The organism is Acinetobacter sp. BHS4, from assembly GCF_018454425.1.
GTDB classification, from domain to species: domain Bacteria; phylum Pseudomonadota; class Gammaproteobacteria; order Pseudomonadales; family Moraxellaceae; genus Acinetobacter; species Acinetobacter pittii.
The window spans coordinates 633792-691462 of sequence record NZ_CP075323.1 but is presented as its reverse complement, the minus strand read 5'-3'; the positions used below and the strand labels follow the sequence as shown (position 1 = coordinate 691462).

Annotated in this window: 58 protein-coding genes (2 of these 58 cut by a window edge); 33 read left to right on the top strand and 25 right to left on the bottom strand. The window is 39.4% G+C overall.

The window, feature by feature from the left end; all coding sequences use genetic code 11:
- The 3 genes in view from KIP84_RS03400 to pilG are tightly spaced (at most 56 nt apart) and all read right to left on the bottom strand, a layout consistent with a single transcriptional unit that may run on beyond the window.
- Positions 1–146, bottom strand: the 5' portion of a protein-coding gene (locus KIP84_RS03400) for a chemotaxis protein CheW (RefSeq protein WP_069124013.1). The gene continues 391 nt to the left of window position 1, outside the view; 146 of the gene's 537 nt are visible here — the first part of the coding sequence; it begins with the start codon at positions 144–146; the stop codon falls past the left edge of the window.
- A gap of 56 nt (positions 147–202) precedes the next feature.
- Positions 203–565, bottom strand: coding sequence for a response regulator (locus KIP84_RS03395; protein WP_046811934.1), 363 nt, complete (start codon positions 563–565; stop codon positions 203–205).
- Positions 566–588: 23 nt separating this feature from the next.
- A complete protein-coding gene (gene pilG, locus KIP84_RS03390) occupies positions 589–972 on the bottom strand; it encodes a twitching motility response regulator PilG (protein WP_000389061.1) in 384 nt (127 codons plus the stop codon).
- A gap of 283 nt (positions 973–1255) precedes the next feature.
- Between pilG and KIP84_RS03385 the strand changes: the two genes are divergently transcribed.
- The 4 genes from KIP84_RS03385 to KIP84_RS03370 all read left to right on the top strand — a co-directional run bounded on the left by KIP84_RS03385 (position 1256) and on the right by KIP84_RS03370 (position 7960).
- Complete coding sequence (locus tag KIP84_RS03385; RefSeq protein ID WP_213689334.1) at positions 1256–1894, top strand: hypothetical protein; 639 nt, start codon at positions 1256–1258, stop codon at positions 1892–1894.
- Between the two features lie 68 nt (positions 1895–1962).
- Positions 1963–3072, top strand: a complete 1110-nt coding sequence (locus KIP84_RS03380; protein ID WP_213689813.1) for an efflux RND transporter periplasmic adaptor subunit — start codon at positions 1963–1965, stop codon at positions 3070–3072.
- Between the two features lie 15 nt (positions 3073–3087).
- Positions 3088–6186 (top strand): efflux RND transporter permease subunit, encoded by a 3099-nt coding sequence (locus KIP84_RS03375; RefSeq protein WP_213689333.1) that lies wholly within the window; start codon positions 3088–3090, stop codon positions 6184–6186.
- Between the two features lie 58 nt (positions 6187–6244).
- Positions 6245–7960, top strand: a complete 1716-nt coding sequence (locus tag KIP84_RS03370; RefSeq protein WP_032036916.1) for a proline--tRNA ligase — start codon at positions 6245–6247, stop codon at positions 7958–7960.
- 53 nt (positions 7961–8013) lie between these two features.
- Here KIP84_RS03370 and KIP84_RS03365 read toward each other — a convergent pair whose 3' ends face one another.
- The 3 genes from KIP84_RS03365 to KIP84_RS03355 all read right to left on the bottom strand — a co-directional run bounded on the left by KIP84_RS03365 (position 8014) and on the right by KIP84_RS03355 (position 9358).
- Positions 8014–8355 carry a YegP family protein gene (locus KIP84_RS03365; protein WP_016143125.1) on the bottom strand — a complete coding sequence of 114 codons (342 nt, stop codon included), beginning with the start codon at positions 8353–8355 and terminating at the stop codon, positions 8014–8016.
- 211 nt (positions 8356–8566) lie between these two features.
- Positions 8567–8911, bottom strand: coding sequence for a zinc ribbon domain-containing protein YjdM (locus tag KIP84_RS03360; RefSeq protein WP_064786062.1), 345 nt, complete (start codon positions 8909–8911; stop codon positions 8567–8569).
- 90 nt (positions 8912–9001) lie between these two features.
- The gene (locus KIP84_RS03355; protein WP_170248295.1) at positions 9002–9358 is read right to left on the bottom strand and encodes a DUF488 domain-containing protein; all 357 of its coding nucleotides are present in this window, start codon (positions 9356–9358) and stop codon (positions 9002–9004) included.
- Positions 9359–9532: 174 nt separating this feature from the next.
- On the opposite strand from KIP84_RS03355, the gene rutD reads away from it, so the two are divergent.
- From rutD to KIP84_RS03315, 8 genes are all read left to right on the top strand, one after another.
- The gene (gene rutD / locus KIP84_RS03350) at positions 9533–10339 is read left to right on the top strand and encodes a pyrimidine utilization protein D (protein WP_213689332.1); all 807 of its coding nucleotides are present in this window, start codon (positions 9533–9535) and stop codon (positions 10337–10339) included.
- Positions 10336–10923 carry a malonic semialdehyde reductase gene (locus KIP84_RS03345; RefSeq protein ID WP_151823340.1) on the top strand — a complete coding sequence of 196 codons (588 nt, stop codon included), beginning with the start codon at positions 10336–10338 and terminating at the stop codon, positions 10921–10923. Before rutD ends, KIP84_RS03345 begins: the two co-directional genes overlap by 4 nt.
- A 359-nt stretch (positions 10924–11282) precedes the next feature.
- Positions 11283–12401: a pyrimidine utilization protein A gene (rutA, locus tag KIP84_RS03340; protein WP_130173355.1), complete on the top strand. Its 1119-nt coding sequence runs from the start codon at positions 11283–11285 to the stop codon at positions 12399–12401.
- The gene (rutB, locus tag KIP84_RS03335; RefSeq protein WP_068612103.1) at positions 12398–13150 is read left to right on the top strand and encodes a pyrimidine utilization protein B; all 753 of its coding nucleotides are present in this window, start codon (positions 12398–12400) and stop codon (positions 13148–13150) included. Before rutA ends, rutB begins: the two co-directional genes overlap by 4 nt.
- A 46-nt stretch (positions 13151–13196) precedes the next feature.
- Complete coding sequence (gene rutC, locus KIP84_RS03330; RefSeq protein WP_002116077.1) at positions 13197–13580, top strand: pyrimidine utilization protein C; 384 nt, start codon at positions 13197–13199, stop codon at positions 13578–13580.
- A 66-nt stretch (positions 13581–13646) separates the two neighbouring features.
- Positions 13647–14237 (top strand): NADH-dependent FMN reductase RutF, encoded by a 591-nt coding sequence (gene rutF / locus KIP84_RS03325; protein WP_213689331.1) that lies wholly within the window; start codon positions 13647–13649, stop codon positions 14235–14237.
- Between the two features lie 31 nt (positions 14238–14268).
- Complete coding sequence (gene rutG / locus KIP84_RS03320) at positions 14269–15621, top strand: pyrimidine utilization transport protein G (RefSeq protein WP_213689330.1); 1353 nt, start codon at positions 14269–14271, stop codon at positions 15619–15621.
- 15 nt (positions 15622–15636) lie between these two features.
- Positions 15637–16509, top strand: a complete 873-nt coding sequence (locus KIP84_RS03315) for an NAD(P)-dependent oxidoreductase (protein ID WP_101664589.1) — start codon at positions 15637–15639, stop codon at positions 16507–16509.
- Positions 16510–16554: 45 nt separating this feature from the next.
- On the opposite strand, the gene KIP84_RS03310 is transcribed toward KIP84_RS03315, so the two are convergent.
- Positions 16555–17007, bottom strand: coding sequence for an SRPBCC family protein (locus KIP84_RS03310; RefSeq protein ID WP_199992966.1), 453 nt, complete (start codon positions 17005–17007; stop codon positions 16555–16557).
- A 38-nt stretch (positions 17008–17045) separates the two neighbouring features.
- On the opposite strand from KIP84_RS03310, the gene KIP84_RS03305 reads away from it, so the two are divergent.
- The 4 genes from KIP84_RS03305 (at position 17046) to KIP84_RS03290 (ending at position 19810) form a co-directional block, all read left to right on the top strand.
- Positions 17046–17162, top strand: coding sequence for a hypothetical protein (locus tag KIP84_RS03305; RefSeq protein ID WP_199992967.1), 117 nt, complete (start codon positions 17046–17048; stop codon positions 17160–17162).
- A 59-nt stretch (positions 17163–17221) separates the two neighbouring features.
- Entirely contained in the window at positions 17222–17944 is a 723-nt protein-coding gene (locus KIP84_RS03300; RefSeq protein ID WP_213689329.1) for a folate-binding Fe/S cluster repair protein, read from the top strand.
- A gap of 146 nt (positions 17945–18090) precedes the next feature.
- Positions 18091–18801 carry a DsbC family protein gene (locus KIP84_RS03295; RefSeq protein ID WP_213689328.1) on the top strand — a complete coding sequence of 237 codons (711 nt, stop codon included), beginning with the start codon at positions 18091–18093 and terminating at the stop codon, positions 18799–18801.
- Between the two features lie 184 nt (positions 18802–18985).
- Positions 18986–19810, top strand: coding sequence for a tetratricopeptide repeat protein (locus KIP84_RS03290; protein ID WP_213689327.1), 825 nt, complete (start codon positions 18986–18988; stop codon positions 19808–19810).
- A 31-nt stretch (positions 19811–19841) separates the two neighbouring features.
- Here KIP84_RS03290 and KIP84_RS03285 read toward each other — a convergent pair whose 3' ends face one another.
- The 4 genes from KIP84_RS03285 to KIP84_RS03270 form a co-directional block, all read right to left on the bottom strand.
- Positions 19842–20765, bottom strand: coding sequence for an AEC family transporter (locus tag KIP84_RS03285; protein ID WP_199113887.1), 924 nt, complete (start codon positions 20763–20765; stop codon positions 19842–19844).
- Between the two features lie 56 nt (positions 20766–20821).
- Positions 20822–21931 (bottom strand): NADH:flavin oxidoreductase/NADH oxidase, encoded by a 1110-nt coding sequence (locus KIP84_RS03280; RefSeq protein ID WP_199113885.1) that lies wholly within the window; start codon positions 21929–21931, stop codon positions 20822–20824.
- Positions 21932–21940: 9 nt separating this feature from the next.
- Positions 21941–24127: a TonB-dependent receptor gene (locus KIP84_RS03275; protein WP_213689326.1), complete on the bottom strand. Its 2187-nt coding sequence runs from the start codon at positions 24125–24127 to the stop codon at positions 21941–21943.
- A gap of 134 nt (positions 24128–24261) precedes the next feature.
- Positions 24262–24828 (bottom strand): DNA-3-methyladenine glycosylase, encoded by a 567-nt coding sequence (locus KIP84_RS03270; protein ID WP_213689325.1) that lies wholly within the window; start codon positions 24826–24828, stop codon positions 24262–24264.
- A gap of 75 nt (positions 24829–24903) precedes the next feature.
- On the opposite strand from KIP84_RS03270, the gene mutM reads away from it, so the two are divergent.
- Together mutM and KIP84_RS03260 are read left to right on the top strand one after the other, a co-directional pair.
- Positions 24904–25728 (top strand): bifunctional DNA-formamidopyrimidine glycosylase/DNA-(apurinic or apyrimidinic site) lyase, encoded by an 825-nt coding sequence (mutM, locus tag KIP84_RS03265; protein WP_213689324.1) that lies wholly within the window; start codon positions 24904–24906, stop codon positions 25726–25728.
- 19 nt (positions 25729–25747) lie between these two features.
- Positions 25748–26038 (top strand): peptidylprolyl isomerase, encoded by a 291-nt coding sequence (locus KIP84_RS03260; RefSeq protein WP_002051379.1) that lies wholly within the window; start codon positions 25748–25750, stop codon positions 26036–26038.
- 14 nt (positions 26039–26052) lie between these two features.
- Here the strand turns inward: KIP84_RS03260 and KIP84_RS03255 are convergent, their stop codons facing one another.
- From KIP84_RS03255 to typA, 3 genes are all read right to left on the bottom strand, one after another.
- Positions 26053–26397, bottom strand: coding sequence for a gamma-glutamylcyclotransferase family protein (locus tag KIP84_RS03255; protein WP_213689323.1), 345 nt, complete (start codon positions 26395–26397; stop codon positions 26053–26055).
- A gap of 134 nt (positions 26398–26531) precedes the next feature.
- Positions 26532–26963, bottom strand: coding sequence for a large conductance mechanosensitive channel protein MscL (mscL, locus tag KIP84_RS03250; protein WP_213689322.1), 432 nt, complete (start codon positions 26961–26963; stop codon positions 26532–26534).
- A gap of 255 nt (positions 26964–27218) precedes the next feature.
- Positions 27219–29054, bottom strand: coding sequence for a translational GTPase TypA (gene typA, locus KIP84_RS03245; protein WP_002116501.1), 1836 nt, complete (start codon positions 29052–29054; stop codon positions 27219–27221).
- 177 nt (positions 29055–29231) lie between these two features.
- Between typA and KIP84_RS03240 the strand changes: the two genes are divergently transcribed.
- From KIP84_RS03240 to KIP84_RS03220, 5 genes are all read left to right on the top strand, one after another.
- Positions 29232–30590, top strand: a complete 1359-nt coding sequence (locus KIP84_RS03240; protein WP_213689321.1) for a uracil-xanthine permease family protein — start codon at positions 29232–29234, stop codon at positions 30588–30590.
- Positions 30591–30653: 63 nt separating this feature from the next.
- Positions 30654–31667 (top strand): methyltransferase, encoded by a 1014-nt coding sequence (locus KIP84_RS03235; protein WP_213689320.1) that lies wholly within the window; start codon positions 30654–30656, stop codon positions 31665–31667.
- Between the two features lie 21 nt (positions 31668–31688).
- The gene (locus KIP84_RS03230; protein ID WP_213689319.1) at positions 31689–33149 is read left to right on the top strand and encodes an amino acid permease; all 1461 of its coding nucleotides are present in this window, start codon (positions 31689–31691) and stop codon (positions 33147–33149) included.
- Positions 33150–33415: 266 nt separating this feature from the next.
- The gene (locus tag KIP84_RS03225) at positions 33416–34621 is read left to right on the top strand and encodes an RtcB family protein (RefSeq protein ID WP_213689318.1); all 1206 of its coding nucleotides are present in this window, start codon (positions 33416–33418) and stop codon (positions 34619–34621) included.
- Between the two features lie 3 nt (positions 34622–34624).
- Positions 34625–34783, top strand: a complete 159-nt coding sequence (locus KIP84_RS03220) for a hypothetical protein (protein ID WP_213689317.1) — start codon at positions 34625–34627, stop codon at positions 34781–34783.
- Between the two features lie 121 nt (positions 34784–34904).
- Here the strand turns inward: KIP84_RS03220 and omp38 are convergent, their stop codons facing one another.
- Entirely contained in the window at positions 34905–35969 is a 1065-nt protein-coding gene (omp38, locus tag KIP84_RS03215; RefSeq protein ID WP_060466028.1) for an outer membrane protein Omp38, read from the bottom strand.
- A 379-nt stretch (positions 35970–36348) separates the two neighbouring features.
- Between omp38 and KIP84_RS03210 the strand changes: the two genes are divergently transcribed.
- From KIP84_RS03210 to KIP84_RS03200, 3 genes are all read left to right on the top strand, one after another.
- The gene (locus KIP84_RS03210) at positions 36349–36864 is read left to right on the top strand and encodes a GspH/FimT family pseudopilin (protein ID WP_213689316.1); all 516 of its coding nucleotides are present in this window, start codon (positions 36349–36351) and stop codon (positions 36862–36864) included.
- A 108-nt stretch (positions 36865–36972) separates the two neighbouring features.
- Entirely contained in the window at positions 36973–38148 is a 1176-nt protein-coding gene (locus KIP84_RS03205) for a thiolase family protein (RefSeq protein WP_014207591.1), read from the top strand.
- Between the two features lie 129 nt (positions 38149–38277).
- Positions 38278–38721 carry a VOC family protein gene (locus tag KIP84_RS03200; RefSeq protein WP_005072758.1) on the top strand — a complete coding sequence of 148 codons (444 nt, stop codon included), beginning with the start codon at positions 38278–38280 and terminating at the stop codon, positions 38719–38721.
- A 51-nt stretch (positions 38722–38772) separates the two neighbouring features.
- Here the strand turns inward: KIP84_RS03200 and KIP84_RS03195 are convergent, their stop codons facing one another.
- From KIP84_RS03195 to KIP84_RS03170, 6 genes are all read right to left on the bottom strand, one after another.
- Positions 38773–39126 (bottom strand): SMR family transporter, encoded by a 354-nt coding sequence (locus tag KIP84_RS03195; protein WP_017385603.1) that lies wholly within the window; start codon positions 39124–39126, stop codon positions 38773–38775.
- A gap of 81 nt (positions 39127–39207) precedes the next feature.
- Positions 39208–39693, bottom strand: coding sequence for a DUF934 domain-containing protein (locus KIP84_RS03190; protein WP_213689315.1), 486 nt, complete (start codon positions 39691–39693; stop codon positions 39208–39210).
- Positions 39686–41329: a nitrite/sulfite reductase gene (locus KIP84_RS03185; protein ID WP_016143101.1), complete on the bottom strand. Its 1644-nt coding sequence runs from the start codon at positions 41327–41329 to the stop codon at positions 39686–39688. Before KIP84_RS03185 ends, KIP84_RS03190 begins: the two co-directional genes overlap by 8 nt.
- Positions 41330–41495: 166 nt before the next feature.
- Entirely contained in the window at positions 41496–43901 is a 2406-nt protein-coding gene (locus KIP84_RS03180; protein WP_017385605.1) for a glucose/quinate/shikimate family membrane-bound PQQ-dependent dehydrogenase, read from the bottom strand.
- A 174-nt stretch (positions 43902–44075) separates the two neighbouring features.
- Complete coding sequence (locus tag KIP84_RS03175; protein ID WP_213689812.1) at positions 44076–45308, bottom strand: carbohydrate porin; 1233 nt, start codon at positions 45306–45308, stop codon at positions 44076–44078.
- A gap of 155 nt (positions 45309–45463) precedes the next feature.
- Positions 45464–46582 carry a CoA transferase gene (locus tag KIP84_RS03170; protein WP_002116185.1) on the bottom strand — a complete coding sequence of 373 codons (1119 nt, stop codon included), beginning with the start codon at positions 46580–46582 and terminating at the stop codon, positions 45464–45466.
- A 210-nt stretch (positions 46583–46792) separates the two neighbouring features.
- On the opposite strand from KIP84_RS03170, the gene KIP84_RS03165 reads away from it, so the two are divergent.
- The 5 genes from KIP84_RS03165 (at position 46793) to KIP84_RS03145 (ending at position 52631) form a co-directional block, all read left to right on the top strand.
- Entirely contained in the window at positions 46793–47803 is a 1011-nt protein-coding gene (locus KIP84_RS03165; protein WP_002116561.1) for an AraC family transcriptional regulator, read from the top strand.
- Between the two features lie 169 nt (positions 47804–47972).
- The gene (locus tag KIP84_RS03160) at positions 47973–49178 is read left to right on the top strand and encodes an acetyl-CoA C-acetyltransferase (RefSeq protein WP_005064279.1); all 1206 of its coding nucleotides are present in this window, start codon (positions 47973–47975) and stop codon (positions 49176–49178) included.
- Between the two features lie 18 nt (positions 49179–49196).
- Complete coding sequence (locus KIP84_RS03155; RefSeq protein WP_213689314.1) at positions 49197–51332, top strand: 3-hydroxyacyl-CoA dehydrogenase NAD-binding domain-containing protein; 2136 nt, start codon at positions 49197–49199, stop codon at positions 51330–51332.
- Between the two features lie 165 nt (positions 51333–51497).
- Complete coding sequence (locus KIP84_RS03150) at positions 51498–51755, top strand: hypothetical protein (protein ID WP_001280981.1); 258 nt, start codon at positions 51498–51500, stop codon at positions 51753–51755.
- A 15-nt stretch (positions 51756–51770) separates the two neighbouring features.
- Positions 51771–52631 carry a patatin family protein gene (locus tag KIP84_RS03145; protein WP_213689313.1) on the top strand — a complete coding sequence of 287 codons (861 nt, stop codon included), beginning with the start codon at positions 51771–51773 and terminating at the stop codon, positions 52629–52631.
- A gap of 29 nt (positions 52632–52660) precedes the next feature.
- Here KIP84_RS03145 and KIP84_RS03140 read toward each other — a convergent pair whose 3' ends face one another.
- Positions 52661–53080, bottom strand: a complete 420-nt coding sequence (locus KIP84_RS03140; RefSeq protein WP_213689312.1) for a GNAT family N-acetyltransferase — start codon at positions 53078–53080, stop codon at positions 52661–52663.
- 12 nt (positions 53081–53092) lie between these two features.
- A complete protein-coding gene (locus KIP84_RS03135) occupies positions 53093–54304 on the bottom strand; it encodes an SAM-dependent methyltransferase (RefSeq protein ID WP_213689311.1) in 1212 nt (403 codons plus the stop codon).
- 128 nt (positions 54305–54432) lie between these two features.
- Between KIP84_RS03135 and KIP84_RS03130 the strand changes: the two genes are divergently transcribed.
- Positions 54433–55074: a hemolysin III family protein gene (locus KIP84_RS03130; protein ID WP_031944657.1), complete on the top strand. Its 642-nt coding sequence runs from the start codon at positions 54433–54435 to the stop codon at positions 55072–55074.
- Positions 55075–55206: 132 nt separating this feature from the next.
- Positions 55207–56517 (top strand): MFS transporter, encoded by a 1311-nt coding sequence (locus KIP84_RS03125; protein WP_002116183.1) that lies wholly within the window; start codon positions 55207–55209, stop codon positions 56515–56517.
- 66 nt (positions 56518–56583) lie between these two features.
- Here the strand turns inward: KIP84_RS03125 and KIP84_RS03120 are convergent, their stop codons facing one another.
- Together KIP84_RS03120 and secA are read right to left on the bottom strand one after the other, a co-directional pair.
- Positions 56584–57027, bottom strand: a complete 444-nt coding sequence (locus tag KIP84_RS03120) for a hypothetical protein (RefSeq protein WP_075383739.1) — start codon at positions 57025–57027, stop codon at positions 56584–56586.
- A gap of 131 nt (positions 57028–57158) precedes the next feature.
- Positions 57159–57671: the end of a preprotein translocase subunit SecA gene (gene secA / locus KIP84_RS03115; protein ID WP_213689310.1), read on the bottom strand. It continues 2208 nt past the right edge of the window; 513 of the gene's 2721 nt are visible here — the last part of the coding sequence; its start codon lies beyond the right edge, outside the window; it ends in the stop codon at positions 57159–57161.

The following is a 57671-nucleotide window of genomic DNA, read 5'->3' as shown; positions in this document are numbered from 1 at the left end:
ATTTCCCCAAGTGGTGCGACGAAGTATTGCCCTCTCATTTCAAAAGCAATTCCTGACCACCGTTCTGCTTCATTTTGGACTGAAGCGTAATTCCTGTTACCTCGTTTAGACAAACGAAGTAACTCGATAAATCCGTTCGCGGCCATACTCGATCCTATAAGACGGGCGTACCCCGCCATTTATGCTTTTATGGTTGGATGAGTTAATTTAGATATTGTTTAATTACATCGATCAATTGCTTTTCTTCGATTGGCTTAATCAAGTAGTCAAGTGCACCTTGACGCTTGCCCCATACTCGGTCGGTTGCTTGGTCTTTAGTACTCACAATAACGACCGGAATATGTTTAGTGTCTTCATCACGAGTAATCTGGCGTGTTGCCTGAAAACCATTTACACCTGGCATGACTACATCCATCAATACAAGATCTGGTTGCTCTGCTTTTGCCAAAGTTACACCATCTGCACCATTAGATGCTTCAAGTACGTCATAACCATGCTTGGTTAAAATTTCTTTAAAACGAAAAGTTTCTGTTGGTGAATCATCTACAATAAGAATACGTGCCATTTCTTTGCCCTTAAATTACTTAATTATGAACTTACATGATTACGGATCGCATTTAGCAATTCATCTTTGCTAAAAGGTTTCGTCAAGTATTCATCTGAACCTACCACACGCCCTTTTGCCTGATCAAACAGACCATCTTTACTAGAGAGCATAATAACGGGAATGTTCTGATAATTTTGAGAGTTCTTAATCAGCGCACAGGTTTGATAACCGTCTAAACGAGGCATCATGATATCGACAAAAACAATATCCGGATTTGCTTCTGCAATTTTGGACAAAGCTTCAAATCCATCCACAGCAGTAATGACTTCACAGCCTTCGCGCTGTAATAAGGTTTCTGCTGTACGGCGAATGGTTTTTGAGTCATCAATCACCATTACTTTCAGATTTTGGAATGCATCTTCCATTTAATCTTCCATCCCCATAAAAATAAAATATAAATGCAATTTAACTTAAATTTGTTTTTACACATTTATACGCATTTTTAACATATCTCACCTTCTATTTTCAATGAGGCATTTTTGTCTACTTTCTCATTTATAAACAATAACTTTTAACCTCATCACACTTTAATTAAAATTATCATTTTTTTATAATGACTATATTTTTATTCAGCTAAATAATAATTAATATAATGAAGATTAAATATTTAAAAATAAGCGACTTAGCTATCTTTTTTGGGGATTTTCAATGAATGACAGGATGAAATATGCCTTTTACAGGAACTGTTTGTCTGTATCTATAGGCATTATTTCCTTCGGATCACTCTTTTTCTTACCCTCTGTTGTCGCTCTTGCCGATACGCCTAAAGCGGTTTGGTATCGTTATTATGATCAACATGGTATTGCCAATATTAGTACATCGGTCACACCTGCTCATATTCGTTATGGTTATGAAGCTCTAGATCGTAATATGCAAGTAATAAAAAGAAACCACTCTTATAATGCTGAAGCTGATTTAAATCAATCAAGTCAACGGGCATTATTGGCGCGACATAAAGAACAAGATATCAAATTAAAAAAAGCTTATAGCAATAGCAAGACAGCTTCGATTAAAAGAGATCAGGCATTAGTGTCTATAAAAAAGCAAATTAATTATCAGCAAGAACAACTTAATCAGTTACAACAAGACAAAATTTTATTTAAGCGTCAGGAAATGGAGTATTTCAGAAAAGGAGAACCGATTCCTGAGCGTCATAAGGCGTTGATTGAAAACAATCTAAATAATATTAATCGGGTTAAACAAACACTTGAAACACTTTCCAAGACCTATAACCGAACCAACAATGAGTATGAAAATATTATCGATCGTTTAAAAAAGCTTGAATAACTGCAAAGGTTTATCAAGAATAGGGGCAAAATAAAATTTGAATTATAGGATGATGCTGTATGCACACAATGCATCTCACCCCTTCTACTTTTTTTAAACTGAGTATTATTAGTTTATGTTTAATTTTAGCTGCATGTAATCAGCAAGAAACAACCCAAACCTCAGCCTCAGCTCCTGTAAAAATTGAGCTTATTCCTCAAGACCTTATTGCAGTTAAAGAAGGAGCTCTTGATTCTCAAACTGCATTTACAGGAACTATTCGTGCGGTTCAGCAAAGTTCCATTCAGGCACAAGTAAGCGCAACAGCGACGAATGTCACTGCAAATGTGGGTCAACAGGTACAAAAAGGCCAAGTTCTAGTCAGATTAAATAATCAGGACAATGTTGCACGATTAGCACAAGCACGAGCTAACCTTGCATCAGCTCAGTCACAAGCTGAACTTGCTCGTAATTTGATGAACCGAAAACAAAGATTATTTAATCAAGGTTTTATTGCTCGTGTCGAGTTTGAACAAAGTCAGGTTGACTATAAAGGCCAGCTTGAAAGTGTAAAAGCACAACAAGCCAATGTTGATATTGCTAAAAAAGCGGATCAAGACGGAATTATTACTAGTCCAATTTCAGGTGTGATTACTAAACGCCAAGTTGAACCCGGCCAAACTGTTTCAGTTGGACAAACACTATTTGAAATCGTAAATCCAGATCAACTTGAAATACAGGCCAAGTTGCCAATTGAACAGCAAGCTGCACTTAAGGTCGGTAGTAACATTCAATATCAAATTCAGGGCAATTCAAAACAGTTAAATGCAACGCTAACTCGCATTTCACCTGTTGCAGATCAAGATAGTCGACAAATTGAGTTCTTTGCTGCTCCTAAAGAAAAAATTGACTCGTTAAGTATTGGAGCCTTCATTAATGGAAACATTCTGCGCAATGACACTCATCAAGGCCAAACGATTCCTTTAGACAGCATTCAAAATATGCAACATGACCCGTTTGTATGGGTGATACGCAATCACACTATTCAAAAAGTTAAAATTCGGGTGGTTGAACAGCGTTATAACGACAATATTGCTTTAGTCGAAGGTTTACAAAGCACAGATCTGGTCAGCCGTATTCAATTTGAAGATTCCGACATTAATAAAAAAGTGACGGTTACAACCGACAAAAATAAATAAGGTAGCAAATAGCGTATGTGGTTTACTCGAATCAGTGTGAAATACCCCGTTTTTACCATTATGATGATGCTCAGCTTAATGGTACTCGGGTTGGCTTCTTGGAAACGCATGACTGTCGAAGAGTTTCCAAATATAGATTTCCCATTCGTAGTGGTCACTACGCAATATGCGGGTGCGTCGCCTGAAGCGGTTGAGTCAGATATTACAAAAAAACTTGAAGATCAAATCAATACAATTTCAGGAATTAAACAGATTACCTCACGCTCAAGTGAAGGCCTTTCAATGGTGATTGCCGAGTTTAATCTTGATACTTCTTCGGCGATTGCGGCACAAGATGTTCGTGACAAAATTGCACCCGTCACAGCGCAGTTCCGTGATGAAATTGATACACCGATTGTGCAACGCTATGACCCCTCTTCTAGCCCAATCATGTCAGTCGTATTTGAATCAAACAGCATGAGTTTGGCGCAATTAAGTTCGTATATAGATAAAAAAATCGCACCTCAGCTTAAAACGGTTTCGGGTGTCGGTAATGTGAATTTATTGGGCGACGCTAAACGGCAAATACGAATAAAGGTTATTCCTGCACAATTGCAAAGCTACGGCATTGGTATTGATCAGGTCATTAACACGCTAAAAAATGAAAATATTGAAGTGCCTGCAGGGACCTTACAGCAAAAAAATTCTGAACTGGTTGTACAGATTCAATCAAAAGTTATTCATCCCCTTGCATTTGGTGATTTGGTCATTGCCAATAAAAATGGTTCACCCATTTTTTTAAAGCAAGTGGCAACTGTTGAGGACACACAAGCCGAACTACAATCGAGTGCCTTTTATAATGGAAGAACTGCGGTCTCAGTCGATATCTTAAAAAGTTCCGATGCCAATGTAATTAAAGTCGTCGATCAGACTTATCAAACGTTAGAGAAATTAAAAGATCAAATGCCTGCGGGTTTAGATTACAAAGTCGTAGCTGATAGCTCTAAAGGTATTCGCGCTTCAATCAAAGATGTTGTTCGAACCATTATTGAAGGTGCTGCTTTAGCAGTTCTCATTGTTTTACTCTTTTTAGGCTCTTTCCGCTCTACAGTTATTACTGGTTTAACCTTACCGATTACTTTGCTCGGAACCTTAACTTTTATTTGGGCTTTCGGTTTTAGCATTAATATGATGACGCTGTTAGCTTTATCACTCAGTATTGGTTTACTCATTGATGATGCAATTGTAGTTCGCGAAAATATCGTCCGACATACTGAACTGGGCAAAGACCATGTGACCGCTGCTCTTGAAGGGACAAAAGAAATTGGTTTAGCTGTACTCGCAACCACGCTTACTATTGTCGCAGTCTTTCTACCCGTAGCCTTTATGGGTGGTCTGATTGGACGCTTCTTTTATCAATTTGGTGTAACTGTCAGTACGGCTGTTTTAATTTCAATGTTTATTAGCTTTACGCTTGATCCAATGCTTTCAGCTCATTGGAAAGATCCTGTAAAGAAAAAAGATAATTGGCTACAACGTTTTTTTAACCATATTTCTAATTTGCTAGATCGGCTTACTCATGTTTATGAAAAGCTATTAAAGCTTGCTCTACGCTTTCGTTTTATTACCGTCATCGTTGCAATCGCTTCATTATTTGCTGCATTAGGACTATCTAAACTCATCGGTACCGAATTTGTACCTACACCAGATAAAGGTGAAGTCCGTATCCAGTTCGAGACTCCTGTAGATTCTTCTTTAGAATATACCCAAGCCAAATTACATCAGGTCGATCAAATTATTAGACAATTCCCCGATGTGGTTTCTACTTATGGCGTGGTTAACAGTGAAGTAGACTCTGGTAAAAATCATGCTGGTTTAGGGGTGACCTTAAAACCGAAACAAGAACGTAGCTCAGATCTGAATACTCTCAACAATGAGTTCCGTGATCGTTTGCAAACTGTAGCGGGTATTCGAGTGACCTCTGTTGCCGCAGCACAAGACTCTGTCTCTGGCGGACAAAAGCCAATCATGATTTCTATTAAAGGATCTGACCTAAATGAACTACAAAAAATTTCAGATCGCTTTATTGCTGAAATGGAAAAAATTAAAGGCGTAGTTGATTTAGAAAGTTCATTGAAAGAACCCAAACCTACTTTGGGTGTTCATATTAATCGCGTACTAGCAAGTGATTTGGGCTTATCTGTTTCCCAAATTGCGAATGCCATTCGACCATTAATTGCGGGCGATAATGTCACCACTTGGGAAGATCGTGACGGCGAAACTTATGATGTGAATTTACGTTTAAATGAAAATAAACGTATGCTTCCGCAAGATGTTCAAAATTTATATATCAACTCTAATAAAACCAATACAGCTGGACAAAATATATTAGTTCCATTGAGTGCAGTCGCAACAACCGAAGAAAAACTTGGGGCTTCGCAAATTAACAGACGAGATCTTGAACGTGAGGTTCTTATTGAGGCAAATACCTCAGGTCGCCCGAGTGGAGATATTGGTCAAGACATCGACAAAATGCAAAAGGCGTTTAAGCTACCTGCGGGCTATACATTTGATACGCAAGGAGCAAATGCAGACATGGCTGAATCTGCCGGATATGCTTTAACTGCCATTACCCTATCGATTGTATTTATTTATATCGTGTTAGGTTCTCAGTTCAATAGCTTTATTCATCCCGCAGCAATTATGGCGTCTTTACCTTTGTCATTGATTGGGGTTTTTCTTGCCCTATTCTTGTTCCAAAGCACGCTAAATCTGTTTTCGATTATTGGTATTATCATGCTGATGGGGCTTGTCACTAAAAATGCGATTTTGCTGATCGATTTTATTAAGAAAGCGATGGATCAGGGTGTGAGCCGTTATGACGCTATTTTACAAGCTGGTAAGACCCGTTTACGTCCAATTTTGATGACCACAAGTGCTATGGTGATGGGGATGGTTCCCTTAGCTTTAGGTCTCGGCGAAGGCGGTGAGCAAAGCGCACCAATGGCTCATGCGGTTATTGGTGGTGTGATAACCTCTACTCTGTTGACTCTTGTGGTTGTACCCGTCATTTTCACTTATCTGGATGACTTGAAAAACTTTATGCTGCGTCAAACTCGACGATTCATGTCATAATGCAGCGATTATCGTATAATCTGCGTTTTTATAACGCTTAACTTTTAGGACTTTTTCCATGCGCGCAAGCCGCTTTTTATTTGCAACGTTGAGAGAAACCCCAAATGATGCTGAAGTGATTTCACACCAGCTCATGTTACGTGCGGGGATGATTCGTAAATTGGCATCTGGTTTATATACATGGCTGCCGATGGGAACACGTGTGCTTAAAAAAGTAGATGCGATTGTTCGTGAAGAAATGAACCGTTCAGGCGCAATGGAAGTATTCATGCCCGTGACTCAACCCGCAAGTCTTTGGGAAGAATCAGGTCGATATGAACAATATGGCCCTGAGTTATTACGTTTTAAAGATCGTCATACGAATCCATTTGTACTTGGGCCAACGCATGAAGAAGTTATTACGGATATGGCGCGTAACGAATTAAAAAGTTATAAGCAGCTTCCTGTAAATTTCTATCAAATTCAAACTAAATTCCGTGATGAAATCCGTCCACGTTTTGGTGTAATGCGTTCACGTGAGTTCATCATGAAAGATGCTTATTCTTTCCATGCAACTCAAGAATCATTACAAGAAACTTATGATGTGATGTACGACACTTATAGTCGTATTTTCACTCGTTTAGGTTTAGATTTCCGCCCAGTACAAGCCGACACAGGTTCTATTGGGGGGTCAGCTTCACACGAATTCCACGTATTGGCTGCTAGTGGTGAAGATGACATCGCATTTTCAACTGAATCTGATTATGCAGCAAACGTTGAAATGGCTGAGGCTGTTTTGGTTGGTGAACGCGCAGCACCGACACAAGAATTTAAATTGGTTGAAACGCCAAACCAAAAAACGATTGATGATGTTTGCCAATTCTTAAATGCTGATCCAAAGCAATCTGTTAAAGCATTATTGGTTCAAGGCATTGCTGATGAAAAAGGTAATGTTCCTGTCGTTGCTCTATTTGTACGTGGTGACCACGAACTTAATGAGATTAAAGCTGAGAAGCATCCTTTAGTTGCTGCGCCTCTTACTTTTGCAACTGAAGAACAACTCCAAGCATTTGGTTTAACTGCTGGCTTTACAGGTCCACAAGGTTTAGTCGAAAAAGGCTTAACCGTAATTGTTGACCGTGCTGCATCGGTTCTTTCAGACTTTGTTGCTGGTGCAAACGAAGCAGACAAACATGCAGTTGGCGTAAACTGGGAACGTGATGCGCAAATTAGCGAAGTCTTTGACTTACGTAATGTGGTTGAAGGCGATCCATCTCCAGATGGCAAAGGCACACTACAAATTAAACGTGGTATTGAAGTAGGTCATATTTTCCAGCTTGGTACTAAATACTCTGAAGCTTTAGGCTGTAAAGTTCTAGGTGAAGATGGCAAACCATTTACAGTAACTATGGGATGCTACGGTATTGGTGTAACACGTGTTGTTGCAGCTGCAATTGAACAAAACTACGATGACAAAGGTATTATCTGGCCTCAAGCCATTGCACCTTTTGAAATTGCAATTGTTCCAATGAATGCGCACAAATCACCACGTACTCTTGAAGCAGCAGAGTCTCTTTATGCAGAACTTCAAGCTCAAGGTTTTGATGTGTTACTTGATGATCGTAACGAACGTCCAGGTGTTAAATTCTCTGACCTTGAGTTGATGGGTATTCCACACCGTATTGTAATTGGTGAAAAAGGTTTGGATGCTGGTACTTTTGAATACAAAGGCCGCCGCGATGCTGAAGCGAGTAATTTAACTAAAGAAGAGCTTTTAGCTAAATTAGTGCGTTAATAAATACATAAATAAAAAAGCAGCTTTTAGAAGCTGCTTTTTTATTTCAATTTTTATGCTTGAACAGTTAAATCCTTGATAGTCGTAGATGAACCATTGTTTTTAACCGACTCAATTCCTTTATCACGTGAAGCTTCGCTCGCATAGAACTGGCTCGTGCCAATAATCTGATGATTTGCAGCTTTTAAATTGAAATAAGGTTTCCCATTCTTTGCAGTTAAACGCTCATATCGGGCATCATCACCACTGTTTTTCTGAATAGACTCAATACCATTTACAGCAGAGGCTTTTGCCTTATATAGCTCACTATTTAAAATAGGTTCACCATTTCCTGCCTTCAAGATAAAGCGATATTGACCATCACTCGCTTGTGAAATTTCGTACCATCCTGCCATAAAAACCTCATTTTTTTGTTGGTGTGGGTATGACTTTCGTTATTATTCTGGACGAAAGTTATTTGTTATTAATGACAATATAAAGGCGTAAATATTCCTTGAACAGTCCATTTTTTATACTTTTTCGTAATAAAATTATAATGATGTTAGGAATTTAAAAAGCAGAGATATAGACATATATCTCTGCTGAAATGTAATAATAATTAACAGTTTAAGCTTTTTTTACAAATTCAGATTTTAACTTCATCTGACCAATACCATCAATTTTACAATCGATATTGTGGCCATCACTTGCATCTGGAACTAAACGAATCGTTTTTACCTTTGTACCGACTTTAACGACTGAAGAAGAGCCTTTAATTTTTAAGTCTTTAATTACAGTGACGCTATCACCATCTGCCAAGATATTTCCATTTGCATCTTTAATAATTTCTTGTTCTTCAGTTGCTGATGCTTCTCCTTCTTTCCACTCATGTGAACATTCAGGACAAATCAATAAGTCGCCATCTTGGTAAGTATATTCTGATTGGCATTTTGGGCAGTTTGGCAAAGACATGAAAAAAATCTCAAAAAGTATATTATGCGAGAAATGACTCATTTTTTAAAGTTTTAAATAAGAGACTTTTACCAAAAAAAAATTTATATATTATTTTAAGTTTTTACTTAATAAATATTCCTTCAAAATAATTGCGTGATTGTTTTCAACATCTTTTGCTGAATATAAAAGTGTGACTGTATTCCTTGATGCGATTTGTTGTAGCTCTTCAACGGCGGAGTTGGTTTCCAGTTCCTCTAAATAACGCTGTTTAAATTCTTCCCAATGATCTGGTGTTGCAGCATGGAACCACTTTCTAAGTTCAGTTGAAGGAGCCACTTCTTTTAGCCACAAATCTAAATGAGCGTTCTCTTTACTAATTCCCCTGCTCCATAGGCGGTCAACCAAAATTCGCTTTCCATCACTAGGCTCAGCATTTTCATAAATTCTTTTAATATGTATATCCATTTCTGACACCTACTCAGCTCAATCTAAATATCATTGGCTTAATCATCACATTGATTTGCCTTCCTCTACAATCTAAATCTTTTGCGCTAAATATTGTCTCAATTTGCCATTACTGATTAATTCAGGCATATAAATTGCTTTTGAATTTTTCATTATTTTATCAAATGGTAAAAAATGAAATATTATATTTATCCATGTTCAGCTCAAAAAGATGCCCCTTATTTGATTTTCTCATCTGGGTTAGGTGGTCATGCTAGTTTTTGGAGCCCACAACTTGAATCGTTGAGTACGCATTTCAACATCGTGACTTATGACCAAGAAGGCTGTCACCAAGACAGTGCTTTATTACCGGCACACTACCATATGTGTGACATGGCAAATCAAGTACTACATTTATTAGAACATCTTCAAATTCATGAATTCCATATGATCGGGCATGCTTTAGGCGGCATCATCGGAATGGAGCTAGCAAAACAACTACAATCCAGCTCAATTACCATGCTCAGCCTGACACTGATTAATGCGTGGGATGAGCTAGATGCCCATACACAAAAATGTTTTGATGCCCGTATCGCATTATTAGCGTCAGCAGGTGCTGAAGCCTATGTGCGTGCACAGGCATTATTTTTGTATCCCCCAGCATGGATTTCTCAGAATCATAGCCACATTAAAAATACCGAAGATATTCAACTCCAAAACTTTCCACCTAAGACAAATGTATTTGCACGACTCAAAGCATTGATGCGCTTTCAATTACAAGCAGAGCACTTACAAGCATTGCAAGACACCGCAATTCATATCGTTGCCAATCAAGATGATTTTTTAGTTCCAGTACATAAATCACAGGATCTTTTTATCAAACTCGCTCATGGTCAACTCTGCATTTTACCCTCTGGTGCCCATGCTTCCACAGTGACCGAATCTCAACGACTAAATCAAACTTTCATTCAATTTTTCCATAACATTAAGGCCTTATCATGAATGCAAAAACATTAAATATTTTAGATCAACTCTTTTTAGAAGCTAGAACCCACAGCACGTGGTTAGATAAAGCGGTCAGCACTGAGCAAATTCAACAAATTTATGATCTGGTCAAAATGGCGCCGACTTCTGCCAACTGTAGTCCTGCTCGTTTTGTCTTTTTAACAACACCTGAAGCTAAACAAAAACTCAAGCCAGCATTGTCGTCTGGCAATGTAGAAAAGACGATGACAGCTCCTGTCACTGTTTTGGTTGCAACCGATGCAAGATTTTATGACAAACTGCCAGAACTATTTCCTTATGCCGATGCAAAATCATGGTTTACATCAAGTGAAGCCGTAGCACATGAAACTGCTTTTCGTAATAGTTCATTACAAGCTGCATATTTAATTATGGCATGTCGTAGTTTAGGTTTAGATACGGGTCCAATGTCTGGTTTTGATGCAAAACAAGTTGATGAGCTATTTTTTGCAGGCACAAATCATCATATTAATATCATCATTAACATCGGCTATGGCGACCCTCAAAAAGTTTATACTCGCCTTCCCCGTTTAAATTTTGAAGAGGCTTGTCGGGTAGAATGAGTTAAGTACATACCCCCCTCTTCAATCTCAAAAGAGAAATACCTTAGTTCTACACGGCGACTTCAATGTCGCCTTTTTTTATTCTGCTGTTTTAAAACATTGGATGTCATACACACTCCAAAAGCAAAATTGATCAAATGATGCACAATGAAGCAAGTTAGTTGCTTCTTGGTGCATAATCGCATTATTTTTTACCATTTGATAAAAATTATACCAAATAATAAACTCAATACATTGATAAATATTTAAATATTAAAGTTGGCACGAGCCATGCATTATTAAAAATACAACCAAACACTGAAAATTATATCGTTTATAGCTTTCAGTTCGACTTCCTAAACTCACGATGGGGAATCAAGATGAAGATCGGCGTTTTTTGTCCAATTGGAAATAATGGCTGGCTGCTTTCAGAAAATGCACCGCAATATAAACCTACCTTTGAATTAAACAAACAAATTGTACAGCGTGCTGAACACTACGGTTTTGACTTTGCCCTTTCCATGATTAAGTTGCGTGGTTTTGGCGGAAAAACTGAGTTTTGGGACTATAACCTTGAAACATTTACCCTCATGGCAGGTCTCGCTGCTGTCACCAGTAAAATCCAAATTTATGCAACCGCTGCAACATTAGTCATGCCTCCTGCAATTGTGGCACGTATGGCATCGACCATAGATTCGATTTCTAACGGTCGGTTTGGACTAAACGTCGTGACCGGATGGCAAATGCCTGAATATTCCCAAATGGGTATGTGGCCCGGCGATGAATATTTTGCTAAACGCTATGATTACTTATCTGAATATGTCGAAGTTTTACGTGAACTTTGGGCAACTGGGAAGTCAGACCTAAAAGGCGAGTTCTTCCAGATGAATGATTGTCAGGTCAAACCACAGCCTCAAGCTGATATGAAAATTATCTGTGCAGGACAGTCTGATGCTGGTTTAGCTTTTTCCGCAAAATATGCTGACTACAACTTTGTTTTCGGAAAAGGTTTAAACACACCGACAGCCTATGCCGAAATTAATGATCGCTTAAAGGTTCAAACCGACAAAACTGGACGCAATGTACAAACCTATGTGTTGTTTATGGTAATTGCTGCCGAAACAGATGAAGCCGCAATGCAGAAGTGGCAACACTATAACGATGGTGCAGACATGGAAGCTATTCGTTGGCTACAAGACCAAGGTGCAAAAGATAAAGTGTCTGGGACTGACACCAATATTCGCCACATGGCCTCTAGCGTTTCTCCCGTCAATATCAATATGGGCACCATTGTTGGCTCTTTTAAAAATGTCGCAAAAATGCTTGATCAAATTTCCGAGATTAAAGGGACAGAGGGAATTTTGTTGACCTTTGATGACTTTGTACAAGGCGTAGAAGATTTTGGTCAACGCATTCAACCGCTCATGAAATGTCGTGAAAGTGTCGTTACCGAACTGACAAAGCAAGCCGAACCAACTGTTTTGGAGAAAAGCGCATGAATGAAATGTCTAATATTGTATGTGCAGAATTCACCGCACAGATTGGTACAGGCAAAGTATTAAAGGCCGAACCTGAACATATTCAACTAGCAGCAGAACAAACTGCGCTTGTTGTCATTGATATGCAAAATGCTTACACCTCTTTAGGTGGGTATTTAGATTTAGCAGGTTTTGATGTCTCAAAGACTAAGCCTGTAGTCGAAAATATTAAAAAGGCGATCGATGCTGCACATAGTGCAGGGATTCAGGTCATCTATTTTCAAAATGGTTGGGATAAAAACTACGTCGAAGCTGGTGGTTTAGGTTCACCAAATTTTCATAAATCCAATGCTTTAAAAACCATGCGTAAACAGCCTGAGTTACAAGGCCAACTTTTATCTAAAGGTGGTTGGGACTTTGCTTTAATTGATGAGTTACAACCACTTCCACAAGACATCATTATTGAAAAGCCACGTTATAGCGGTTTCTTTAACACCGCGCTCGACAGCATTTTACGTGCTCGTGGCATTCGTAATTTGGTCTTTGTAGGTATTGCCACCAATGTCTGTGTCGAGTCGACCTTACGTGATGGTTTCTTTTTGGAATATTTCGGTGTTGCACTTAAAGATGCTTGCTATCAAGCCGGACCTCAAGAGGCTCACGACGCAGCGCTATATAACATTAAAACTTTTTTTGGCTGGGTATCTGACACCAATAGTTTCATTGAAACCTTTAGTTCGGCATCAACATTGCTACAGCAATCTGCCTAATTCATACATTTAATTTTATCTAAAATTTTTTGATTTGGAGCATTTTATGTCTAAACAAGTTGTTATCCCTGAAGGAACATCGGCACCACTTGCACCCTATGTTCCTGCAACCAAAGCGGACAATATTGTGTATGTCTCAGGCACATTGGCTTTTGATGAAAATAATAATGTGGTTTGTATTGGTGATGCAGCAGGACAGACTCGCCATATTTTAGAAACAATCAAAAAAGTGATTGAAACAGCAGGTGGCACCATGGATGACGTAACGTTCAATTCCATTTTCATTAAAGATTGGGCGGACTATACCGCAGTGAATACGGTATATGCCGAATATTTTCCGGGTGACAAGCCTGCTCGTTTTTGTATCCAGTGCGGCTTGGTGAAACCCGATGCCTTAATTGAAATAGCATCGATTGCCCATGTGGGATAAACGATGTCACTGACAAAAACCTTCTGCATCATAACTGATGTGATGTTTTAGCCTCGATTCATTGTAATGATCATGCATTGGGGTTGGAGAGCAATCATGCAAAAAAGAGAAGAGAAACAAGTTTTAACTCCATCTGCTATTCAGCAGACTCAAACATGCTCAACACACTTAGAAGTAGATCAGCATACTTTTAGGCAAGGCATGGCAAATCTTGGAGCAGCAGTGAATGTCATCACGACAGATGGACCTGCGGGACAGGCTGGTTTTACAGCATCCGCAGTATGTAGCGTAACCGATACACCACCGACACTATTGGTTTGTCTCAACCGCTCAGCATCAGTTTTTAATACTTTTAAACAAAACGAGGTGCTTTGTGTCAATACTTTAGCTGCCCATCAAAGTACCCTATCTACAATATTCGGCGGAAAAACACCAATGCCAGAACGCTTTGCTCATGGGGAATGGAGCAAGCTAATCACTGGTTCTCCGATTTTGAATGAGGCCTTGGTGTCATTTGATTGTGAAATTGTACAAAGCATGAGTATCGGTAGTCATGATGTCTTGTTTTGTTCGGTCAAAGCAATGAAACACCAAAGTGGGCTTAATGCACTTATGTACTTCAACCGCAATTATTGCGAATTACAAACAGCATGCTAATGCAGATAAAAAATGAAAAAGAGGATCTGTTATGCGAACACAAGAATCTTGGTTTCCTAAATTTAAGCCGCACACCAGTAATTTAGAAACTCCCGTACAAATTGATGAATATCTTCCTCCCGGTAAAAGTATTGTTTTGGGGTTACAACATGCTTTTGCGATGTTCGGAGCAACTGTTTTAGCCCCGTTACTCATGGGCTTTGATCCGAACCTTACCATTTTTATTACTGGTATTGGCACTATCTTGTTCTTTTTAATTACAGGTGGGCGTATGCCTAGCTATCTCGGATCAAGCTTCGCCTTTATTGGTGCAGTCGCAGCAGCGACAGGCTATGCAGGGGTTGGATCAAATCCAAATTTAGCTGTGGCGCTGGGCGGTACAATCATTTGCGGTTTGATTTATGCATGCATCGGTTTAATTGTCATGAAAACTGGAACTGCATGGATTGAAAAACTCATGCCACCCGTGGTCACTGGTGCAATTGTCATGATTATTGGTTTAAACCTTGCACCTGTAACAATCAAAAGCGTTTCGACAAATAGCTTTGACACGTGGATGGCAGTCATTACCATTTTATGCATTAGTGCCGTTGCTGTTTTTACAAGAGGTATGATTCGTCGCCTTCTATTACTCATCGGGCTCATCAGTGCTTATTTTATTTATTTTCTACTCACTAATATCTTAGGGTTAGGCAAACCCATCGATTTTAATGCAATCAGTCAAGCTGCATGGTTTGGCCTACCCACTTTTCACTCACCTGTTTTTAATGCCAAAGCTATTTTATTGATTGCACCTGTTGCGCTTATTTTAGTCGCTGAAAACTTGGGACATTTTAAAGCGGTTTCTGCCATGACAGAACGTAATTTATCGCCATATATGGGTCGTGCTTTTTTTGCAGATGGCATCTGTACAAGTTTATCAGCTTCTGTTGGTGGTACAGGCATGACGACTTATGCTGAAAATATTGGGGTAATGGCTGTAACTAAAGTCTATTCAACGACTATTTTTGTGGTTGCGGGACTATTTGCAATCCTACTCGGTCTATCCCCTAAATTTGGAGCAATTATTAGTACCATTCCTGTTGCTTTATTAGGCGGTGCGTCCATTGTTGTCTTTGGCTTAATTACTGTTGCTGGAGCAAAAATTTGGATCGATAACAAAGTTGATTTCACTAAAAATAGTACTTTAATTATTGCAGCAGTCAGTCTCATTATGGGTGCTGGCAATTTAAGTCTACATATTGGGCCATTTGACTTAGGAGGTATTGGAACTGCGACACTTGCAGCAATTGTTCTTAACCTATTACTCAACAGAACGGAAAAATCCGAAAATCAATCTATTGAAAAATCAGTAGAACCCCTTAATTCTGTCCCGCATCTCTAGTTCTGGAGAAACTCCTTGATTCAAAGTGTTTCATTTATCGGTTTAGGTGCAATGGGATGGCACATGGCTTCCCATTTAACCCAAGTATGCAGCCAAGTCTATGTTTGGAATCGTACTTTTGCTAAAGCAAAGCAACATGAACAAACCTTTGGTACGCAGGCTGTAGACCTGACACAAGCTCTACAAGCAGATATTATCTTTTCATGCCTACCGACTAGCCAAGATGTAGAAAATTTAATTGCGGACTCTCAACTAAAACAAGGCTGTATTTGGGTAGATTGCACTAGCGGTGTGCCAGAGACAGCAAGAAAACTCAGCCAACAGCTCAAATTAAATGGAGTTGATTATTTGGATGCACCAGTTTCAGGACAAACGATTGGAGCTGAACGAGGAACTCTCACAGTAATGGTCGGAGGTGACGAGTCTGCTTTTAAAAGAGCAAAACCAATCATTCAAGCATTTGCTAATTTAGTTGAATATGTCGGCGAAAGTGGCGCTGCCTTTGCAGTAAAAGCCATCAATAACACATTAATGGCAACACATCTTTGGGCGTTGGCAGAGGGATTAAGTATCCTTAAATCTCAAGGTGTAAATTTACACTCCGCAATGAACTGTATTAACCACTCTAGTGGCAAAAGTAATATTTCAGAACACATCATGATGCAACGTGTTTTAAGCCGTAAATTTGAAAAAACTTTTGCATTAGATTTATTACAAAAGGATATTGGAATTGCACTAAATCTCGTTACTCAAAATAATTTGGAACTCCCAGCTTTTAGTCTTATTCAGCAACAGTTTAATCAGGTTTCCAAACCCGATGCACAACAAGTCGATTTTTCAGCCATAGTTAAGCTATTGGAACAACAAAACCAATTAGAGCTATGTTAAGAGTAGGTCATACGACCTACTCTTTTATAAGAAAGTAGAGTGACTTTATTGATCTGGAATTTCAGCTTCAATCAATAAAGTAAGTAAAGATAGGGATTCTTGCCAACCCAAATAGCAGGCTTCTACAGGAATAACTTCCGGTATGCCTTCTTGCGTAATATGCACTTCTGTACCTACCAATATGCTTTTTAATGTAATAGTAACCTGCATAGTCCCAGGTAAATTGGGGTCATCGAATTGATCGTTATATCGAATTAGTTCATTTGGAACTAATTCCACATATGTTCCGCCAAAAGCATGTGTTGAACCTGTTGAAAAATTGGTAAAACTCATTTTGTATGAACCACCAACATTTGCATCAAAACTATGAACCTTAGCAGTAAAGCCGTGGGGTGGTAACCACTTTACTAAAGCATCTGGATCTAAAAATGCACGGTAAACTCGCTCGGCTGGAGCCTTAAACACGCGATGAAATTTCACTGTTCCTGTTGCCATCATATGCTCCTTATTTTAATTTCCTTAAAATTATTGAAATTATGGCTATTAGCTTAAACCTTCCGATTTATCCAAACGTATATTTTTGGTGTTTTTTTAAACAAAAAAGCCAACTTCAGAACAAACTCAAATTACGAAAACTATGGCTGATTTTTTAGTAAAAATGGAGCAAAATAGTCAGCAATCATAAAGAAACATATTGAATTTGAGATTAATCATGAGTCTGCTCGCTTTCTCCTCATATGCTTTAAACGGTGTAGATGCACAAAAGTTTTTACAAGGCCAAGTTACTGTAGATACTGAACGTTTAGCTGAAAATACAACTCGCTATACAGCCATTTGTGATCTTAAAGGTCGTATTCACTTTGGCTTATGGCTAAAGAAGATTAATCCTGAAAGTTTTGAAATTATAGTTACCCAAGATCAAGCCGAAGAGTTTGCCAAGCATATTAAAAAGTATGGTGCCTTTTCAAAAATGACTTTAAGTGAACAAGACACTGTGTTCCCAAAAGTTGTGGATCACCAAACTGAATTCACTACTGCTGAAACTGATATTTCCGAATGGCAAAAACAAGCCATTATGACTGGTCAAGCTTGGATTACACAGGCTACTGAACATGAATTCCAACCACAGGAATTACGTTTACATCAACGTGAAGGCGTCAATTACGATAAAGGTTGTTACCTAGGTCAGGAAATTGTGGCGCGTCTTTGGTTTAAAGCAAAACCAAAACACTGGTTACATCTCGTACAAGGTACAGGTGAAGCGCCTGCTTCAGCAACTCAATTAAATAACGATATTGAAGTCGTTAATAGTATTGCAAATGATCAAGGCTATCTTGCTTTAGTTGTTGCGAAACCTGCTGCTCTACAAGAGTTGGGGCTTCAAGTTCTTGAGTTGCCAGAAGCTTTAAGTGGCGACGTTGCAAGACCACAATAATAATTTTTATTAGCTCGAACTGCCCACTGCTAAGTTAGTGGGCTTTTTTATAGATACAAAACACTAATGATTTCATTAGATTAGAACGTCAATTTTTTAAGCTTTATATGCCATCATTAGCCCTGTTGAAATTAAAGAGAAAAAAGATGAAAACTAAACTTGCTACACTCATGTTGAGTCTGGCTATTTTCGGTTCTGCTCATGCTGATGTTAAAACACTTGAACAAAATCTTAAGACGAATTATCCCGATTTGCCTGTAAAAGGTGTTTATCAATCGCCTGTGCAAGGTATTTATGAAGTGTATACAAGCGGCCGCATTGTTTATACTAATCAAGATGCGAAGTACTTTTTTGTTGGTAATTTAGTCGACATTAAACAACAAAAAAATATGACTGAAGAACGTATTGCCGAATTGGGTAAGATTGACGTTAAAAGTTTGCCATTAAATCAGGCGATTAAATATGTGAAAGGTAAAGGTGAACGTACAATCTATGTCTTTAGTGACCCAGATTGCCCATATTGCCAGCGCTTAGAACAAAATATGGTTGGGGTTGATAACGTAACCGTATATGTGTTCCTTTATCCTCTTACTAGTTTGCATCCAAATGCTGAAAAAGTTTCAAATCAAATCTGGTGTGCAAAGAATCCGGCAGAAGCTTGGACAAACTATATGCTTAATCGTAAATTACCGACTAATAGCAAAAGTTGCTCAAGCCCAATTCAGAAAAATATTGCTTTAGGTCAAAAATTAAATATCGATGGAACACCTACCCTGTTCTTGCAAGATGGCCAAAGACTCTCTGGTGTACCAAGTGATGCCAAGCAAATTGAAGCATTACTTCAGTCAGCAAAATAACAATATTACCCACTCTGTTTTATAAATATGAGTGGGTATTTTTTCTCCACAATTTGCCCAAAATGCAGTGCTTTATATACAAATCGGCTGTTTACTTTCAGCAATCAATATTTATGATGAGAAATTGAAACTCTTTCATGCATCAATGGAATGATGTAGCTACGAAGTAAAAGGTTAAAAAGAAATGAAGAAATTACTAATCGCAAGCCTAATCACTCTTTCAAGTACATCAATTTTTGCAGCTGATAACACAGCGACTGCTGCTAAAACCGATGTTTTTAAACAAGCTGAACAACTCTACGCAGCAAAAAATTACTCTGCCGCATTTCAAGAAATGCAACGCCTTGCCCAATCAGGTAACGCCCAAGCTATTTATAACTTAGGCTATATGACTCAAATGGGCCAAGGTACAGCAAAAGACTCTTCTAAAGCCCTAAAATATTATGAGGATGCTTCAAATAAAGGTTACGCCCAAGCGAGTTACACCCTTGCACAAATTTATGAGACTGGTGAATTGGGCGTTGCCAAAGATAGCAACAAATTCAGTCAATATATTCAAAAGGCATCGGCTCAAGGTTCTGATGATGCAACTGTGAAAATTGCGACCATTTTATTTGCTCAGAAAAAACCGCAGTCACATCAAATTGCCCTTCAAAAATTGGCGCCTTTAATTCGAAAAGGAAACTACCCTGCTATTCAGGTCAAAGCACTCTATGACATTAGCCAAGGCGTTGAAAATAAAAATCCTTTAATGAAACGCCAAGGTATCGAAGCTTTACAATCAATTGCTCAAAAAGGCTATGCGCCTGCGTCTATGGCTTTAGCCACCATGATGGCGAATGGCAATATCATTCCGCAAAATCTACCGCAAGCTAAAAAGATCTTTACTGAACTCGCCAATCAAAATGTGCCTAACGCTAAAGAGTCTTTAGCCTCGGTTGATAAGATTATTGCAGAAAAGAGCAAACAGGCTGCAAATGCTCCCGCACAGCCAGCACCGAAAAAATAATCAATGATTAGCCCCTTATGGGGCTTTTCTTTTACCACCACAAAGCAATCAGCCAGCTCACCCCTATAAAACCAACAATTGTACTAATCATAAGTGGGGTTAAGGCTTTTTCATTTAAGCCATAGGCTTGTCCAAAAATTCCGAAAGCAATCGGCATTGGTAAAGCAGCGATTAATGTTCCTGCGTAAAGCATTTCACGGCTTACATTTGGAGTTATTAAAAAAAGTGCAAAAATAACAGATGGCATTAGCACAACTTTAAAGGTCGCCAACAAAACACTTTCTATGTTTACCGTTGTTATTCCAATACCTACTAAACTTCCGCCAATTGCAAACAAGGCCAAAGGCGAAGCTGTACGCCCAAGTAACTCTAAAGACTGGTCAAGCGTCGCAGGAAGGTTAACATCTAAAAGAATGCATCCCATCCCAACCAAAATAGCGATAATGACAGGATTCTTGAGTAAGTTTAAAAAAGTCTGTTTTAAAAGTGGCAAAAGACTTTGTTGTTGATGTAAACCAGCTTCGGCCAAAATCAGCATGAGCGCCACAATCAATAAATTTTCAATAATAAGTGTTAAAGAAATATAGATCGCAGCGTGATTACCTATCAACATGGTTAGAATAGCTGTTCCCATAAATCCAGTATTGGACATAGATGCCCCCATCGATATGACGGCGCTATGGGTTAAGCTATTTTTAAAATATTTTCGATAGAGAATGAAAGCCAAGAAAAATAAAATTAAGGACCCACCGCCATAAGCAAGAAAATAAGCTGGGTGCCAAATGTCTTGTAAATTTTTATTTGCCAATGAGTGAATTAAAAAAGCTGGTAAGGAAATTTTAATTACGAATGCGCTAAGAGCCCTGATCTGTTCAGGTGTTACCAATTTGATGAGGACACAAACATAGCCCATCAATAGCAATATCAAGATAGGTAAAATAACCTGAAAAACCACTGACCGTCCTCACTTAGCGAAAGAAAAATGGGCAAAGATGACTTTGCCCAATACAATTAAAAAGAGTTAAAAAGTTGTTTTAATCCATGTGGTTGGCAACGTAAATACTGAGGTGCAATTTTCACTTCTGCCCCTAAAGCCGCTGCTGCATGCCAAGGCCATCTTGGGTCATATAACATTGCACGGGCAAGACCTATGGCATCGGCTTGTTGGTTTTCCAAAATTTGTTCGGCATGTTCTGGCTCAGTAATTAATCCTACAGCAATGACTGGAATAGACACATGCTTTTTAACTTGTTCAGCAAATGGAACTTGGTAACCAGCCCCAATCGTAATAGATTGATGCTCGTGCAAACCTCCACTAGACACATGCACATAGGCTGCGCCCAATTGCTCTAAAGCTTTTGATAAACCCACTGTAGACTCAATATCCCAATGCTCAATGCTCTCCAACCAATCGGTCGCAGATAACCTAACACCTACAGGATAACCTTCTGGTACAGCGAGTTTAATTGCCTGAAGAACCTCAAGAGTCATACGCATACGGTTTTCTAAAGAACCGCCATATTCATCAGTACGCTGATTGGCAATTGGCGATAAGAATTGATGTAGTAAATAACCATGTGCAGCATGAACTTCAATCAACTCAAACCCAGCTTCTACAGCACGTTTTGCAGCTGCTGCAAAGTCTTGTTGAACCTGTTTAATCTCTGCAATGGTCAAAGCATGGGGCGCTGCATCATGAACAGAAAAAGTACTTTTACTTGGTGCAACCGTTTGCCAACCATGAGGCTGATCTTTTGCAATCTGACCTTTACCTAACCACGGTTTTTCAGTAGATGCTTTACGCCCTGCATGAGCTAACTGAATTCCAAATGGCATCGGTGAAAGTGTATGAACCTTAGCTAACAACGTTTTCATTTTGTCACGTTGTTGATCATTCCAAAGCCCAAGGTCAGCATAGCTAATCCGACCTTCAGGTTGTACAGCAGTCGCTTCTACAATACAAAGGCCCGCACCAGACAATGCATAATTTGCCCATTGCTGTTCATGCCAATAGGTAATTTCACCGTCATCTGTTGCCGAATACTGGCACATCGGAGCAATTACAATTCTATTGACCAGTTGTAGTGAACCAAAGTTAACCGTTTCAAATAATTTTGCCATTTTTAATTCCTAGAATTGCTTAATTACACGTAAACCTGCACTCCAGTTACGTCCATCTGCTGGTTCAAAGTAACGTCCAACTGGTTTAGTTGAATCATTTACGATCACTGAACCTGCATAGTTTTTATCAAATAGGTTATCTACACGGGCAAAGCTATTCACTTTCCAGTCACCCATTACCCATGCATAACCCACATTAGCTGAGGTTACACTGTAGCTTGGCGCTGCGTCACTGTTGGTATCATTCACGTATACTTTATCCATATACTGTACATCTACACCGCCATATAAACCGTGCGATGGCTGCCAAGCCAAAGAGGCATAAGCTTGGTTTTTGGCTATTCCTGGAATGTTATTGCCTGATGGAATTTGAGCAATATCTCTATAAGCTGGAATATCAGCAGCAAAAGTTGCATCTAAATATGTATAGCTAGCAGTCGCGGTTAAATCTCGCCACAATTTTTTATTCCATGCAAACTCTACGCCTTCACGTAAAGTTTTATCTGCATTACGAAACGTTGATCGGCCATTTGAATTTCCTGCTGAAACGATGTCATCTTTGGTTTTAGTTTGAAAAACTGCCAAAGTAAAATCACCTAACTGGTTTTGTGACTTTAAACCTGTTTCATAGGTATCACTTGTTGATGCCGTTAAATTAAAATTAAAACCACTTTCTTCATCTAGTCGATATGCCATTTCAGTAAAAGTTGGTGTTTCAAAGCCTTTGGCATAACTCACATAGGCCATCAGTTCAGGTAAAATTTGCCAGCTTAAAGCAGCCGAAGGCAAAACTTTATCGTAATTTGTTTTGCCACTATCATCACCGTTCACAGTTCCATACTGATCAGGTCCTGAAGTAAAATGATCTTTTGATTTGTAATGGACATTGCTATAGCGTACCCCCGTGTCTAAACGCCACGTTGGTAAGAACTGCCATGACGCTTGTAAATATGGGTCGATATTCCATAAAGTATTATCTTCATCACGGCGTAAATTACCTATAACACCATAAACATTGTTTACATTAAAATTTTCAAAGCCTTTACGTTCTTCATCCATTATATCAAGTGCAACACCAACGCTTAGAGTAGTATTTGGAAGTAACTCTTTACCCGTCCAACGGAAGTCAGCGCCATAATAATTACGCTCAAAATCAATGACTCCACCAGCATGCTTTGGGCTAGCTTGACCTGAATAAATAGGCTTACCCTCTTCTAGCTTCACTTCACCTTTAGGTATAGATTGATATTGAGTGACTTGGCGATTACCTAAATATGCCATGGCATAGAGTTCATTTTTATCATTAATAGGCTTAGACCATGTCACCCCTGTTTGGGTCTGTTCAATATCTTTACGGACATTAAATTGCTTTAAAAATGGAACTTGTTGCTTTGGATTAGCATTCCACTGGTCATGCGTTAAACCCTGCGGGTCGTCTGCATGAATTTTGACATAGTTGGTTATCCAGTTGATTTTGCTACCATCATCAAGATTCCAACTGAGCTTTGCATTATTTAGTACTTTTTCTGCACCGCTATGTTCTCGGTAACCATCAGTATCGAAGTATGATGAACTAATAACATAGCTTGGTTCATTCGCACCCTTTGCTCCACCTTGTAGCACGAGCCCTGCTCGGCTTTTATCGTGACTGCCTCCCGAATAACTCAGCTCTATTGAATCTTTCCCTTGCCCTTCTTTAGTAGACGTTAAAATTGTCCCGCCAGATGAGTTTCCATACAGTGAAGAAAAAGGTCCTGTTAGAACTTCAACATGGTCCAGACTACTTAAATCGATATTAGACGTTTGGCCTTGTCCATCCGGCATTGTTGCAGGAATACCGTCGACATATAAACGAATACCACGGACACCAAAAGTAGAACGTGCACCAAAACCACGCATAGAAAGCTGTAAATCTTGGGCATAATTTTCACGATTACGAATCTGTAAACTCGGTACACCTTTCACAACTTCGGTTAAATTTACTTGTGAAGAAGTATCAACTTGAGGTGCATCTATTCGAAAAACCGAGGCCGGTGTCTGCAAATAGGTTGTATCGGTACGGGTTGCTTCCACATGTAATGTTGGCAATACAGTTACGTCTTGTGTTAAATCTTCTGCCCAAACAAGTGGGCTAGAAATACAGCCCATACTCATCAAAATACAGTAATGAAGTCGGTCTAAGCGTAATAAGGACATGCTTATTTCCTTTATTTATATTGTAGTTATGATAACAAAAAGCAGTGTCTTGTCTGGATATTGAATTCGATCTGCATTGTTGTAAATCTGGAACACTCTTCCTCGATATCTAAAAACTGATTTCCAGATTAAAATTATCGACTCAAAGATGGATGATCTTTCCAGCAATATCGTTCAGGCCAATGTTTTGCTTCTTCGGCATAATCAATTCCAATCCGTGGTGTTAAAACAACTTCCGGTTGCGTTGATGCTGCTTCAACCCACAGTCCAGACTCCTCTCCCAAGATTTGCCCCTTTAAAGATCGATCAATCCCTAAATAGCGTGTCAATTTGCCGGGCCCAGCTAAAAGCTTATATTCTTTTTTGGTTGAAGCACCATTTAAAAATGCAGAACGAATCATTACCCCTTCAGGCACACCTTCTGTCTGAGTAATAAGATTGAGCATTTCATACATGCCATAAATTAAATAGACGTAAATTGTGCCACCAGGGCAATACATTACCTCTGTTCGAGCGGTGCGTTTGTCATTGTAACTATGGCAAGCTTTATCACGAACGCCCAAATAAGCTTCAGTTTCACTAATTGTACAGCGGATCACTTGGCCATCAGGTTGTCGCTTACACAATACGCAGCCGATTAAATCATAAGCTACTTCTGAGGTTTCACGTTGAAACCAGCTTAATGGTAAAATATCTGACATAGTAATCTCTGAAATATTACATACCACACGTTATACTTGATTAATCCAGTATATCTGTTAATTCTGCGAGTTGGCATGCCTGAGTTACCCGAAGTCGAAACCACTAAAACTAGTTTATTTCCATTATTGAATCAAAAAGTTCTAAGTGTTGAAGTACGCAATCCTAGCTTACGCTGGCCTATACCAGATGATGTCCAGAAACTTGTTGGACAACGTCTCATTGGGTTAAATCGACGTTCAAAATATATTTTGGCAGAGTTTGAACAAGATCAAATGCTTTGGCATTTAGGCATGTCAGGAAGCTTTCGTCTGACCGAACCAAATGACGAACTCAGAAAGCATGACCATCTAATTATTCAATTTGAAGATCAGCAATTACGTTACCATGACCCTCGCCGTTTCGGTTGTATTGTTTGGCTTAACCACGAGACTCAAGGCAAACTCATAGATACTTTAGGGCCTGAACCTTTAAGTGACGACTTTCATGCGGAATATTTAGCTTCAAAACTCAAAAATAAATCTGTCGGCATAAAAATTGCACTCATGGATAATCATGTAGTCGTCGGTGTAGGCAATATTTATGCAACTGAAAGTTTGTTTAATGTTGGTATTCACCCAGCACAGCCTGCTTGTGACTTAAGGATGCAACAAATTGAGAAACTTGTTGTCGAAATTAAGCGCATTTTAAAGTCGGCAATTGATTTAGGTGGCTCGACATTACGAGACTACAGCAATGCCATGGGAGAAAATGGTTATTTCCAACAAACATTACTCGCTTATGGCCGTGCTGGCGAAATGTGTGTTAACTGTGAAACCACATTAGAAAACTTAAAACTTGGTCAGCGTGCCAGCGTATTTTGCCCACAGTGCCAACCGCTTAAAAAGCTGAGAAAGCCTTAATTTTTTGGAGGAAGACAACATGCAAACAGCAATTGTCCGACATATTTTAGTCAAAGATAAAGACTTAGCTGAGCAGCTAAAAAAGAAGCTACAAAGTGGTGCTGACTTTGCCAAACTTGCCAAGCAATACTCTACCTGTAATTCGGCAAAACGTGGTGGTGAACTTGGCGAAGTCAAAAAAGGGCAACTGGTGCCCGTCATCGACAAAGTTGTTTTTACAGCTGCTGAACGTGTGTTACAAGGTCCGATCAAAAGTCAGTTTGGCTATCATCTTTTAGAAGTTAAATTTAGAATGGGTAGCTTACGCTGATTCCATAATTTTAACTATGGTTTTTCAGAAGCCTGTGCATTCAGCTGATATGTCCAGGCTTTAACATAATCGCCTGACTCTAATTTTATATTTGCGATAACACGCTGGTATTGAAAACCTTCAAAGTCATCAAGCACCTGCCAGTTTTCAGCAAGTTTTTCTGTGCTAAACAAATAGCCCTCTACCCAATCTGCTTCCGAATCTAACTCTAACGCTTTTAACCCTTTGTCTGGCCCCCAATCTAAAATATGAATCACACCTCTTACACTGGCTTTGGTCCAACTACCGCCAATTTGTTCGAGAATATGAGCATTTGCTTTATTTGGACATAATGTTCCATACACAAAAAGCTGATTCATTCATCTATCCCTTTTTCAATATTCATAATTGGTCTAATCTGCGATCTTGCAATTTTATCAATATCTTGAGTCCAATATAAAATATTAAGTAATAAAAAACGGCACTCAAGGTACCGTTTTTATTTCAAATCTTATTAGGCTTGCTTTTTCAACTCATCACGAATTTCACGTAATAATTGAATATCTTCAGGAGTTGCAGCTGGAGCTTCTGGCTCTTCTTTATTACGGCGAAGTTTATTTAATAATTTCACCATTAAGAACACAACCCAAGCCAGAATAATAAAGTTAATTAAAATAGTGAGGAAATTACCATAAGTTAAAACATTAATACCTGCTTTTTGCAAAGTATCTAAAGATTGCAAGTTATTAGGGTTTGCACCTAATACAATGAATTTTTGAGAGAAATCAACACCACCACCAGTAATTACTGTGATAAGTGGCATGATGATATCTTTAACTAAAGAGTCCACGATTTTGCCAAAAGCACCACCAATAATCACACCAATAGCTAAATCCATCATATTGCCTTTAATGGCAAATTCTTTAAATTCTTGAATAATACTCATCTAAACATCTCCAGATGTCGGGGGCAGAAACACGTCATATTTTTCTTTTTCATTGGCATCTTATCGAATTAGATAGTACTCGCCATGATATTGATAATTTAATATTTTTATCAAAAAAAGAAAGTTATTTCACACTTTAACAACATATTCTCTTACAAGAAAAATATGAAATTAAGCTTAGCTTAACTTTAAATATTACGATTAAAAAAACCGCTAAATTAATTTAGCGGTTTTTTCTTTTTCATTTAAGAAAAATTATTTATCACGATTACGTTTACGTTCGTTTTCAGTCAAGTAACGCTTACGGATACGGATTGATTTAGGTGTTACTTCTACTAACTCGTCATCTTCAATGAATTCAAGCGCTTGTTCAAGCGTATATTCAATTGCAGGTACTAAAGTTAAAGCATCATCTGTACCAGACGCACGAACGTTAGTTAATTGTTTCGCTTTAGTAGGGTTTACAACCATATCGTCTGAACGAGAGTTAATACCCACGATCATACCTTCGTAAACTTCTAACTGTGGTTTAGCGAACAAACGACCACGGTCTTGTAAACTGAACAATGCATAGCCCAAGCAAGTACCTTGAACCATAGAGATCAATACACCGTTTTGACGTTTCGCAACAGTACCTTGTTTAACAGGACCATAATGCGAGAAGCTTGAAGTCATGATCCCTGTACCAGAAGTCATGGTCAAGAATTCAGAACGGAAACCAATCAAACCACGTGAAGGTACAGTTGCTTCAATACGGATACGGCCTTTACCGTCAACTTCCATATTGGTCATCTCGCCTTTACGGTGACCCATTTGTTCCATTACAGCACCTTGATGCTGTTCTTCAACGTCAAAAGTTACGTTTTCGTAAGGCTCTTGTCTTTCACCATCAATTTCTTTGATGATTACTTGTGGACGAGATACGCCCATTTCGAAGCCTTCACGACGCATGTTTTCAATTAAAACTGAAAGATGAAGTTCACCACGGCCAGATACTTTGAAACGGTCTGGACTGTCAGTGTCTTCAACACGTAAAGCTACGTTATGAATTAATTCGCGATCAAGACGTTCACGGATATTACGTGAAGTTACGAACTTACCTTCTTTACCAGCAAACGGAGAGTTGTTTACTTGGAAAGTCATAGATACTGTAGGTTCATCTACAGATAAAGCTGGTAATGCTTCAACATTTTTCGGATCACAAATGGTGTCAGAAATGTTAAGTGCGTCGATACCAGTAATACATACGATATCACCAGCAGATGCTGATTCAACATCGATACGCTCTAAACCATGGTAACCCATGATTTTTAAGATACGGCCGTTACGTGTATTACCTTCTTTGTCAATTACAGTAACAGGAGTATTTAATTTTACTGAACCACGTTGAATACGACCAACACCGATAACACCTACGAAGCTGTTATAGTCAAGTGATGAAATCTGCATTTGGAATGGACCATCAACATCAACTGCTGGTGGTTCAACGATGTCTACAATCGTTTCGAACAACGGAGTCATGTCTTCTGCAAGTTCTTCTGGAGCAGGACCCGCTACACCACGTAAACCTGATGCATAAACGATTGGGAAATCTAATTGCTCATCAGTTGCACCAAGGTTATCAAATAAATCAAACACTTGATCAATAACCCAATCTGGACGCGCACTTGGTTTGTCAACTTTGTTGATAATAACAATTGGTTTTAAACCACGAGCAAAGGCTTTTTGTGTCACAAAGCGAGTTTGTGGCATTGGGCCTTCTTGAGAGTCAACTAAAAGTAATACGCAGTCAACCATCGACATAACACGTTCTACTTCACCACCGAAGTCGGCGTGTCCCGGGGTATCCACGATGTTGATACGGTAAGTTGTATCAGTACGTTTATCTAACCAAGTAATAGAAGTGTTCTTTGCAAGAATGGTAATACCACGTTCACTTTCAAGCGCATTTGAGTCCATGACACGCTCAATCTCGCCTGCTCGTTCACCGAGAGCACCAGATTGCTGAAGTAGTTTATCGACAAGTGTGGTTTTCCCGTGGTCGACGTGCGCAATAATTGCGATATTACGGAGATTTTTGATATCTGACATGAAAATTCGAAACGCCTGAAATTTGAGGGCAAATTATACAGAAAAACACTACTCTTGAGTAGTGACAGTTTATTGACATTGACAAAAAATTTTCCAATAGCCTGTATTTCGTTTTGTAAAGATAGGTATCTCGATTAGAATAGCGCCAATTTGCAAAATTGCGGCGGACCTACACCCATGTCCAATCAACACTCTCAAGACCATCTTGACCTTGTTTATGGCTTAGATGATCGACCAAAACCTCTGATCGCTTTTTTAGCAGCTTTCCAGCATTTGCTTGCGATTATTGTACCAATTGTTACACCTGGGCTTTTAATTTGTTTAGCTTTAGGCGTATCACGCACCGAAACCAACATGATTTTATCGATGTCTTTGGTGATTTCGGGTATTGCTACATTTCTTCAATGTAAAAAAGTCGGCTCGTTTGGTGCAGGTCTTCTGATTGTACAAGGCACAAGCTTTAACTTTATTGGTCCAATTATTGGTATTGGTAGTGCAATGGTTGCTGCAGGAACGCCTGTAAACCAAGTTATGGCTGCAATTTTTGGTGTAGTCATTGCTGGTTCCTTTATTGAAATGGGTGTTTCGCAAATTCTTCCATGGGTAAAAAGATTAATTACTCCCTTGGTGACTGGTATTGTTGTTTTATTAATTGGCTTAACACTTATTAAGGAAGGCTTGATTAGTATGGGTGGTGGCTACCAAGCCATGCAAGACCATACTTTTGCAAGTGCAGACAACCTGATTATGTCATGTACCGTACTTGCGATTATTATTGTGCTAAACCGCATTCGGGTGGTTTGGATTAAAAGTTCAGCCATTTTAATCGCTTTAGTGATTGGTTACATTCTTGCAGGATTTATGGGTTACCTAGATTTCTCAGGTATTAAAGATGCGCCTCTTGTACAGATTCCAACACCGATGCACTTTGGTTTAAGCTTTTCTTGGGGCTTATTCATTCCAATGGCATTCATTTATTTGGTGACCTCTTTAGAAGCGATTGGTGACGTGACTGCAACCAGTAAACTTTCAAACCAACCCGTTAATGGTCCAGAATGGATGAAACGCATTAAAGGCGGTGTTTTAGTAAATGGTGCAAACTCTTTACTCGCAGGCTTATTTAATACTTTCCCTAGCTCTGTATTTGCTCAAAATAATGGTGTAATCCAACTTACTGGGGTTGCAAGTCGTTATGTAGGTATCTGGATTGCTGCTTTACTTATTTTATTGGGCTTATTTCCAGCAGTAGCTGGTGTAATACAAGCCGTACCACAGGCGGTATTAGGTGGTGCTGTGATGGTAATGTTCGGTGCCGTAGCTGCATCAGGTATTAACATTCTCTCATCTATTCACCTTGATCGCCGAGCACTTTTAATTATCGCAATTTCACTTGCATTAGGTTTGGGGGTTGCTCAAGTTCCTCAAATTTTGGAACACCTACCAGAATTATTTAAAAATATTTTTAGCTCTGGCGTAGCGACAGGTGGTATAGCAGCATTAATTTTAAATGTTGTACTTCCTGAAACACACAAATAACTATTTTTTAATTTTGATTATTGCCCAGTTTCCACTGGGCATTCTTCTTCATGAGAGATGTACATGGATCCTAGAAGTGAAGTGGTATTGAGACAACAAGACTATTTAAAAGGTAGAGTCTTGTTCATTAATGCACCGAATGATGCCTTAGTTAGTCAATTACCAGCGGATATTGATGCTTCAGTCTGGACATGGAACCATGCTGACTATCAGAGCTTTATAAATAGTGGAACAAATGCACATTTCTCAGTTGAGTTTCCATTACAAGAATTCGACCAAGCCGTCATTTTTGTTCCCAAATCTAAAGAACTGTTAAATTACATACTGCATGTCGTAATGAGCAATCTTAAAACTGCTCAGTCTGTTTTTTTAGTAGGTGAAAAAAAAGGTGGTGTTGAACGCGCTGCCAAACAACTACAAAGCTTCGGCAAAGTACTTAAACTCGATAGTGCACGCCACTGTCAGCTATGGCACTTAAAGATTGAAAAAACAGAACAAATTAAACCTCTCGAAAGTTGGCTTAAAACTTACACTGTTCATGTTAATGAACAAGAACTTACGATTTGTGCCCTTCCCGGTGTGTTTAGCCAAAATCATCTAGATGTCGGAACTGCTGTTTTACTCCCTTATCTTAATCAGGTGAAATCAGGTAGAATTGCCGACTTCGGGTGTGGTGCTGGAATTATCAGTTGCTATTTGGCAAAAATAAATTCAAGTAATATTATTCATGCCCTAGATATTGATGCTTTCGCTTTACGGTCAACGGAAATGACTTTTAGTCGAAATGGAATAGGTTCAGACCAGTTGAGATTGCAGCCTGTTACAGGAATTGCAGACGCTCCAACAGAACTCGATGCCATTGTCAGTAATCCCCCTTTCCATCAAGGTATTCATACCAACTATGATGCAAGTGAAGGACTCTGCCAGAACGCTAAAAAACATTTAAAGGCATCAGGTGAGCTATGGATTGTAGCAAACCGTTTTTTAAACTATCCGATCTTAATTGAGAAGCACTTTGGTCAGTGCCAGATTAAAACTGATCTTCAAGGCTTTAAGGTGTTATATGCCTGTGCATAACAAACTATGTAAGGAATCTCCATGAGCGAAACACATGCTCCTGAAAAACTCCAGCGTAAGCTTGGGGCTCGTCATCTGAATATGATCGCCATTGGTGGTTCCATTGGTACAGGCCTCTTCCTTGCTTCTGGATCAACAATTGCAAATGCTGGTCCCGGTGGAGCGCTACTCGCCTACTCACTCATTGGCATTATGATTTACTTCTTAATGACCAGCTTAGGCGAGCTTGCAACTCATACACCAACATCTGGCGCCTTTTTTACTTATGGCAGTCGTTATGTCGAAGAAGGCTTTGGTTTCGCTCTAGGCTGGAACTATTGGTATAACTGGGCAATTACAGTTGCATTCGAACTTGTTGCAGTCCAGTTTATTATGAAGTTCTGGTTCCCTGATATTCCGGGGTTCTATTGGAGTGCCCTATTCCTTGCCGTTATTTTCATGATTAACGCAATGACAGTAAAGGGATTTGGCGAAAGCGAATTCTGGTTCTCAATGGTAAAAGTGATTGCGATTGTTGCATTCATTATTATTGGCTTAGCTATGATCATCAAGATTATGCTAACTCCTGGTGTTGCAACATTCGGGAACTGGACTTACAAAGAGGCACCTTTTGTAGGCGGTTTACAAGCCATGATTGGTGTAGCAATGATTGCCGGATTCTCTTTCCAAGGAACTGAAATGGTTGGGGTTGCTGCTGGCGAATCAAAAGATCCAAAGAAGACAATTCCGCTTGCAATCAAACAGATTTTCTGGCGAATCTTATTATTTTATATCCTATGTATTTTCATTATCGGCACTCTGATTGCCTATGATGACCCGAATTTATTGCAAGCAGCAGCCACTGAAGATATCGCGCTTTCTCCGTTTACATTGCTTTATGAAAGAGTAGGTTTTGCTTTCGCTGCGAGTTTAATGAATGCTGTCATTCTTACTGCTATTTTATCAGCAGGTAATTCAGGTATGTATTCCTCAACTCGTATGTTGTTTAAAATGGCTCAAGAAGGCCGTGCTCCAAAGTGGTTTGCAAAACTCGATGGTCGTGGCGTTCCAATGAACGCGCTATACGCAACGACATTTATTGCTGCATTCTGTTTTTTAACGACATTTATTGGTGAAAAACAAGTATTTAACTGGCTACTCAATATGTCGGGTATGTGCGGTTTTATTGTTTGGTTAGGAATTGCGATTTCACATTATCGTTTCCGTAAAGGATATATTGCTCAAGGCTATAAATTAGAAGATTTAGCATATCGTGCCAAATTTTTCCCATTTGCCCCTTGGTTTGCTTTTATTCTCTGTTCAATCATCATTTTAGGGCAGAACTATCAAGCCATTTTAGGTGGAAAAATTGATTGGTTAGGCTTACTTTCAACTTATATTAGCTTGCCTTTGTTCTTGATCATTTGGTTAGGCTATAAGTGGAAAAATAAAACCAAATTGATCTCTTACGATCAAATGAATGTGAAGCCTGAGCAAGACTAAGAATCGGTAATTAAAAGTTAATCAAAGATCAAAAACTTGATCTTTGATTAAAAAAGCGTAAAATGCCGTTCAGATTTTTAACGGCACTTTTAAATAAGGAGGACATCATGCCATTAGTACAAGGTAAAACAGATTAAATAATTTGGCACGATGTCAGCTCACGGACAAGTGTACAAATTCACACCACTTGTCCGAATGCTTAAATTTAAAACCTAGCATTCGCTAGGTTTTTTTATGCCTGCTCGGACAAAAATAAGAGAAAAATTATGGGCATACAAAAAATATTAAACAAGGAGGCACTCTATGGTGTCCCTGTTAAAATTTTCACTCAAGACATAGATAGTGAAAGTATCGAACAACTCAAGAAAATGGCACAGCTGCAATTCATCTATTCTCATATTGCAGTTATGCCTGATGTGCATGTGGGCAAAGGTGCTACTGTAGGTAGTGTTATTCCTACTAAACACGCCATTATTCCTGCTGCTGTAGGAGTTGACATTGGATGTGGAATGAATGCAATTCGCTTGAGTTTAAAGGCTTCACAATTACCTGATAACTTAAGTCGTTTGCGTGATGCGATCGAACGTAAAGTTCCTGTTGGCTTTGCTTTGCATAAACAAGTCAAAGCGAAAGCTTCTAGCATTATTCCACTTGAAAAACGATTAGAACCAATTATCAAGAAGCATCCTGGTCTTGTCCGAATGCTTCGGCAATTTGATGCAACATGGCAAAAACAACTTGGTACTTTAGGTGGTGGCAATCACTTTATAGAGTTATGTATTGATGAGAATCAAGATATATGGGTAATGCTACATTCAGGTAGCAGAGGGCTTGGTAATGTTATTGGTACTTACTTTATTGAGTTAGCCAAAAAAGAAGCTCAGCATCGCTTTGGCCATGTACCAGATAAAGACTTAAGTTATTTTGCTGAAGGCTCAAAAAGTTTTGATGATTATGTAGAAGCTGTAGAGTGGGCACAAGAATATGCTTTTGAAAATCGCAAAGAGATGATGCGATTAATTTTAGAAGCGATCCGCCCTCTTCTACCTTCTTTTCAAATGACAAAAGAAGCGATTAATTGTCATCATAATTATGTAAGCCGTGAAACACATTTTGGCGAAAATCTATTGATTACCCGAAAAGGTGCAATTAGAGCAGGCTTAGATGAGCTAGGTATTATTCCAGGTTCAATGGGCGCACGATCTTATATTGTTAAAGGCAAAGCAAATCCTGAATCATTTTGTTCTTGTTCTCATGGCGCTGGTCGCAAGATGAGCAGAAGTAAAGCAAAAGTTCTTTTTAATCAGCAAGATCTTATTGAACAAACCCAAGGTATTGAATGTCGCAAAGATAGTGGCGTTGTCGATGAAATTCCAAGCGCCTATAAAGACATTGATGAAGTCATGGCAAATCAGTCAGACCTCATTGAAGTCGTTCATACTCTAAAACAAGTTTTATGTATTAAAGGTTAAAGCATGAAAATTAAAGAAATGCCAAAGATCAAACTCCGTAATCAAGTAGCTCTATCCCCTTTACTCCACAAAGGTGGTATGTACGAAACGGAAAAACCTCGCGCTCAACATCGTAGAGATAGACAAGATGCTAAACAGCAATTGAGAAAAGGTGATTGGTAAATAATTTAGACCGAGATCGAAAGTCATTATTAAGGAGACACAGAAATGACTAAATATTTTAAAAATCGCCATAAAAAAAGCGACTCTAACGAGTCGCTTTTTTACTGTTCAAGAACTCAAATTATTGAGCTGCTGCAGGAGCTGCCGCTTCTTGACCAGGTTGAACAACTACAGTACGGCTACCAGTGATTGTCGCGAATACACGACGGTTCATAGCACGACCTTCTTTAGTTTTGTTGTCAGCAATCGGTTGATCCCAAGCGAAACCTTGAGTAGACAAACGAGATGCATCAACGTTGTATTCGTTTACAAGAGCTGATTTAACAGAGTTAGCACGAGCTAAAGATAAACGTTCGTTCAACTTACGTGGACCAGTGTTATCTGTGTGACCTTCGATACGTGCAGTAGCGTTAGGGTATTCAGTTAACTTCTCAGCAACTTTAGCGATTTCTGGCTTGTATTGGTCTTTGATGTTTGATTTGTTAGTATCAAAGAACACACGAAGTTCCATGTTAAGGTCTTCAGTTAACTCTTGTGGTTGTGGAGCAACTGGAGTTGGTTCAACTGGAGCAACTTCTACTACAGGAGCAGCAGGCTTCAAGTGACCACCAAGAACTACGTTCAAACCAGCAAGAGCTGTATAGTTCCAGAACTTTTCGTCAAAGTTATAAGTACCACGAGCTTCTGTACGAAGAGATAAAGCATCGTTTAAGCGCCAGAAAGCACCAACACCAGCATTACCTAAAGTACCTTCTTCATCATTGTGATAAGAAAGGTCAGGAATCTCGTATTTGTAGTGACCAGCACCTAACAATACGTATGGCTTGATTTTGCTGTCATAGTTTTTAGTGATTAAATCAGAAGTAACATAGAAGTTACCGTTGATTTGTTTTTGTTTGTATTCAGCGCTTGGAGCACCAGCAATACCTTCTACATCACCCTTAACTTGGTTATATTCAGCTTCGAAACCTAACCATGGTGTTAACTCGATACCAAGAGCTGCACCAACGAATAAATCGTCTTGTAATTCAGGTCCGTTAGTTAACTCGCCATCTTTACCGCCATTGTTGTGTTGAGTGTCTTGGAAAGTGTAACCAAGCAATAATGGAGTAACAGTTACGCCAGCATTAGCAGCAGCTAATGGAGCAGCGACAAGCATAGCAAGTGCAATACGACTCAATTTCATGGATATCCTCCAGAGATAACAATTGTTGTTCAAGCTCAGCCTAAATTTATTGGCCCCTGAGATATTTTCACCCCAGTATTATTTTTAAGCTATTCACATTTGAATCATACAAACACTTGATAGACTTTCCAAGTGCTTGATAATTTTAATCAAGTAAATTATTGACAAAATTACTTACAATTTCCGTTGTAATTCGGTAATTTTTCACTCAACTAGCAAATATGAACAACTTCTTTCTTTCGCTTACGGTGATTTTACCAGTATTCTAGCATCCTGATAACCTTTATTTAATTTTGTGTTTCCTCACTATAAAAATCATTATAAATCATTGATAGAAAGCATAAAATCAAAATATTTCTTTATATATTAAGGAATTTTAATGTTTAAAACTCCCGGTTTCACGTTGTTGGAACTCACTATAACGCTCGCAATTCTTATGATCATGGTCACTATAGCGCTTCCTTTATATCATCAATTTATGGCTTCTGTAGAATTAAAAAATTCGTCTCGACTACTCACAATTCATATACAAAAAGCCAAATACGACGCAATTCTACGACATAAGAGTGTCGTACTTTGCCCAACTGTTGATTTGTCTACATGTAATAGTAACTGGGATACAAGTCTTATAAGCTTTGTAGACACGAATCAGAATCTACAAAGAGAAAACAATGAAGAAGTATTAACCAATGTTGAACTTGCTCATCGCTACGGTTCTTTAAAATTTCATAAGTTTGGAAAAAAACTAAATAGTATTGTATTTCAGGGCGACACAGGACTGCCACGCGAATCTAACGGCACTTTTATTTACTGTTCTTATAACCAGCTTAAAAACTTTAAATTAGTTCTCAGCAAAATGGGACACACCCGTTTAGAAGACCTTAAAAATTGTTAGAACTCTACAGTCTAATGCAGAAGATATCTCTCTTTGATTTTTGCAATATACTGCCTAGGTTTTAAACATTTCTTATTTTGAGATTAAGAACAATCGGAGATTACAACAATGACTGACATCGTAATTGTAAATGGTGCTCGTACTGCCATGGGTGGTTTTCAAGGATCACTATCAGGACTTACAGCGCCTGAATTGGGTGCGGTAACGATTAAAGAAGCAATCGCACGAGCAGGTTTACAGCCTACTGATGTCGAAGAAGTCATTATGGGTTGTGTACTGCCTGCTGGCCTAAAGCAAGGTCCAGCACGTCAAGCGATGCGTAAAGCTGGCTTACCAGACTCTACAGGTGCAGTAACGATTAACAAGCTTTGTGGTTCTGGCATGAAAGCTGTTATGCAAGCCGCTGATATGATTAAAGCAGGTAGTGCTGAAGTTGTTGTTGCTGGTGGCATGGAGTCTATGACAAATGCACCTTATGTTTTACCAAAAGCACGAGCTGGCTATCGCATGGGCCATGGCGAAATTAAAGATCATATGTTCTTTGATGGGCTTGAAGATGCTGAAACTGGGCGTTTAATGGGTTCATTTGCTCAAGATATGGCCAATACTCGTGGCTATACACGTGAGCAAATGGATGACTTTGCGATTCGCTCTTTAAAACGTGCTCAAACAGCAATTACTGAAGGTTATTTCAAAGACGAAATCGTTCCAGTTACTGTACCTAGTCGTAAAGGTGATGTCGTTGTTGATCAGGATGAACAACCTTTAAATGCCAAGATTGACAAGATTCCTTCACTCAAACCAGCTTTTGCAAAAGACGGTACGATTACCGCCGCAAATGCAAGTTCTATTTCGGATGGTGCATCTGCATTAGTATTAACTTCAAGTGAAGTTGCAGCACAGCGCGGTTTGCAACCGCTTGCAAAAATTATCGCGACAGCGTCAAACTCTCAGCATCCTTCAGAATTTACGATCGCTCCAGTTGGTGCTATCGAAAAAGTGCTTAAAAAAGCGGGATGGAATGCGCAAGACGTTGACCTGTGGGAAATTAACGAAGCGTTTGCTATGGTTACCATGTGCCCAATTGATGATTTCAAACTTGATGCAGAGAAAGTAAATATCAATGGTGGTGCTTGTGCACTAGGTCACCCTGTAGGTTCTACGGGCTCTCGTATTATTCTTACACTTATTCATGCACTGAAACGTACTGGCGGTAAAAAAGGTATTGCTGCACTCTGTATTGGTGGTGGTGAGGCAACAGCAGTTGCAATTGAACTCATTTAATCCAAATTCATTATTTTAAAATCCCACTTCGGTGGGATTTTTTATGAAAAAACTACAAAAAATGACCCACAAAATCACTTTTAAGTTTTAACTTATTCCTTTAAACGAAAACAACAATGGACAATAACAATGCAACTCAATCACTATCTCAATTTCCAAGGTCAAGCAGAACAAGCCTTTAACTTTTATAAATCAGTATTTGGTGGTGAATTCGGTATGTTAAGCCGTTATGGTGATATGCCAGCGCCTGAAGGTGTGACGTTATCGGAAGCCGACAAAAATCTGGTTCTACATGTTTCTTTACCGATTAATGAGTACACTGTGCTTATGGCCTCAGATACAAATGATCAGTTTTGTGCCCCTAACAGCGTTTTTACCCAAGGAAATAATCACTACATCTCGATCAACCTTGAAAAAGATGAGCAAGAAAAAGCAAAACAACTTTTTGATGCCTTATCTGTTAATGGTCAAATTGAAATGCCTTTAGAAAAAACGTTCTGGGGCGCATTGTACGGTGCTTTTACCGATCAGTTCGGTATAAAGTGGATGGTTAACTGCCAGCTTGATACCTAACATGTTCAATATTTAGTCCTTATAGAGATACCCACTATTTCTATAAGGGCTTTAAACATCGATATTGGAATATTGTGCAATAATCATTAAACCTACAGTAATAAAACCAATTCCCACCCATCCTGCCACATCGATATTCTGACCAAGAAAAATCTTTGCCAAAAAAGCTGTTGCTAATACACCTATCCCAGACCAAAGCACATATAAGATTCCAGCCTGCATATATTTCAAAGCAATAGCAGCGCATGCAAAAGAAATAATATACAAAACCAGAGCAATACCCTGAGCTGTTTTATTGACTAAGCCATTCCCCTTAGCAGAATAAAATGTTGAGAGTACATCTGTCGCAATAGCAAAAAGTAGCCACCAAGCACCAGGATTTATTTTTGAAATTAAACCAAACATTGTTGTTCTTCAGTTGAGTCATTTAAAAATTATTCATAAAAAAAGCTGAACCTGAGTTCAGCCTTTATATTTAAAAACTATTTAAGCACCAGTTTGATAACTTGCTTGTGGTACGGCTGTTGAAGCTTGGTATGGGTTGGTAAAGTCTTGCAAACCAGCTGCCGCTTCTTGCACATCTTTACCTTCTTTAATCACAAAACTATCAAAACCTGAACGTTTTAAGTAGTTTAAGACATCCTTAAACACATCACCAGTTGCACGCAATTCGCCTTGGAAACCTTGACGGCGCAATAGTGCAGCAAATGAATAACCACGACCATCACCAAAACCTGCAAATTCAATGAAGATTGCATCAAGTTCATTTAATGGAAATGTGTGCTCTTCAGGTGAATCATTTACAGTCACATACAAAGCTTTTTTGCCTTGAACGTTAGCTAATTGATCGAGTTGAGCTGTTGTTACAACAACATCACCTTGGAGAATAACACCATCTTCAGCAATGATTTGATAAGTATTATCTGCAATCGTGCCATCTTTATAAAGCACTGGTAGAGCTGTATTAAGCATATGCACGCTCCTTAAATGGTTGAATTCCTACACGGCGATATGTATCAACAAAACGCTCACCTTCCGTACGTAAATCAAGATAAGTATTTAATACTTCTTCAATGACATCTGGCACTGCATCTGCTGCAAATGATGGGCCTAAGATGTCACCGATTGATGCATCATGGTCTGAATTACCACCTAATGTAATTTGGTAGAATTCAGCACCTTTTTTATCTACGCCTAAAATACCGATGTTACCTACGTGGTGGTGACCACAAGCATTCATACAACCAGAAATATTTAGATCTAAATGACCAAGATCATAAACTTTGTCTAAGTCATCAAAACGACGTGTAATCGCTTCAGCAATTGGAATTGATTTCGCGTTTGCAAGTGAACAGAAATCACCGCCTGGGCAACTAATGATATCGGTAATAAAGCCGATATGTGCGCGTGCCATATTTTGTTGTTCAAGCGCTTGCCATACATCGAACAAATCTTTTTGAGGTACATCCGCCAAAGCAATGTTTTGTTCGTGAGTCGTGCGAAGTTCACCAAACGTATATTTATCAGCAAGATCTGCAATAAAATTCATTTCTTCAGTGGTCATATCACCCGGTGCGATACCTGCACGTTTTAGAGAAATCGTAACAATACGATAGCCCTTCACTTTATGCGCATGCGTGTTGATGTTGAACCACTGTTTGAATTTTGGATGTTCAGCAAATAAAGCTGTGAAGTCTTCATCCTCTAAATCTTGATAATCAAACGGGGTGAATTCTTCATCCAGTTTTTTCAAGATTTCTGGCTGAATCTTCAATGCTTCACGTGTATGTTCAAATTCAGCTTCAACTTTCTGTGCAAACACTTCAGGAGTTAATGCTTTAACTAGAATTTTGATACGTGCTTTATATTTGTTATCACGACGGCCATGCAAGTTATAAACACGTAAAACCGCTTCTAAGTAAGCAATTAAATCTTCACGTGGTAAAAACTCACGAATCACACTACCGATGATTGGGGTACGGCCTAAACCACCACCAGCCATAATCTTATAGCCGATCTCGCCTGCTTCATTACGCACGATATAAACACCAATATCGTGGAATGCAGTTGCCGCACGATCTTTTTCTTCAAGTGCAGAAACAGCAATTTTGAACTTACGTGGCAAGAATGCAAATTCTGGGTGGAATGTACTCCACTGACGAATCAACTCACATGTTGGACGTGGGTCTGCAATTTCACCAGCAACCACACCTGCATATTGGTCAGTTGTCGTGTTACGAATACAGTTACCACTGGTTTGAATGGCATGCATTTGTACAGTTGCAAGTTCAGCCAAAATGTCTGGCACATCTTCAAGTGCAGGCCAGTTTAACTGAATGTTTTGACGTGTAGATACATGTGCATAGCCACGGTCATAAGCAGTTGAAACTTCAGCAACTTTACGTAATTGTTTAGAATTCATTAAGCCATACGGCACAGCAATACGCAGCATAGGCGCATAACGTTGCACATATAAACCATTTTGCAAACGTAATGGACGATATTCGTCTTCAGAAAGTTTGCCAGCTAAATAGCGTTCTGTTTGATCACGGAACTGAGCAACTCGTTCATTAACCAGTTGCTGGTCGAAATCGGTATATAAATACATGGCGTATGGCTAGTAGATTCATTATTAAGGCGGATAGCATAGCGAGCTTTTATTCATCAATAAAATGCTTTTTTTGCATATTTAATAACGGTTTTATTGATAAGCTTTAATATAAATCGACATAAAAAAAGCCCGGATAAATCCGAGCCCTTTCTATAAAAGCTTTTTATTTGTTATCTGGTAAGGCATAAGCCACTAAATAGTCGCCCATTTTCGTACCAAATGAACCATGACCACCAGCCATGATTACAACATATTGCTTACCATTGATTTCATAAGTCATTGGTGTTGCTTGTCCACCTGCTGGTAAACGCGCTTCCCAAAGTTTCTTACCGTTAGTAACGTTAAACGCACGTAAGTAGTTATCTTGAGTTGCACCAACAAACATGACATTACCGGCAGTAGAAATTGAACCACCTAAACCAGGCACACCAATTTTCACAGCTGGTAACTGGAACAAGTTCGGCAAGCTGTCACGAATTGTACCAATACGTTTTTTCCATACCACTTCATGAGTTTTCAAATCAACGCCAGCTACATAGCCCCAAGCCGGTTGTTTACAAGGTAAACCAAGCGGAGATAAGAATGCGCTAATTTCAACACCATACGGTACGCCGTACATTGGTTGTACGCCCTGCTCAGTTCCTGCACCTTTTGCAGTTTGTGCACGGTTTGGATCAGCAGGAATTAAACGACTGACGAATGGCAGACCAATCGGGTTCATTACAGCAACCTGACGATCAGGGTTAACTGACATACCGCCCCATTCAAATACACCCAAGTTACCAGGGAAAACTAAAGTACCGTTTTCAGATGGTGGAGTATAAATACCATCGTAATTTAGACGTTTGAAAGATACACGACACATGAGCTGATCAAGCATAGTGGCACCCCACATGTCTTTATCAGTCAATTTATCTTGTGGCGCCAAGTTCAAGTCAGAGAATGGCTGAGTTTTTGAATAGAACTCACCTTTAGTTTGTGGTCCACGTTTAACTGTTTGTGGAACTGGTTTCTCAGTTACAGGGACAATCGGTTGACCATTACGGCGATCAAGCACAAAGGCATTACCTGTTTTCGTCAATACATAGATTGCAGGAACAGTTTGGCCAGCTTTGTTTTTGATATCAGCTAAAGATGGTTGAGATGGTACGTCCATATCCCATAAATCGTGATGGGTTGTCTGGAAGTTCCACACTAATTTACCAGTAGAAGCATTAATCGCTAACATTGAGTTTGCATAACGCTCTTTCAGCTCGGTACGGTCACCACCCCAGATATCTGGTGTACCTACACCTGTTGGTACATAAACGATATCAAGTTTGGCATCGTATGCTAAAGGTGCCCACGCATTTGGTGAGTTGTGAACAAAAGTAGTACCTTCGCCCGGCATTGCATTTGGATCTGCTGCGCCAGTATCAAATACCCAAAGAAGTTTACCAGTGTTAACGTCGTATCCACGAATGACACCAGATGGCTCTTTATTGGAGTAGTTATCTGTTACAGAACCAGCAATCACAACAGTTGAACCAGTCACGATACCAGGAGATGTTGGGTTGTAACCGCCTGGATAAGCATATGGCATAAACTCTTGTAAGTTCACTTGACCATTTTGACCAAAGTCAGTACATGCTTTACCAGTGTCAGCATTTACAGCCACTAAACGGCCATCGTTGACTGGTACAAATACCTTACGTGGACATTGTGTAGAGCTAGATTTCTTGCTTTGAAGACTCGTTGCAAACTCAGTTGTATTGTTTGCATCGTAGTACATCACACCACGACAAGTTAAATGCTGGAACGATTTATCCGTTTTAAGTTTCGGATCAAAACGCCATTTTTCTTTACCTGTAGCAGGATCAATCGCAATTAACTGCTGGTGAGCTGTACAGATAAACATGTTATTACCGATTTTAATCGGTGTAACCTGATTAGTCGTTTCGCCAGAGTCGTTATCTGTCTTAAGATCGCCAGTACGTAAAGTCCAAGCAACTTTCAAGTCTTTTACGTTTTGATCATTGATCTGTTTCAATGGAGAGTAACGCACGCCTGCTTGAGTACGACCATAAGCTGGCCAATCGCTTTCAGCAACACCAGGCACGGCTTGAGCTGTTTCTGGTTGAGGTGTTTTGATTTCACCATTAATTTCTTGCGGATCATTGAAGATAGAATAAACCATCAACACGATTGCAATTGCTAAAGTTGAAGATAAGGCAATCTTACTTGATCCAAGGTTGTTGATTCCACGAGTTACAGCCGGAACCAATAACCATAAACCAAGAATACCTAAAATATCTAAACGTGGTGCAAGCGCCCAAAAGTCTGTTCCAACTTCCCAGACACTCCAGATAATAGTTCCTAGCATTAATGCAGCATAAACCCACAAAGCAGTAGAAGCACGCTTGTAGAGTTGCCATGCAACAATGAGGAGTAATACTCCAGCTATAATGTAGTAAATTGAACCGCCTAGTGTAGCGAGCCAAATACCTCCAATTAACAGGAATAACGCCAGTAACCCAATAATAATTACGGTAAAAGTCGTTAAACCTGATCTTGAAGTAGGTTGATTCATAAACCACCTCTTATCAATCATCATTTTTATAGGAAAGATGTGCCAAGAACCTTATAGAAAAATGGCATCACCAATACATCTAAAACAAATTCAGGCATCAAGAAAAAACGGAAGGTCAGGATAATTCAATCAATGATTTAGCCCTCGACAATCCGTTTTTCGGAGTAATTACGCTTAGAATGCAGTTGAGAATTTAATACCGCCAACCCAAGTGTTATCACCATTTTTTAATGCACCAACATGACGAACATATTGCACATTTGGACGAATAGTTAACCAGTTAGTGGCATGAATACCGTAGTAAAGCTCGGTATTGTATTCAGTGTCATATTCTTTAGTTTGAACATCGTTCCAATCATCATTGATATGGATACGAGCCACACCGAGTGCCAACTCATCTTGAGGACGTTGATTGAGCAAACCTTTATAGACCAAGCCTACATTTTGCATGTTATCAATTTTGTTGGTATCAGAATCGTGGAAAGTCAGGTTCACAAATCCTGTCAAACCGCGATCTGCTTGATCAGCAGGCTGGAATAATTTTTGTTTTGCAGTTACCCACACCCCTTGTTTATGAGATGTTTGGGCCTTATTCGTAATTTCTTCAGCGTCAGCAGTGCTGTAGTAATAACCTAAACGGTATTCACCAGCCATACTTTGAGCGCCTAATTTAGGTGACCAAACTACTTCGGCAGGAATAATTGCACCGTGAGAACCATCAGTACTTAAGTTAAAACCTTTGCCTCGATCGAGATTTTCCGGGTTGTATTCATATACACCAACTTGCGTATATAAATCAGGTTGCAAGTTATATTTAACACGCATTGCCCATTGGCTTACTGGCCAGTTATACCACTGATCGCCCACCCAGTTACCGACTTGCGAACCACAAAGCGCTAAATTCTGGAAATCACAGTCAAAACTGTTAAAGTCTTCACCTTCACCAAAACGACCGACTTTCACATCTAACTTCTGATCAAGGAATTTCTTCTTGATCCACAAATCTGTTAAACGCCAAGTTTGCTCACGCCCCCACACTTCTTGCACCGAGCTTAAGTGCCCTGCTAAAGCTGGTGAATGTTCAGAAAGCGACTGCCCATCACGATATGTTAATGTGATTTGAGCTTCAGTATCTTGCCAACCTAAAATTTTATTTAGGTCAAAATGAGTTCCTAGTGCAAGTTGCCCCGTATAAGCACTACCATGCGTAGACGTATTTTTTGAATCTAAAATACCGGCATATTCGCCGGTATATCCAAAAGAAAAATCATAACCTTGTGCTTGTAACGCGGTGCGTTGACCGTTCCAATCACCCAACATCCAAGGACTATTTGGGTCGAATGCAGCAGCAGCTTGTGCATGCTGTATAAAAAGAGTAATTGATAAAACGGATAAACAGGAAGCCATCAAGGATTTATGTGTTTTCATGTTTACATACCTTTTATGTCTTTGTTTATAAAGGGTACGCTAATTTTATGTAAAGAAATTATTCAAAATGTTAATCGATTGATTAATCTAATAATAATCTTAATACACATTGTATGAAAAATGGCCCCAGCTCTTTACCACTGCCCTTCACCAAGTTTTTGACCTATAAAGGAATATCTCATTTTCGATCTTGAAAACTTAATTGGACAAGCCAATTGTGGTTCTGTATCCGCTGTATTATTTTGCAAAGGTACATCCACAATCCATCCACGTTCTTGTGCTAAAGGCGAGTTTAAGGACTCAGTTAGGCTTAAAACAGGTTCTACACACACATCAAGATTTGCAAAAATTTCATGCCATTCTTTAAATGATTTCGTTTTAATTTTCTCTTGAATGGCTTGTTTAACTTCTTGTCGGTCTTCGACATCTAAGGAAGCACCTTTTTGTAATAATAAAGGCAAATCAAGCGCCACTGATAAACCAGACATAAATTGTGGCTCAAGACTACCTATTGAAAGATAACGACCATCTTGAGTCATATAATAGTCATAAAAAATACCGCCATTGAGCATGCCATGCTCTGGTGCCTGTTCAACCTGTGCAGCAAGTGTTGCTGATGCGGCCATACTGTTTAGGCTAGCAACACAATCGGTCATAGAAATATCAATATATTGTCCCATTCCACTACGTCCACGTTCGACAACCGCCGCTAAAATTGCAATGACAGCATGAAGTGAACCACCTGCAATGTCTGCAACTTGAATACCGAGCGGTGGCGGACCACTGTCTTGTCGGCCGCTATATCCAGCAATACCTGCTAAAGCTAAATAGTTAATGTCATGCCCAGCTCTGTCTTTATAGCTCCCTGTTTGTCCATAGCCTGTAATTGAACAATAAATGAGACGTGGGTTAATTTCAGCAAGTGTCGCGTAGTCTAGTCCGAGACGACGCATAACATCAGGTCGGAACTGCTCTATGACAATATCAAACTCAGAAATTTTGGCTTTAATCAGATCAATACTCGCTTTATCTTTTAAATCCAGAACAATCGACTGTTTATTTCGGTTTAGATAACTATGTGCTGTTGCTTGACCATTTGCGTATGGTGGCATGATTCGGATTAAATCAGGACGTGATGGAGATTCGATATGGATGACTTCTGCTCCCATATCGGCCAAATACATTGTGGCAAAAGGTCCAGGTAAGAGCGTCGAGAAATCGAGAACTTTAAGTCCATTTAATGCTGTCGTCATCGTATTTTTAACCACTATTATTCGAATTTTCTTTTATATTAGTTAAGCAAATATACTAAAACAATGTCATGTTCAGCCATTTACCTTGATCATTTCGGCAATTTAACATGTAAAAAGTGCTTTTACTCTGTTGTAAATCGCCAATTTATTTTTTTAGACGGTCATTTAGGTCAATTTAAAGTGAACATCAAAGAGACTGAAGGATTCAATATGAGTCGCGATACGATTAGCATCCACTTCGTGAATGCGGCTTTGACAGGCGTAAAACGCCTTGGCATGGATGTTGAAATGCTCCTTTCACATGTGGGTATTGAAGCGGAATTATTACGTCAACCTAAAGCTCGAATCTCACCAGAACAATACACTCGTTTTATAAAAATGTTGTGGATGGTCACACAGGATGAACACGTTGGATTTGACGTACAACCGCGTCGTCTGGGCACTTTTGCCATTATGTGTCAGTTGATTATTCACGCAAAGACATTGGGCCAAGCCCTTGAACTATCATCTCAATTCTACAAATTATTTGGTGATGAATGGTCTGTAACTCTAGAGCGTGACAAACATGAAGCACGTCTGGTTCCCCTCATTCCAAAAACTTTAGATCCTGACCATTTCATTACTGAAAGCATGCTCATGATTTGGCACGGTCTAGCATCATGGTTGATTGAGCGCCGCTTGCCATTAGAACGTGTTCATTTTAGCTATCCACGTCCTGCACATGCCGATGAATATGATGCATTATTTTTTGCACCAGTCATGCAGTTCGATGCACCGCGTACTGAAATTACCTTTGCAGCTGATTATCTTGATTTGCCAATCCGCCAAGATGAAAAAACGCTAGAAGAATTCTTAAAAGCAGCTCCTGCTCAGCTTTTAGTAAAATTCAAAAACACCAACTCGCTAACTTCTCGTATTCGTGAAGTACTCAAAAGCCAAATTGGTGAAGAAATGCCAACGCTTAATGACGTGGCATCAATGTTATATTTATCTCCGCAAACCTTACGCCGCCGTTTGGCTGCTGAAGGTAAAAGCTATCAAGGTGTGAAAGATGCTTTACGTCGAGATGCTGCGATTCACTTGTTACTTAACCCAGAATTAACACTTGAAGACGTTGCTCAACAAGTTGGCTTTAGTGAAACCAGTACGTTCCACCGCGCATTTAAAAAGTGGACGGGTGTAACTCCTGGCCTATATCGCCAGCTACATGGTTATCACTAACTCTTAAATCTCTTTAGTTTCACATTTAGCCCAAGTTCAACTTGGGCTTTTTTGTATTTCTATTGGCAAAAATCATCACCTGACTGGTGCGCTTATCGTCATTGCGTTGCCTTTTAAAACCAGTACACTCAAAACACAACAAAGTTTAAGTAATAAAAAAGGAACTGTTATGAGCGAGGCTTATATTATTGATGCCATTCGCACCCCACGCGGAAAAGGAAAAAAAGATGGCTCTCTTTACGAAGTAAAACCAATTACATTACTGACGACCTTATTAAATGAATTACAGCAGCGCCATCAACTCGATACCTCTAAAGTTGACGATATTGTTTTGGGCTGCGTAACACCAATTGGCGATCAAGGTGGTGATATTGCCAAAACAGCAGCGATTGCAGCAGGTTGGAATGATGATGTTGCTGGGGTGCAAATCAATCGCTTTTGTGCATCAGGTTTAGAAGCAGTCAACATGGCAGCAATGAAAGTCCGCTCTGGTTGGGAAGATTTAGTGGTTGCTGGTGGCGTTGAATCAATGTCACGCATTCCAATGGGTTCTGATGGTGGGCCGTGGGCTCTAGATCCAGAAACAAATCTTAAGTCATCATTTGTTCCGCAAGGCATTGGGGCTGACCTCATTGCAACCCTAGATGGCTATAGCCGTGAAGATGTTGATAATTTTGCTGTAAAGTCACAACAAAAAGCGGCAGCAGCTCAATCAAATGGTTATTTCGACCAATCAGTTGTACCAGTAAAAGATCACGCAGGTGTGGTGATTTTAGAGAAAGATGAATTTATTAAAGGCAATACCACACTCGAAGGTCTAACGAAGCTCAACCCAAGCTTTGAAATGATGGGGCAAATGGGCTTTGATGCAGTTGCTTTACAAAAATATCCAGAAGCACAAAAAATCAATCATGTTCACCATGCAGGTAACTCATCAGGCATTGTCGATGGAGCAGCTGTAGTTTTATTAGCTTCAGAAAAAGCAGTCAAAGAACAAAACTTAAAACCACGCGCTAAAGTTTTGGCGACTGCACTGGTTGGTACTGACCCAACCATCATGCTGACTGGCCCTGCGCCTGCTGCACGTAAAGCTTTAGAAAAAGCTGGGCTTACGATTGATGATATTGACCTATTTGAAGTCAATGAAGCATTTGCGGCAGTTGTTATGCGTTTTATTAATGAACTCAACGTCCCAGCTGAGAAAGTCAACGTCAATGGCGGTGCGATTGCTTTAGGTCATCCATTAGGGGCAACAGGTGCCATGATTTTAGGCACTTTACTTGATGAGCTTGAACGACAAGATAAAAAGCGCGGTTTAGCGACGCTCTGTGTTGGCGGTGGGATGGGTATTGCCACCATTATTGAACGCGTATAAAAATTAGGGATATAGAAGATGAGTGCAATTCAATACGAAAAAAATGCCGACAATATTGTCATTTTAACGCTTGATTCAACTGGTCAATCTGCGAACACCATGAATGCCGAGTTTCGTGACTCGCTCGATGAAGCGACTCAGAAACTTAAAGCAGAAACAGAACTTTCAGGGGTTATTTTCCGCTCGGCTAAAAAAACTTTCTTTGCAGGTGGTGATTTAGATGAGCTGATTCAAGTTCAGCCTGAACACGCAACTGACTTTTTCAATATGGTTGAAAAGCTAAAAGGTCATTTACGTACAATTGAAACACTAGGGATTCCAGTGGTTGCAGCATTAAATGGCACAGCACTTGGAGGTGGTTGGGAAATCGCATTAAGTTGCCATCACCGTATTGCAATCAATGACGCGAAAAGCAAATTTGGTCTACCAGAAGTTACTTTAGGCTTACTACCAGGTGGCGGTGGTATTGTACGTATGGTACGCCTACTCGGGCTTCAAAATGCGTTCCCATTTTTAATGGAAGGCAAACAGTTCGGTGTTGATAAAGCAAAATCTTTAGGTTTAATCCATGATACGGCTGAAAATGAACAAGAGCTTTTAGATAAAGCGATTGCATGGGTCAAAGCCAATCCAAAATCTCAACAGCCTTTTGATGTGAAGGGTTATAAAATTCCGGGTGGCGATCCAAAAACTCCAGCAGTTGCACAAGTTCTTGCAATTGCACCAGCCATGTTAAAAGACAAAACCAAAGGTTGTTACCCTGCCCCTGAAGCAATTATGGCTGCCGCAGTTGAAGGTGCTCAAGTTGATATCGATACTGCACTGCGTATTGAGTCTCGCTACTTTACTCAGCTTACCACAGGCCAAATTTCTAAAAATATGATCGGCACTTTCTGGCATGGTTTAAATGCAATTAAGTCTGGGGCTAGCCGCCCTGCCGACGTTGCAAAATGGCAAGCCACGAAAGTGGGTGTGTTGGGTGCAGGCATGATGGGTGCGGGCATTGCCTATTCAACAGCCATTAAAGGCATTCCTGTTGTACTTAAAGATGTATCTGTTGAAAATGCTGAGAAAGGTAAAGCTTACTCACAAAAGCTCTTAGATAAACGTGTTTCACAAGGCCGCATGACCGCAGAAAAACATGATCAGATTTTATCTCTCATCACGGCGACGGCTTCCGCTCAAGATCTTCAAGGTTGTGATTTAATTATTGAAGCGGTATTTGAAAATCAAGAACTCAAAGCTAAAGTCACTCAAGAAGCCGAGCAATATCTAGCGCCTAACGGTGTGATGGCATCAAACACCTCAACCCTGCCAATTACAGGTTTAGCTCAGGCAAGTAAGGATGATAAAGCTTTTATCGGTCTGCATTTCTTTAGCCCTGTCGACAAAATGCAGTTGGTTGAGATTATTAAAGGTAAAAACACCTCCGCAGAGACACTTGCCAAAGCTTACGACTTTGTACAACAAATTGGAAAAACACCGATTGTTGTCAATGATAGCCGTGGTTTCTTTACCAGTCGTGTGTTTGGTACTTTCATTCAAGAAGGTATGCGCTTGCTTGCCGAAGGTGTCCACCCAGCGCGTATTGAAATGGCAGCACTGAAAGCTGGTATGCCAGTTGGCCCCCTCGCTATTCAAGATGAAGTATCTTTAACATTAACCGAACATGTTGCCAGTGAAGCACGCAAAGCTCTACAAGCCGAAGGAAAAGATTTACCTAAAACTTCTGTAGATGAAGTGGTTCACACCATGATTCATGAGTTAAACCGTAAAGGTAAAGCTGCTGGAGCTGGTTTTTATGAATACCCTGAAAATGGTAAAAAGCATCTATGGGAAGGCTTAAACCGCTGGAAAAAAGATCATGATATTTCTGAACAAGATATGATTGATCGCATTCTGTTTGTACAGGCCTTAGATACTTTACGTTGTTATGAAGAAGGCGTATTGGAGTCTGTAATTGATGCCAATGTCGGTTCTATCTTTGGGATTGGTTATGCACCTTGGACTGGAGGAGCAATTCAATTCCTAAATCAGTATGGTACTGATAAAGCACAAAAACGTGCCGAAGAATTAGCTGCCAAATATGGTGAACGTTTTACACCACCAGCTTTACTAAAAACCAAAGCTGAGCAGAAACAAAATATTCAGTAATTTAGTCTTATTGAATATTTAAAAAACTGCATAAACCTTACCCATATAAATATATTTTATTTATATGGGTTTTTCTTTATGACCTTTAAGATTTCAGCCCCCTGCCTAAATATGCTATAAATAGACTTCATTTTTGTGCTTCTACAGCACATTCGAGAAATTCTTATGTCCGATAAAAATTCTTCCGAGTCAGCAATTTTAGGCTGGAAATTTGTTCTGATCGTTGGTGTTTTAAGTGCAATTTTCCTTGGCTTTTTCTATTTAGCAATGAGTAATGAACCTGACTATATGCCAGGTGCACAGCGCAAAGCACAACAAGAGCAAATGCAGCAAAAGGCTGAACACTCTACAGAGCAACATGCTCAACATAGTGACAACATGCCTGAAATGGATATGCAAGAACATAAGCAATCAACTCAGTAATCAGATATTTTTCAAATGACAGATTTTTCCCGCAACGCACTGGTTGTAGAAGGTGGAGGCATGCGTGGTGCCTTTACCAGTGGTGTACTTGACTCATTTTTACAACAGCAGTTTAATCCTTTCGATTTATATGTTGGTGTATCATCTGGTTCAACCAATGTGGCTAATTACTTGGCAGGCCAGCAAGGCCGCACTTTAACATTTTATATTGATCATTCACTGCGTCCTGAATTTATCGATTACAAGCGCTTTTTTAAGGGCGGCGATTTACTTGACTTAAAATGGATGTGGGAAATTGGTGAAAAAGAACATCCACTTGATCAACAGAGTCTTTTTGCCAAAAATCCAGATTTTTATATGGTGTTGACGCATGCCAAAACAGGTCATGCAGAATATCTTCGTGCGGGTAAAGATAATTTGCTAAATGCGCTTCGTGCTTCTAGCTCAATTCCAGTTTTAACGCGTCATCCCGTCGATATTATGGGTGAACCTTATTTTGATGGTGGTGTTGCAGATGCCTTACCCGTTCGCTGGACAGCTCAGCAAAGTGGCGTCAAAAAACTGTTAGTTTTACGCACTCGCCCGAAAAATTACTTCAAGGCCAGTAGTCGAGGTGATCAATTCCTCGCAAAATATGCGTTTAAACATCATTATGGTTTCGCTAGCAGCTTGCGTAGCCGCTGTGCTCGTTATAACGCCTCAGTAGATTTCGTTCGTGGTGAAAATCCAGACCAGCAAATTTTAGAAGTGTGTCCACCGCCTCTTAAAAACATGGCTGGCCGTTTAACTACCAATCCGAAAAAGCTTCGCTACAGTTATGAAGTCGGTTTAGAAACAGGTCTACAGGCAATTGAAAGCTGGAAGGCAATGAAATAAATCTAAATTGAGACTTCTAAAAAGAAGTCTCAATTTAACTTCAAAACCATATCAATATGTGGAATGCCACAGTCTTCGTAAACCTCCCCCTGCACTTTAAAACCTAAAGCTTCGTAAAAAGCTGTCACATAGGTTTGTGCTGAAAGCTTTAAGTAAGGCAATTTATGTTGGCGCGCATATTCAATAATATGCTGCATTAAAATTTTACCAATCCCCTGCTTTCGATAAGGCATTAAAACAGCAACACGCCCTACGCTATGCTGCAGCAACAAACGTGCTGTAGCGATAGGCTGCTCTTTGTCATAGACAATAAAATGTAGAACTGTGGCATCCAAGTCGTCCCATTCATCTTCAGGTGCAATTCCCTGTTCTTGGATAAAGACTTGTTCACGGATGTATTTGGCATCTTGCTCAAGCTGTTCCCAACCACCCTCTACAATTTTATACATCCATTCACCTTCCTAGCACTTACAGCCGATATTTTCGATCGGCAACTGATCTTGCAATAATAATTCCAACGATTGTTTTTTAATTCCGTACATTTCTTTCAATGCTTGGATTTGAGCCATAATCTTCGCATCAGGTTGTGAAACGTTTTTGCGTTTTGCCGCCAAAATCATTTTATTTTTGCTGGTATGTTCAAGCGATACAAACTCAAAAACTTTGGTTTCGTAGCCATATGCTTTTAAAAGTAACGCACGTAAAGTGTCGGTCAACATCTCGGCTTGTTGCCCTGCATGAATACCAAACTGTAGCATGGGTTGTAAAACTTCAGGACTATGTAGTTGTGGACGCAACTCTTTGTGACAACATGGCGCGCACATAATCATCGAAGCGTTTAAACGAATTCCTGTATGAATAGCAAAATCAGTGGCAATATCACACGCGTGTAAGGCAATCATTACATCCAGCTTTTCCGGTTGATAACTACGGACATCACCTTCAAAAAAGTCTAAGTGGTTAAAATGCACTTTGTCTGCAACGTTCTGGCAAAATTCCACCAAATTACGGCGCAGCTCTACACCAGTAATCAATGGTATTTTCTGCTGTTGTTGCAGATAATCATACAATGCAAAAGTTAAATAACCTTTCCCCGAGCCAAAATCGACAATGCGTAACTCTTGTTGAGATGCATCAATCTGTTCATAGGCACTCGCAAAAATTTCGATAAATTTATTAATCTGTTTCCATTTACGAGCCATGCTTGGAATAACTTGGGCTTTCTCATCAGTAATACCCAGCTCTTTTAAAAATGCATTGCCCTGCTGTACATAGCGCTGCTTTTCACGGTCATGCGCCTGAACCGTTTGTGTCGTATTTACGGCCTGCTTTTTACCCATATTTAATATGGCTTTTTTCTTATTTTTTTTAAGTTGAATTTCTTGAGTGGTTGAAAATAAGTTTGCTTGCTTACACTGTGCGATTAATTGCTCAATCTGTTGCAAACCTTCTTGAAATAAATAGTTTTTAGTCACATCTTGAGTAGTGTGATGGTATAGAGCTGAAAGCTGTTTTTGTCCATGTAGCTCTACAACGCGGAAAGTGATTTTTTCCAGTTGCGCTAACTCTCCCTTATATTGGCTCAAGATCAAACGCTCAAAAGCTTGTTGGTCAAGCATTTGCTTGATTTCATGAAAGAATTGCTGTTCTTGCTCAAAGGAGAAAACCGACACGGATATACCTGAAAAATGAAGACTCATATAAAATAGAAGTTTAAAGGGTCTAGGATTAAAAATAAAATAACTTTACGACTGTTTTGTATTTCTATACATTTGTATTTTTAATCAAAAAAATTAAAGTTATGAGTAAATCTGTGTTGGAAACTTATGATCCAAAAGAAGAACTATTTAATGCCTATAGTCATGGTGCTGGTGTTGTTATGGCAGTTGTAGCTTCTATCTTTTTAATTATAAAGGGATCTTATCTTTCAACTGCTCAGTGGGTGGGTTTATGGGTATATTCATTTAGCCTAATTTTAGTTTTTACCAGTTCTACACTCTATCATTTTGCTCAAACACAAAACCTACGCTACTGGTATAAAAAACTCGACCACACTGCTATTTATTATTTAATTGCGGGAACATATACCCCGTTCTTAAGCATTGCTATACCTACGCAAAAAGCTCATATTTTACTTATTGCTCTATGGAGCATTGCTGCAATTGGTACACTTTTCAAGTTAGTTTTTATTCATCGTTTTCAGAAAATTTCGCTACTTGCTTATGTTCTTATGGGGTGGCTTGCTGTATTTGTTATGGATGATATGCGCACCTATCTGAGTAAAGACGCGTTGATTTTGTTAATTATTGGCGGATTAGCTTATACGGTTGGAGCATTGTTTTACGCGTTAAAAAAGGTAAGATATACCCATGCGATCTGGCATATTTTTGTGCTTTTAGGTGCAGGGGCACATTTTCTTGCAATCTATTGGTACGTAGTTTAGTCCATTTTTCACTCATATTCAGTGATCCTGAAAGAGTCATGGATGATGTTCTTTCACGCTATTCTTTGAGAAAAATACGTCTTTAAAAAGAGTAGTCATTAAAAATAAATTTTAACGGATATAAGGACTTATATGGAGTCAACCTCTGCGACTGCTGCTCCTGTAGTAGCCACTAATTCAAAAACACGAGTTTTGTTTGCAAGCTTAGTCGGTACAACTATTGAGTTCTTCGACTTTTATATCTATGCAACAGCTGCTGTGATTATCTTTCCTCACCTATTTTTCCCTGCTAGTAGTGGCAGTGCCGCAGTTTTACAATCTCTGGCAACCTTTGCAATTGCCTTTATTGCTCGTCCTATCGGTGCCGCATTATTTGGCCATCTAGGAGACCGTATTGGTCGTAAAGCCACATTAGTTGCAGCTTTACTGACCATGGGTATTTCAACCGTATGTATTGGTTTACTTCCCACCTATGCCCAAATCGGGATTGTCGCACCATTACTATTAGCTGTTTGTCGTTTAGGACAAGGCTTAGGTTTAGGCGGTGAATGGAGTGGCGCAGTATTATTAGCGACTGAAAATGCCCCAGAAGGTAAAAGAGCATGGTACGGCATGTTTCCGCAGCTAGGTGCTCCAATCGGCTTTATTCTGGCAACAGGTTCATTCTTATTATTGAGTGCAGTTATTCCTGAGCAAGCATTCATGCAATGGGGTTGGCGTATTCCATTCATTGCCAGTGCTGTATTGGTTATTGTTGGCTTATATATCCGTTTAAAACTTCATGAAACTCCAGCTTTCCAAAAGGTTTTAGATAAGCAAAAAGAAGTTAATATTCCATTTAAAGAAGTTTTAACCAAACATACAGGTAAGCTTATTCTTGGTACAGTTGCAGCAATCTGTACCTTTGTTGTGTTCTATCTCACTACCGTATTTGCCTTAAACTGGGGAACCACTAAACTGGGTTATGCGCGTGGAGAGTTTTTAGAACTTCAATTGTTTGCCACACTTTGCTTTGCCGCATTTATTCCTTTATCTGCTATTTTTGCAGAAAAATTTGGTCGAAAAACAACTTCTATTGGCGTTTGTATTGCTGCTGCGATTTTCGGCTTGTTCTTCTCTAGTATGTTAGAGTCTGGAAATACCTTAATCGTATTCCTTTTCTTATGTACAGGCTTAGCAATTATGGGCTTAACCTATGGTCCGATTGGTACAGTTCTTTCTGAACTTTTCCCAACCTCGGTTCGTTATACAGGTTCAGCATTAACCTTTAACTTGGCTGGTATTTTTGGTGCATCCTTTGCCCCACTCATTGCGACTAAGCTTGCTGAAACTTATGGTTTATATGCAGTTGGTTACTATCTTACTGCTGCATCACTTTTATCATTAGTTGCGTTCTTACTCATTCGTGAAACGAAAAATGATGATGTAAATAATCAGATTTAAAGTTTTAAAGACACCCCTATAAAAAAGCCAGTTCAATTTGAACTGGCTTTTTTATACGTATATGAATTAGTTCATTGATGCAGGATTTGCTGGAGCAACACTATTTGTTGCAGCTGGCACTGTTACACTGCTTGCTGCAACTGCTGCTGGTCCTGCTACTGCTGCTTCACCAATTAAAGCAACTTTTGCTTTTTCTTGGCTTTTTGCAGAGAGAGCAGGGTTACTTGCCACAATACGATTAATGTTTGCTGAGTTTGCTGGAGCAATCGCTGTAGTTTGTAAAATAATTGGGCGATTACCTGTGTTACCCAACGTATAGCGAATACCTGTACGTGGACTAATCACTGTAGTATTTTCTTGCTTCACTACAGCTTGAGCCGAAGTTGGGCCTTTTGCTGCAAGCACTTTGTCAACCGTTGTCGTTTGAGGGGCTGAAGCTGCTTCTGCTGCAAAAACAAAACTTGGTACAGCAAGAACAGTTAAAAATAAAGGTTGTAATACTTTTTTCATTGTCTTTCCAACATACACTCTGGATGAGAAGTAAATAGCATTTAATGCTTAAAACTGCAAACATTATTCACAGGCTTACTACAAACATAAAAAAAGCAGAACAATTGTTCTGCTTTTTTTGTGAAGGCAGATTAGATCTTACCGTGACATTGCTTATATTTTAGTCCTGAACCACATGGGCATGGGGCATTACGGCTTTCTGGAACAGGGAAAGCTTGCTGATCGGCAGACTCGTTCATGGTTTCTTGAGAAAGTGTAACTTCACCAGTTAAACCATCTACATCATCATGTTCAAAAGAAAGCTTCATTGATTCAGCTTGCTGCTGCTGTTGAGCTTCCATTTCTGCAAGTTCTTCTGGTGTTGGGATATGTACACGAGACAAATCAGTCACAACATCAGTTTTAATAATACCCAACATGTTTACGAACAGGTTGAAAGCTTCTTTCTTATATTCCTGCTCAGGGTTCTTTTGCGCATAGCCACGTAAGTGAATACCTTGACGCAAATAATCCATTGCAGCCAAGTGATCTTTCCAATGGCGATCAAGAGAATTTAAAACGAAATGGCGCTCAAGCATTGCTGCAGATTCATCACCCATTTGAGCACGGCGCTGACGATAACGCTCAATCACTTCATCACTAAT

What these genes read in the sequence shown, in the direction of transcription:
- KIP84_RS03310 (WP_199992966.1), bottom strand. Translation starts at nt 17,007, where the DNA reads ATGATGGCAACAGGAACAGTGAAATTTCATCGCGTGTTTAAGGCTCCA.
- rutD (WP_213689332.1), top strand. Translation starts at nt 9,533, where the DNA reads ATGAAATATTATATTTATCCATGTTCAGCTCAAAAAGATGCCCCTTAT.
- rutC (WP_002116077.1), top strand. Translation starts at nt 13,197, where the DNA reads ATGTCTAAACAAGTTGTTATCCCTGAAGGAACATCGGCACCACTTGCA.
- KIP84_RS03295 (WP_213689328.1), top strand. Translation starts at nt 18,091, where the DNA reads ATGAAAACTAAACTTGCTACACTCATGTTGAGTCTGGCTATTTTCGGT.
- KIP84_RS03190 (WP_213689315.1), bottom strand. Translation starts at nt 39,693, where the DNA reads ATGCTTAATACAGCTCTACCAGTGCTTTATAAAGATGGCACGATTGCA.
- KIP84_RS03175 (WP_213689812.1), bottom strand. Translation starts at nt 45,308, where the DNA reads ATGGCTTCCTGTTTATCCGTTTTATCAATTACTCTTTTTATACAGCAT.
- KIP84_RS03125 (WP_002116183.1), top strand. Translation starts at nt 55,207, where the DNA reads ATGGAGTCAACCTCTGCGACTGCTGCTCCTGTAGTAGCCACTAATTCA.
- KIP84_RS03270 (WP_213689325.1), bottom strand. Translation starts at nt 24,828, where the DNA reads ATGTCAGATATTTTACCATTAAGCTGGTTTCAACGTGAAACCTCAGAA.
- KIP84_RS03360 (WP_064786062.1), bottom strand. Translation starts at nt 8,911, where the DNA reads ATGTCTTTGCCAAACTGCCCAAAATGCCAATCAGAATATACTTACCAA.
- KIP84_RS03300 (WP_213689329.1), top strand. Translation starts at nt 17,222, where the DNA reads ATGAGTCTGCTCGCTTTCTCCTCATATGCTTTAAACGGTGTAGATGCA.
- KIP84_RS03255 (WP_213689323.1), bottom strand. Translation starts at nt 26,397, where the DNA reads ATGAATCAGCTTTTTGTGTATGGAACATTATGTCCAAATAAAGCAAAT.
- rutG (WP_213689330.1), top strand. Translation starts at nt 14,269, where the DNA reads ATGCGAACACAAGAATCTTGGTTTCCTAAATTTAAGCCGCACACCAGT.
- KIP84_RS03395 (WP_046811934.1), bottom strand. Translation starts at nt 565, where the DNA reads ATGGCACGTATTCTTATTGTAGATGATTCACCAACAGAAACTTTTCGT.
- pilG (WP_000389061.1), bottom strand. Translation starts at nt 972, where the DNA reads ATGGAAGATGCATTCCAAAATCTGAAAGTAATGGTGATTGATGACTCA.
- KIP84_RS03365 (WP_016143125.1), bottom strand. Translation starts at nt 8,355, where the DNA reads ATGGCAGGATGGTACGAAATTTCACAAGCGAGTGATGGTCAATATCGC.
- KIP84_RS03305 (WP_199992967.1), top strand. Translation starts at nt 17,046, where the DNA reads ATGGCTATTAGCTTAAACCTTCCGATTTATCCAAACGTATATTTTTGG.
- KIP84_RS03260 (WP_002051379.1), top strand. Translation starts at nt 25,748, where the DNA reads ATGCAAACAGCAATTGTCCGACATATTTTAGTCAAAGATAAAGACTTA.
- KIP84_RS03240 (WP_213689321.1), top strand. Translation starts at nt 29,232, where the DNA reads ATGTCCAATCAACACTCTCAAGACCATCTTGACCTTGTTTATGGCTTA.
- KIP84_RS03140 (WP_213689312.1), bottom strand. Translation starts at nt 53,080, where the DNA reads ATGTATAAAATTGTAGAGGGTGGTTGGGAACAGCTTGAGCAAGATGCC.
- rutF (WP_213689331.1), top strand. Translation starts at nt 13,647, where the DNA reads ATGATCATGCATTGGGGTTGGAGAGCAATCATGCAAAAAAGAGAAGAG.
- KIP84_RS03225 (WP_213689318.1), top strand. Translation starts at nt 33,416, where the DNA reads ATGGGCATACAAAAAATATTAAACAAGGAGGCACTCTATGGTGTCCCT.
- KIP84_RS03375 (WP_213689333.1), top strand. Translation starts at nt 3,088, where the DNA reads ATGTGGTTTACTCGAATCAGTGTGAAATACCCCGTTTTTACCATTATG.
- KIP84_RS03205 (WP_014207591.1), top strand. Translation starts at nt 36,973, where the DNA reads ATGACTGACATCGTAATTGTAAATGGTGCTCGTACTGCCATGGGTGGT.
- KIP84_RS03155 (WP_213689314.1), top strand. Translation starts at nt 49,197, where the DNA reads ATGAGTGCAATTCAATACGAAAAAAATGCCGACAATATTGTCATTTTA.
- KIP84_RS03170 (WP_002116185.1), bottom strand. Translation starts at nt 46,582, where the DNA reads ATGACGACAGCATTAAATGGACTTAAAGTTCTCGATTTCTCGACGCTC.
- typA (WP_002116501.1), bottom strand. Translation starts at nt 29,054, where the DNA reads ATGTCAGATATCAAAAATCTCCGTAATATCGCAATTATTGCGCACGTC.
- KIP84_RS03275 (WP_213689326.1), bottom strand. Translation starts at nt 24,127, where the DNA reads ATGTCCTTATTACGCTTAGACCGACTTCATTACTGTATTTTGATGAGT.
- KIP84_RS03195 (WP_017385603.1), bottom strand. Translation starts at nt 39,126, where the DNA reads ATGTTTGGTTTAATTTCAAAAATAAATCCTGGTGCTTGGTGGCTACTT.
- KIP84_RS03380 (WP_213689813.1), top strand. Translation starts at nt 1,963, where the DNA reads ATGCATCTCACCCCTTCTACTTTTTTTAAACTGAGTATTATTAGTTTA.
- KIP84_RS03210 (WP_213689316.1), top strand. Translation starts at nt 36,349, where the DNA reads ATGTTTAAAACTCCCGGTTTCACGTTGTTGGAACTCACTATAACGCTC.
- KIP84_RS03230 (WP_213689319.1), top strand. Translation starts at nt 31,689, where the DNA reads ATGAGCGAAACACATGCTCCTGAAAAACTCCAGCGTAAGCTTGGGGCT.
- KIP84_RS03280 (WP_199113885.1), bottom strand. Translation starts at nt 21,931, where the DNA reads ATGGCAAAATTATTTGAAACGGTTAACTTTGGTTCACTACAACTGGTC.
- KIP84_RS03130 (WP_031944657.1), top strand. Translation starts at nt 54,433, where the DNA reads ATGAGTAAATCTGTGTTGGAAACTTATGATCCAAAAGAAGAACTATTT.
- omp38 (WP_060466028.1), bottom strand. Translation starts at nt 35,969, where the DNA reads ATGAAATTGAGTCGTATTGCACTTGCTATGCTTGTCGCTGCTCCATTA.
- KIP84_RS03220 (WP_213689317.1), top strand. Translation starts at nt 34,625, where the DNA reads ATGAAAATTAAAGAAATGCCAAAGATCAAACTCCGTAATCAAGTAGCT.
- KIP84_RS03370 (WP_032036916.1), top strand. Translation starts at nt 6,245, where the DNA reads ATGCGCGCAAGCCGCTTTTTATTTGCAACGTTGAGAGAAACCCCAAAT.
- KIP84_RS03200 (WP_005072758.1), top strand. Translation starts at nt 38,278, where the DNA reads ATGCAACTCAATCACTATCTCAATTTCCAAGGTCAAGCAGAACAAGCC.
- KIP84_RS03235 (WP_213689320.1), top strand. Translation starts at nt 30,654, where the DNA reads ATGGATCCTAGAAGTGAAGTGGTATTGAGACAACAAGACTATTTAAAA.
- KIP84_RS03150 (WP_001280981.1), top strand. Translation starts at nt 51,498, where the DNA reads ATGTCCGATAAAAATTCTTCCGAGTCAGCAATTTTAGGCTGGAAATTT.
- KIP84_RS03185 (WP_016143101.1), bottom strand. Translation starts at nt 41,329, where the DNA reads ATGTATTTATATACCGATTTCGACCAGCAACTGGTTAATGAACGAGTT.
- rutB (WP_068612103.1), top strand. Translation starts at nt 12,398, where the DNA reads ATGAATGAAATGTCTAATATTGTATGTGCAGAATTCACCGCACAGATT.
- KIP84_RS03165 (WP_002116561.1), top strand. Translation starts at nt 46,793, where the DNA reads ATGAGTCGCGATACGATTAGCATCCACTTCGTGAATGCGGCTTTGACA.
- KIP84_RS03290 (WP_213689327.1), top strand. Translation starts at nt 18,986, where the DNA reads ATGAAGAAATTACTAATCGCAAGCCTAATCACTCTTTCAAGTACATCA.
- KIP84_RS03180 (WP_017385605.1), bottom strand. Translation starts at nt 43,901, where the DNA reads ATGAATCAACCTACTTCAAGATCAGGTTTAACGACTTTTACCGTAATT.
- KIP84_RS03120 (WP_075383739.1), bottom strand. Translation starts at nt 57,027, where the DNA reads ATGAAAAAAGTATTACAACCTTTATTTTTAACTGTTCTTGCTGTACCA.
- rutA (WP_130173355.1), top strand. Translation starts at nt 11,283, where the DNA reads ATGAAGATCGGCGTTTTTTGTCCAATTGGAAATAATGGCTGGCTGCTT.
- KIP84_RS03145 (WP_213689313.1), top strand. Translation starts at nt 51,771, where the DNA reads ATGACAGATTTTTCCCGCAACGCACTGGTTGTAGAAGGTGGAGGCATG.
- mscL (WP_213689322.1), bottom strand. Translation starts at nt 26,963, where the DNA reads ATGAGTATTATTCAAGAATTTAAAGAATTTGCCATTAAAGGCAATATG.
- KIP84_RS03345 (WP_151823340.1), top strand. Translation starts at nt 10,336, where the DNA reads ATGAATGCAAAAACATTAAATATTTTAGATCAACTCTTTTTAGAAGCT.
- KIP84_RS03355 (WP_170248295.1), bottom strand. Translation starts at nt 9,358, where the DNA reads ATGGATATACATATTAAAAGAATTTATGAAAATGCTGAGCCTAGTGAT.
- KIP84_RS03160 (WP_005064279.1), top strand. Translation starts at nt 47,973, where the DNA reads ATGAGCGAGGCTTATATTATTGATGCCATTCGCACCCCACGCGGAAAA.
- mutM (WP_213689324.1), top strand. Translation starts at nt 24,904, where the DNA reads ATGCCTGAGTTACCCGAAGTCGAAACCACTAAAACTAGTTTATTTCCA.
- KIP84_RS03385 (WP_213689334.1), top strand. Translation starts at nt 1,256, where the DNA reads ATGAATGACAGGATGAAATATGCCTTTTACAGGAACTGTTTGTCTGTA.